Origin of the sequence: Brevundimonas phoenicis, from assembly GCF_047237745.1 — a bacterium.
GTDB lineage: Bacteria > Pseudomonadota > Alphaproteobacteria > Caulobacterales > Caulobacteraceae > Brevundimonas.
Map to the genome: position 1 here is coordinate 1,798,144 of NZ_JBDFLN010000001.1, position 54,530 is coordinate 1,852,673.

The window sequence follows — 54,530 nt, forward strand, 5'->3', positions numbered from 1 at the left end:
TGGCCGACTTGCCGCGAAAACTGAGCAACGCTCGCCGTCGCCATGCGTTGATACCATAGCGGACCGGGCCCCTCTGGCGACCCTTCATCGCGATGTCGGCCGCGTCGTTGGAAACGGCTCGCGAAGGCGTCGATGGAACTGTTGCTGCTGGAGTGGTTGGGCAAGCCCGTCTGGATGTGGGCGGGCTTTCTGACGGTCGTCATCGCCTTGCTGGCGCTGGACCTGGGATTGTTTAACCGGCGGGATCACGAGATTGGGGTGCGAGAGAGCCTGGGGCTGTCCGCCTTCTATATCGCTGTCGCCCTGGCTTTCGGGGCATGGCTGTGGTCGTGGCTGGGGGCCGATAGCGCGGTCGAATACCTGACCGCCTACGCCGTCGAGAAAAGTCTGGCGATGGACAATGTCTTCGTCATCGCCCTCATTTTCAGCGCCTTTTCGGTGCCGCGTCTCTATCAGCATCGCGTGCTGTTCTGGGGCGTGCTGGGCGTCATCGTTCTGAGGGCGATCATGATCGGCGGCGGGGCGGTGTTGGTCGCTCGCTATCATTGGGTGCTGTATCTTTTCGCCGGCTTTCTGATCGTCACGGGCGTGCGGATGTTCTTCGCGCGCGGTGAAGAGACGGACATCGCCGACAATGCGCTACTGAAATGGTTCCGCCGACGGATGCGGGTGACGAACGACCTGCATGGTCATGCCTTCTTTGTCCGGGCGCCGAGTCGATCAGGCGAGATGAAGCTGCACGTCACCCCGCTGTTTCTGGCCTTGGTGACGATCGAGATCGCCGACTTGATCTTCGCCGTGGACTCCGTGCCGGCGGTCTTCGCCATCACGACGGACGCCTATGTCGTCTATACGTCTAACATCTTCGCCATACTGGGCCTGAGGGCGCTCTATTTCGCCCTGGCGGCGGTGATCCACCGCTTCGCCTATCTGAAGCAGGCGCTGGCCGTTCTGCTGGTCTTCATCGGCGCCAAGGTGTTCGCCGCGCCGCTACTTGGGATCGAGAAGGTGCCGCCCGCCGTCTCTCTCTCGGTAACGGCCGCGATCCTGGCGGCGGGGGTGGTCTGGTCCCTGTGGCGGACCCGCGCGGAGGCCATGCCCCCGCGCTGATCTTGAGGACGTCAGGCCGGATTTTCAGCCAGGCGCTTGTCCAGATAGGCGCCGACACGGCGTTCGACGGCGCCGATGTGGTCCTGCCAGAAGTGGGTCGCACCCTCTTCCAGTTCGTAGTCGATGACGATGCCCTTCTGGGTACGCAGCTTGTTGACCACGCGCTCGACATCGGCCGGCGGCACGACGGTGTCGGCCGTGCCGTGCAGGAACAGACCCGAGGCCGGGCAGGGGGCCAGGAAGCTGAAATCGTAGATGTTCGAGGGCGGCGACACCGAGATGAAGCCATCGGTTTCAGGACGGCGCATCAGCAGTTGCATCCCGATGTAGGCGCCGAACTGATAGCCCGCGACCCAGGTCTGAGTGGCGGCGGGGTTGTTGGCCTGCAACCAATCCAGGGCCGTGGCCGCGTCGGCCAGTTCGCCGATGCCGCTGTCGAACTCGCCCTGGGACTTGCCCACGCCGCGCGAGTTATAGCGCAGGGTGGCGAACCCGCGCTGCACGAACAGCTGGTGCAGCGTCAGGGCGACAGGGTTGTTCATGTGCCCGGCCGCCTTGGGATGCGGGTGCAGGATCAGGGCGATCGGAGCGTCGGGACGCTTGCCGGGCGAATAGCGGCCTTCGATGCGGCCGGAGGCGCCAGGCAGGATGACTTCAGGCATGGATGGCGGTCCCTACGATCAACAGACGTTTCGCGAGCGGATAATACTTGACCACGCAGGTAGGACTTTCTAAGTCCCCCTGTGCGTGACGCGCTCGCTGGCGAGGCCGGGGGTCTTAGCACAGCGGGCCCGAAAAGCGTTAGAATTTTGAGGTATTGGGATGCGTCTGTCGACCAAGGGACGTTACGCCGTCATGGCGATGGCCGATCTGGCGAAGAACGGGTCGGATCGGGCGGTCTCTCTGGCCGAGATCGCCGCGCGTCAGGAAATCTCGCTCAGCTATCTGGAGCAGCTCTTTGCGCGCCTGCGCAAGGGCGGGCTGGTTAAGAGCGTGCGCGGTCCCGGCGGCGGCTATCGCTTGGCCATGACCGCGGGGGAGACGGTCGTGGCGGACATCGTGCTGGCCGTCGATGAGCCGATCCGCGCCACGCGCTGCGCCGCCCACGGTACGCCGCGCGGCTGCATGACGGGCGGGGCGCGTTGCATCACTCACGATCTTTGGGAAGACCTGGGCGCCGAGATCCATCGCTATCTCGCCGGGGTCAGTCTGGCCGATGTGATCGAAAAGCGCACGAGCCGCGCCCGCATGGGTCGGAAGGACGCGACGTCGTCCATGGAGGCCGCCGCGTGAGCGTCTATCTGGATTACAACGCCTCGGGCCTGGTTCGCCTTGAAGTTCAAGATGTCATGGTCAAGGCCTTGGCCGACAACGGAAATCCGTCGGCCGTTCATGCCGCCGGACGCCGCGCCCGTGCGCGTATCGAGACGGCGCGCGCCCAGGTGGCCGATCTAGTCGGCGCCGATCCGACGGCGATCATCTTCTCTTCGGGCGGGACCGAATCCAACGCACAGGCGATCCACAGCGCCCTGGCCGCCGGTTGTCAACGGCTGATCGTCGGCGCGACCGAGCACCCTTGCGTGGCCGAGGCCGCCGCCGTCAGCGGCGTTCCCGTCGAGGTGCTGCCGGTGGATGCGGACGGCGTGGTCGATTTGGCCTGGCTGGCTGAGGCGCTGGCGCGTCCGGGCCGTGCGGTCGTCTCCATCCATCACGCCAATAACGAAAGCGGCGTGATCCAGCCGATCGCCGAGGCGGCGAAGCTGGTCCGCGCGGCAGGCGGCTGGCTGCACGTGGACGCCATCCAGTCGGCGGGCAAGATTCCGGTGACGATGCGCGCGCTTGGGGCCGACAGCCTGACCCTGTCGGCGCATAAACTAGGCGGACCGCAAGGCGTGGGCGCTCTGGTTCTGAAGGACGGCGTTTCGGCCGTTCGCATCCTGCATGGCGCGGGGCAGGAACGCGGCCTGCGCGCAGGAACCGAGAATGTGCCGGGCATCGCCGGCTTCGGCGTCGCCGCCGACTGCGCCGCGCGCGATCTGGACGCCGCCATGACTCATGTCGCCTGGCGCGACGCGGCTGAGGCGAAGGTCAAGGCGGCGGGCGCGACCGTCATCGGCGGCGCGGTTCCGCGTCTGCCGAACACCCTGTTCATGGCGGTGGAGGGCTGGGACAGCCCGCAGCAACTGATCACTCTTGATCTGGTCGGGGTCATGGTCTCGGCGGGTTCGGCCTGTTCGTCAGGCAAGGTCAAGCCGTCCAAGGCGATCAGCGCCATGGGCCTGCACCACCTGGCGACCGGGGGCGTGCGCGTCTCCGGGGGCTGGGGCACGACCGAGGCCGACTGGACCCGGTTCGCCGACGCCTGGGTCGCGGCCTGGGACAAGCACAAGGCGCGCTTGCAAGAGCGCGTAAAGGAAGTCGCGTAAGTTATGGCTATCGTTCAGGAAACAATCGACACGGTCGCAGAGCTGGAGCGGTACAAGTACGGCTTCACAACCGACGTCGAGCAGGAGTTCGCCCCCAAGGGCCTGAACCCCGACATCATCCGCTTCATCTCCGAGAAGAAGGGCGAGCCGGAGTGGATGCTGGAATGGCGCCTGGCCGCCTATGAACGCTGGCTGGCGATGGAGGAGCCGACCTGGGCGGCGGTGAAGTACGAGCCTGTCGACTATCAGGATCTCTACTACTACGCCGCGCCGGTGAAGAAGGAGGGGCCCAAGTCGCTGGACGAGGTCGATCCCGAGCTGCTGGAAGTCTACGCCAAGCTGGGCATCCCGCTGAAAGAGCAGGAAGTGCTGGCCGGCGTCCAGGGCGCGCCCAAGGTGGCGGTCGACGCCGTGTTCGACAGCGTTTCGGTCGTAACCACCTTCAAGGAGGAGCTGGCCAAGGCAGGCGTGATTTTCATGCCGATTTCCGAAGCCTTGCGTGAGTATCCTGATCTGGTGCGCCAGTATCTCGGCACCGTCGTGCCGGTCAGCGACAACTATTTCGCGGCCCTGAACAGCGCGGTCTTTTCCGACGGCAGCTTCGTCTACATCCCGCCGGGCGTGCGCTGTCCAATGGAGCTGTCGACCTATTTCCGCATCAACGCCAGCCAGACCGGCCAGTTCGAGCGCACCCTGATCATCGCCGACAAGGGTTCCTACGTCTCCTATCTGGAGGGCTGCACCGCGCCGATGCGCGACGAGAACCAGTTACACGCGGCGGTCGTGGAGATCGTCGCCCTGGACGACGCCGAGGTGAAATACTCGACCGTCCAGAACTGGTACCCCGGCGACGCTGAGGGCAAGGGCGGCATCTACAACTTCGTCACCAAGCGCGCCGACTGCCGCGGCGATCGCTCCAAGGTGTCATGGACCCAGGTCGAAACCGGCTCAGCCGTCACCTGGAAATACCCATCCTGCATCCTGAAGGGCGAAGAAAGCTCGGGCGAGTTTTACTCCATCGCCATCACCAACGGCCATCAGCAGGCCGACACCGGCACCAAGATGCTGCATCTGGGCAAGAACAGCCGCAGCCGCATCATCGCCAAGACGGTCTCGGCCGGTAAGTCGGACTCGACCTATCGCGGCCTAGTGTCGATCCACCCCAAGGCGACCGGCGTGCGCAACTTCACCCAGTGCGACAGCCTGTTGATCGGCAAGGAATGCGGCGCCCACACCATCCCCTATATCGAGGTCCGCAACGGCTCGGCCCAGCTTGAGCACGAAGCGACCACGACCCGCCTGTCCGAGGATCAGCTCTTCTACGCCCAGCAGCGCGGCCTGTCGGAAGAAGAGGCCGTAGCACTGCTGGTCAACGGCTTCGTCCGCGACGTCCTGCAGGAACTGCCGATGGAGTTCGCCGTCGAGGCTCAGAAGCTGGTGGCGATCAGCCTCGAAGGCTCGGTCGGCTGAGTGAGTTGAAGAAGAAAAACAATGCTTAAGATCAATAACCTCCACGTCTCTGTCGCCGACAAGCCGATCCTCAAGGGTCTGACGCTCGATGTGCCTGCGGGCGAAGTTCATGCGGTCATGGGGCCGAACGGGGCGGGCAAGTCGACGCTGGGCTACAGCCTGTCGGGCCGTCCCGGTTATGAGGTGACGGACGGTTCTGCTTCGTGGAACGGCATGGACCTGCTGGATCTGGAGCCGGCCGAGCGCGCGGCGGCGGGCCTGTTCCTGTCGTTCCAGTATCCGATCGAGATTCCGGGCGTGCCGGCCATGACCTTCATCCGCACGGCGCTGAACGCTCAGAAGCGCGCCCGCGGCGAGGAAGAAGTCTCGGCCCCGGCCTTCCTGAAGCTGGTCAAGGCGGCGTCGCAGTCGCTGAAGATGGACTTCGACATGCTGAAGCGGCCGCTGAACGTCGGCTTCTCCGGCGGCGAGAAGAAGCGGATGGAAATCCTGCAGATGGCCCTGCTGGAGCCGTCGCTGCTGATCCTCGACGAGACGGACTCCGGCCTCGACATCGACGCCCTGCGCATCGTCGCCGACGGGGTGAACGCCATGCGCAGCCCAGATCGGTCGATGCTGGTGATCACCCACTATCAACGCCTGCTGGACTACATCAAACCTGACCGCGTTCACGTTCTGGCGGGCGGCCGCATCGTCGCCTCGGGCGGACCGGAACTGGCGCATGAGCTGGAGGCGGAAGGCTACGACAAGTTCCTGCCGGAGGCGGCATGAAGGCGCTGGCCCGGCTGGACCTGACCGACGCCGCAACCTTTCCCTCGCGGCGGGTCGAGGAATGGAAATACAGTGATCTGAAGCGCTTTCTTCGTGAAGCGCCTGAACCCTCGGGCACGGCGGTCATCGGCGCGCCCGGGCCGTTCTATGATCTGGGCGGCGACGCCGTCGTCTTCGCCAACGGCCGCCCGGTCGGGGTGAAGGACTACATCGCCTCGGGCGAGCAGACGCTGCGCCTGCGCTTCATTTCGGATGCGACCGGCACGGGCCATACGGCGGCGGCACGCATTGTCGCCCGCCCCGGCGCGCGCCTGCTGCTGCTGGAGACGCATGAGGGCAAGGGCTCGGCCTATGTCGCCCATAACAAGGTCGAGATCGATGTCGCCGCCGACGCCGAGGTCATCCGCGTCGTCCTGACCGACGAGCCCGCCGACGCCATTTCGGTGGCCGAGGCCGAGGTCCGGCTGGAGGCGGGCGGTCGCTATCGCCAGACCATCATCTCCACCGGCGCCAGGCTGCAGCGTCATGAGACGCGCCTGCGTCATGGGGCCGAGGGCGCCGATGCGCGCGTGGACGGCCTGTATCTGCTGAATGGCGCGCGCCACTTCGACTTGACCACGGTGATCGACCACGTCTCGCCGGGCGGCACGACCAGCCAGTTGATCAAGGGCGTGGTCCGAGACGAGGCGCGCGGCGTCTTTCAGGGCAAAATTCTGGTCCAGAAGGGCGCGGACGACACCGACGCCCGCATGGGTCACCACGGCCTGATCGCTTCGGATCGCGGCGAGATCGACGTGAAGCCCGAGCTGATCATCTATGCCGACGAGGTTCAGTGCGCCCACGGCGCCACTGTCGGGACGCTGGACGAAAGCGCCCTGTTCTACATGCAGCAGCGCGGCATCTCGGCCGACGAGGCCCGCGCCCTGTTGACCCACGCCTTCCTGATCGAGGTCGTCGACCGCATCGAGCACGAAGGCGCCAGAGAGGTGGTGCGGGAATGGCTGACGGCTCGCCTGTGACCAACGCATCCGTGACGGGGTTCGACCCCTACGCCGCTCGCGCGCAGTTCCCGATCCTGTCGCGACAGGTGAACGGCAAGCCGCTGGTCTATCTGGACAGCGCCGCCTCGGCGCAGAAGCCGCGCGCTGTGATCGACGCCCTGGTCGCGTCGATGGAAGGCAGCTACGCCAATGTTCACCGCGGTCTGCACACCCTGTCGAACGAGGCGACCGAGGCCTATGAACGCGCGCGTGAGATCGTCGCCCGCTATCTGAACGCGCCGTCGCCGGAGACCATCGTCTGGACCAAGGGCGGGACCGAGGCGATCAATCTGGTCGCCAACGGCGTCGGCCTGTCGATTCAGCCGGGCGACGAGATCATCGTCACCGAGATGGAGCACCACTCCAACATCGTGCCCTGGCACCTCCTGCGCGAGCGTCGCGGCGCTGTGCTGAAATGGGCGCCGATCAAGGACGACGGCTCGCTGGACATGGAGGCCTTCGCCGCCTTGCTGGGGCCGAAGACCAAGCTGGTCGCCGTCACCCATATGTCCAACGTGCTGGGCACCATCAATCCGGTCGCCGAGATCACCCGTCTGGCTCATGCGGCCGGGGCGCGGGTGCTGGTCGACGGCTGTCAGGGCGCGGTCCACGCGGCGCCGGACGTGCAGGCCATCGGCTGCGATTACTATGTCCTGACCGGGCACAAGCTGTTCGCGCCCACGGGCATCGGCGTGCTGTACGGCACGGCCGAGGCGCTGGACGCCCTGCCGCCCTATCAGGGCGGCGGCGAGATGATCGTCACGGTCGAGAAGGAAGGCGTGACGTACGCCAAGCCTCCGCACCGTTTCGAGGCCGGCACGCCGCCGATCCTGGAAGCCATCGGCATGGGCGCGGCGGTCGAGTGGTTGTCGCAGTATGATCCGGCGGCCGTTCAGGCGCATGAAATGGCCCTGTATCACCACGCCGTCGAGCGCCTGCGGGGGCACAACTGGCTGCGGATTCTGGGCGAGGCGGAAGGGAAGGGCGCCATCCTGACCTTCACCGTCGAGGGCGCGCACGCCCATGACGTGGCCCAGATCATGGACCGTTACGGCGTCGCCGTGCGGGCCGGGCTGCACTGCGCCGAGCCTCTGGCGAAAAGACTGGGCGTGAGCGCAAGCGCCCGCGCCTCCTTCGCCCTATATAACACCATGGAGGATACAGACGCCTTCGTGGACGCGCTGATCAAGGCGCGGAACTTCTTCGTGTGACGAGTATGGACGCCAAGACCGACAACGCGATCAGCGACAGCGACGCCTTCGCCGCCAGCTGGGACGAGCCGCAAAAGAGCGCCCTGTCTCAGGCCGAGCTGGACAGGCTGACGGACGACCTGATCGAGGCGCTGAAGACCGTGTACGACCCGGAAATCCCGGTCGACATCTATGAGCTGGGCCTGATCTACAAGGTCGACGTGTCTGACGACCGCGACGTGCTGGTCGAGATGACGCTGACGGCGCCGGGCTGTCCGGTGGCGGGCGAGATGCCCGGCTGGGTCGAGACGGCGGTGGCCAAGGTCGAGGGCGTGCGCAGCGCCAAGGCCAATCTGGTGTTCGATCCGCCGTGGGATTCTTCCAAGATGAGCGATGAGGCCAAACTGGCCCTGAACATGTTCTGAGGATGCAGCCATGACCGAGCTTCAGACTGCAACGACCCGGCCTCGGCGCCCCCGGCCCAAGGCGGTGACCCTGACCGACGCCGCCGCCGCGCGCGTGCGCGAAATCATGGACAACGCTGAAAAGGATTACGTCGGCCTGCGTGTCGGCGTGAAGAACAGCGGCTGCGCCGGGCAGGAATATACCTTCGCCTATGCCGAAGAAGCCCTGCCGCTGGACGAGGTGGTCGAGGACAAGGGCGTCACCATCCTGATCGAACCCAAGGCGGTGCTGTTCTTGATCGGCACTGAAATCGACTATGAGGTGACGAAGCTGGCGTCCAAATTCGTCTTCCGCAATCCGAACGAGACGGACGCCTGCGGTTGTGGCGAGAGTGTCACCATCATCCCGGCCGCTTCGCGAGACGACTGACATGATCCGACTGGAGGGGGTGACCCGGCGCTATCGCAGCGCGGCGGGCGACCGTACGGCGCTGGACGCCATCGACCTGCACGTTGCGCGCGGCGAAGTGTTCGGCGTGGTCGGGCGTTCGGGGGCGGGCAAGTCCACCCTGATCCGCGCCATCAACCGACTGGAGACGCCTGACGCGGGCAAGGTCTTCGTCGACGGGCAGGAGATTACCGCCCTGAACGCCGCCGAACTGCGCGCTGCGCGACGCGGCATCGGCATGATCTTCCAGCACTTCAACCTGCTGAACGCCAAGACGATCGAGGACAACGTCGCCTTCCCTCTGCGGCTGGAAGGGCGGCCTGAGGCCGAGGTGAAGGCGCGCACGGCGGAACTGCTGGCGCAACTGGGTCTGGCCGATCACGCGAAGAAGCATCCGTCCCAATTGTCGGGCGGCCAGAAGCAGCGCGTCGGCATCGCCCGCGCCCTGGCCTGCGGCCCCAGCGTCCTGCTATGCGATGAGGCGACCAGCGCCCTCGACCCCGAAACGACCGAGGACATCCTGACCCTGCTGGACGGGTTGAACCGCGATCTGGGCCTGACCATCGTCCTGATCACCCACCAGATGGAGGTGGTGCGCCGCGTCTGCGATCGGGTGGCGGTGCTGAAGGACGGCCGGATCGTGGAGCAGGGCGCGACGGCCGATGTCTTCCTGCATCCGCAGCACGCCGTGACCCGCGCCATGCTGGCCGAGGGCGAAGAGGCGGTCGATGCCTCGGTCGCGCCCGCCGGGGCGCGCATGGCCCGTCTGACCTTCCGCGGTCCCTCGACCTATGAGCCGGAACTGAGCCGCGTGGCGCGCACGGCGGGCGTGGACTATTCGATCCTGTCGGGCCGCATCAGCCGCATCCGGGGCGAGCCTTACGGTCAGATGACGGTGGCTTTCACTGGCGGCGACGCCGAGGCGGCTCTGGTGCAACTGGCCGCGCGCGGCGTCGTGGTGGAGGCGGTCTGATGTTCGCCAATGTGGACTGGGCCGATATCGGCAAGGCGACGATCGACACCCTGCTGATGCTGGGCGGGTCGATGGTGCTGACGGTGATCCTGGGTGTGCCGCTGGGCGTGCTGCTGTATCTGTCGGGCAAGGGACGGCTGGCGGCCAATCCAGTGCTGAACGCCGTCTTGTCCTTCGTCGTCAATGTGCTGCGCTCGGTGCCCTTCATCATCCTGCTGATCGTCATGCTGCCGGTGACGGTGCTGCTGGTCGGCACGTCGCTGGGCGTGGCAGGGGCCATTCCGCCGCTGGTGGTCGGGGCCGCGCCCTTCTATGCGCGTCTGGTCGAGACGGCCTTGCGTGAAGTCGACAAGGGCGTGGTTGAGGCGACCCAGGCCATGGGCGGCTCGACCTTCCAGATCGTGACGCGCGCCCTGTTGCCTGAGGCCATGCCCGGCATCATCGCCGGCGCGACCGTCACCGCCATCGCCCTGGTCAGCTACACCGCCATGGCGGGCGTGGTGGGGGCGGGCGGTCTGGGCGATCTGGCCATCCGTTTCGGCTATCAGCGCTTCCAGACGGACGTCATGGCCGTGACCGTAGTTCTGCTGCTGATCCTCGTACAAATTCTGCAGATGATCGGCGACCGTCTGGTCGCTAAGGTTTCGCACCGCTGATTTTCTAAAAGAGCCTGACTCATGATCCGCCGTTCGCTGCTGCTGTCCGCCGCTGCTGTCCTGACGCTCGCCGCCTGCGGTCAGGGCGCGGACAAGAAGACGGGGGCCGAGGGCGCGCCCCTGCTGGTCGGCGCCACCGCCGTGCCGCATGCCGAAATCCTCGAGCAGGTGAAGCCGATCCTGGCCGCCGAAGGGGTTCCGATCGAGATCAAGGTCTTCAACGATTACGTTCAGCCGAACGTGCAACTGGCTGAAAAGCGGCTGGATGTGAACTACTTCCAGACCAAGCCCTATCTGGACGAGTTCAACACGGCGCGCGGTACGAACCTGATCACCGTGGCAGGCATCCACGTCGAACCGCTGGGCCTCTATTCGCGCAAGCACAAGGCGCTGGCCGATCTGCCGAACGGCGCCCAGGTGGTTCTGCCCAATGATGCGTCGAACACCGGCCGCGCCCTGCTGCTGCTGCAGGCGGCGGGCCTGATCACGCTCAAGGATCCGCAGAATCCGCTGCAGACCGTTCGCGACATCGCCACCAATCCCAAGGGACTGAAGTTCCAGGAAGTTGAGGCCGCCACCATCCCGCGCATCCTGCCTCAGGTCGACGGGGCGGTGATCAACACCAACTACGCCCTCGACGCCGGGCTGAAGCCGAAAACCGATGCCCTTCAGCTTGAAGGCGCCGACAGCCCCTATGTGAACTATCTGGTCGCCCGCCCGGACAATCAGAACGATCCGCGCATTCAGGCCCTGGCCGACGCCCTGCGCGGTCAGGCGATCAAGGACTTCATCGCCTCGAAGTATGAAGGCGCTGTGATCCCGGCGGCCTAGGCTGCGGCGTTGACCGCCTCGGCCGCTGCGGCGGCCTTGGCGGCCTCGTCCGGGGTAGAGACCAGAACGGCGGGCGTGACCGGCTGACCCGTCGCCTCGGCGATCAGTTCGGCGGTCCGACCTTCCACGGCGGCCTCCAGCCGTTCCAGGAACTCGGCCTTGGGCAGTCCGGTCGGGATCGGTTCGAGGAATTCCAGCGTCGCCGTGCCGGGGTTCTTGCGAAACTCCTCCAGCGGCCAGAACAGACCCAGGTTGGTCGCCAGCGGCACGACCGGCATGTCGAAGTCGCGGTACATGTGCCAGACGCCCGAGCGATAGCGGTACTTCTCGCCGACCTTGGCCAGATGGCCTTCCGGATAGATCAGGATCTTGCGCCCCTCGCGATTGGCGTCGGCGGCGCGTTCCTTCAGGGCGGCGCGGGCGGCGTGGCCGCCGCAGTTGTTGACGACGATGGCGCCCAGCTTCTTCAGCACCGTTCCCAGCAGGGGGAACTTCTCCAGATGGTCGCCCGTGACGAAGGCCACGTCGTCGAACTGGTCATAGGTGGCGAAGCCGTCGCCCCAGCTCTGGTGCTTTGAGGCGATGATGAAGGCGCCCTGCGGCAGGCGTTCCTTGCCGCGCGTCTCGATGCGGATGCCCGCGAACAGGCTCATGGCCTGCACCATGCGCCGGACATAGCGGCGGATGATCCAGCTTGTGGCCTTGCGGCCGGGCGCCAGGGCCGCAAAGGCGGCGGCCAGGCCGTAGGTGATGGAAAGCGCCCAATAGGCGATGTTGAACAACAGGCTTCGCATCTGGCGACTATGCCAGCCTGCCGTTCAGAGGCGAGCGTAAAGTGAAGTTTCAGGCCGCGTCGGATACGGCTTCGGCGGCTGCTGTCACCTTGTTGCGGCCGCTGCGCTTGGAGGCGTAGAGCGCCTCGTCCGCTCGGGCCAGCAATTGAGTCGCGCTTTCGCCCGGGCGGCGCAGGCCGAAACCGACGGAAATGGTGACGGCACCCAGGTCGTCATTGGTCGAGCGGCGGCGCAGGGCTCGCGAGGCGATTTCCTCGCGAATGGCGTTCAGCGCGGCTTCGATGGCTCCGGCCGTTTCGCCAGGGAAGATCACGGCGAACTCTTCACCGCCGTATCGAGCGGCGATTCTAGGCACGCGAGACACGCGCCCCAGGACGCTGGCGACGTATCGCAGCACCTGATCGCCGGTCTGATGGCCCCAGGTGTCGTTGAATCGCTTGAAGTGGTCGATATCGATAATGGCGAGTCCTACCGATGTTCCCGACGCTTCGGATTCATCGCACACGCGAAGAAGGTGCTCGTCGAACGCCTTACGATTGGCCAGATTGGTCAGGGCGTCGGTCATGGCGTCGCGACGCACCTGCTCCATGTGGTCGCGCAGCTTGGTCACCTCGCGATTCGACGATTCCAGGCGCCGTTCGAGCGCCGCGGTATGGCGCCGGATACGGCGTGTGGCGTCGGCGAGGGAGGAGACGATGTCGCCGAGGCTGCCGGTATCGCCGGCGGTGGCCATGCGGTCGGCGGCGGCGGCCAGGGTGTCGCCATAGGTGGACTGGCTTTCACGAGCCTTGTCGATCGCATCGGCGACCGCCGCCAATTCCCGGTTCAGCATGGCGCCTGCGTCGCGAATCTCTTCGGACAGGCGTCCGCGCGGCAAGAACTCGGCGGCGAGCATTTCGGCGGTAGCGTCCGTGAAGGGCGCGCCCGTGGAAAGAAGGCGCGAAATTTCCTGCCCCAGAGCGCCGTCGGGATCACCCAGATAGTGGAGCCAAAGTTCGAAATTCAGCGGAGTGGGCCATACGGCGGCGGCTTGCATTGCGTCCACGGCGCGATGCGCCAGCGCATAGGCTTCGGGACTCCGAACCGTGGTTTCGACCTGGGTGGTCATGCCTAGAACTGCCCCTGCGCTATCTGAGCCGGAAAGCTATACCGGTCTTCCGTAACGCAGGGTTAAGTTCAAGGCGCAGCCTTACTCGGCGAAAACTACCGGACGGCGCAGGAACGCCGGCACGTCGTCGCCAAAAGGATTGGCTGAAAGGGTCGATTTGGCTTTGGCCTCAACGCCCTTCGTTTCGATGGGAGCTGAAGTCGTCGGCTTGGATTCCGACTTCTTGCGACCCCGGGCGCGTTTGGGAGCCCCTTCAGTTTCAACAACAGGCGTCGGCGAGGTCTCGACCACGGACACGACGCCGTCCTCCGCCGCTGCAGGCTCGACGACCGATCGGCGTGAACGACTGCCGCGTTCGGGGCGGTCGCTGCGGCCCCGGCCACGGCCCGAGCGGTTGTCGTCGCGCGGGCGATCCTTGATGGCGGTGAAGTCGATATGCTCCAGCGGCAGTTCGACCGGCTCCTTCTTGATCAGCTTCAGCACCTTGTCCAACGACTTGTCGTCGGACGGCGTCACGATCATGAAGGCCTCGCCCAGACGCCCGGCGCGGCCGGTGCGGCCGATGCGGTGGACGTAGTCGTCGGCGTGGTGCGGGACGTCATAGTTGAAGACGTGGCTGACGGCCGGGATGTCCAGACCGCGCGCCGCGACGTCTGAGGCGACCAGCAGCTTCAGCGCGCCGCTGCGGAAATCGGCCAGGGTCTTCATCCGCAAGGATTGGTCCAGATCGCCGTGGATCGGCGCGGCGTCGAAGCCGTGCACCTGCAGCGACTTGGCGACGATGTCGACTTCCGACTTGCGGTTGCAGAAGACGATGCCGTTCTGGACCTCGCCGCGCTCGACCAGGGCGCGCAGGGCGGTGCGCTTGGCCTTGGGGTCCGAGGTCGGCAGGCGGGTGATGTGCTGGGTGATGGTGTCAGCGGTCGTGGCCGGGCGCGAGACCTCGATCCGGGTCGGATCCTTGAGGAACTGCTGCGTCAGGCGCGTGATCTCCGGCGGCATGGTGGCCGAGAAGAACAGGGTCTGGCGACGCGGCGGCGTCAGCTTGAAGATGCGCTCGATGTCCGGGATGAAGCCCATGTCCAGCATCCGGTCGGCCTCGTCGACCACCATCAGCTCGACGCCGGTCAGCAGCATCTTGCCGCGATCGAACAGGTCCAGCAGGCGGCCCGGCGTGGCGATCAGCACGTCCACGCCCTTGTTCAGGGCGGCGACCTGGTCGCCCATGGAGACGCCGCCGATCAGCAGCACCCAGTTCAGCTTGGTGCCCTTGGCGTATTTGGCGAAGCTTTCGGCGACCTGGTCGGCCAGTTCGCGGGTCGGGGCCAGCACCAGGGCGCGCGGCATCCGGGCGCGGGCGCGGCCCGAGGCCAGGCGGTCGACCATGGGCAGGGTGAAGGCGGCCGTCTTGCCGGTGCCCGTCTGGGCGATGCCGAGGACGTCGCGCCCGGCGAGGGCCACCGGAATGGCCTGTTCCTGAATGGGGGTGGCGGTCATGTAGCCGGTATCGGCGACCGCTTGCAGGGTCGTGGGCGAAAGGCCCAGCTTGGAAAATTCAGTCATGCAGTCCTGAAGGGACGGAGGATAGCGTTCGCAAACGCCTTCAGCTGACGGAACCGCCCCTCTTGGGCGAGCGGGCGGCGCGCATCGCCAGTCCTGTTCCGAGCCTGCGGCCGTATAAAGAAGGCCCTACGCCTCAGTCAAGTATTTCTGTTCGCCACGGCCCCGCTTGGCAATGGCGTTTCGGCCTGTATGGTCCGCCTGGGGACTGGAAGACGACTGGGAGAGGGACCGGATGCGCGCAGCCGTGCTGATCACGCTGATGTTGGCCGCGCCTGCGAGCGCTTCAGCGTCGGGCGGTGGCGGAAACGCCGACGCCATGCAGGCGGCCTTCGGCAATACGGTCGTTTCCCACTATCCCGACGGCGATTGGGTCAAACACTGGTTCGATCGGGACGGCGGTTATCGCGCCCTGTTTTCGGATGGTCGCCGCCTGACCGCGCGCTGGGCGCGTGAGGGGGACCGCGTCTGTCTGAACGAAATCCGCCCGCGCATGATCATCTCGCGCTTCTGCACGCCCTATGTCGAGGCTTCCGTGGGGGAGAGCTGGTCGGGCCGCGATCCCCTGGGCCGTCGCGTCCGCAACGAGCTGGTCGCTGGGCGGTAGAAAAAACGCCCCCGTTCGTGAGAACGAGGGCGCTTCGTCTTATTCGGCTTCCGCAGCCTTGGCCGCCTTCTTGGCGGGGGCCTTCTTCGCGGCCGGTTTCTTGGCCGCAGGCTCCTTCTTCACCGCGGGCTTTTTCGCAGCGGCTTTCTTGGCGGGCGCCTTCTTCTTGGGCGCGGCGCCGGCCTTGGCGGCCAGCAGGGGCAGGGCGGCCTCCATCGTCATGTCCTCGGGCGCCGTGCCCTTGGGCAGGGTGGCGTTGATCTTGCCTGACTTGACGTAGGGGCCGTAGCGTCCGGCCATGACCTGCACGGCCTCGCCCGTTTCCGGGTGGGCGCCCAACTCCTTCAGCGGCGCTGCGGCCGAGGCGCGGCCCGCACGACCCGCACGCTTTTCAGCCAGCAGGGCCACGGCGCGGTTCAGGCCGACGTCGAACACCTCCTCGATGTCCGCGACGTTGGCGTAGGTGCCCGCGTGCGCCACGAACGGGCCATAGCGGCCCAGGCTGGCGGTGATCATCTTGCCGTCTTCAGGGTGCGGACCGACGTCGCGCGGCAGGCTGAGCAGGCGCAGCGCCTTCTCGAGGTCGATCGAGGCCGGGGACCAGCCCTTGGGCAGGGACGAGCGCTTGGGCTTGTCCGCGTCCGGCGGCGTGGTTTCGACATAGGGGCCGAAACGACCGATCTTCAGATGCACCGGCTGGCCGGTCGCCGGATCGACGCCCAGTTCGCGATCGCCGCTTTCCGCGCCGCTGTCGGCCGCGTCGGGCGAGGCCACCGGGCGGGTGTATTTGCACTCCGGATAGCGCGAACAGCCGATGAAGGCGCCGAAGCGGCTGGTCTTCAGGCTCAACTGACCCTGATGGCACAGGGGGCATTCGCGCGGGTCGGAGCCATCGCCCTTGTCGGGGAAGATGTGCGGGCCCAGCGCCTCGTTCAGGTGGTCCAGGATCGCCGTGGTGCGCAGTTCGCCCGCGGCCTGGGTCGCGGCGTGGAAATCCTGCCAGAAGCGGCGCAGCAGGGTCTTCCAGTCCAGATCGCCCGCCGACACCTCGTCCAGCTGGGTCTCCAGCGCGGCGGTGAAGTCGTACTCGACCCATTTGGCGAAGAACTGTTCCAGGAAGGCCGTGACCAGCCGTCCCTTGTCTTCGGGGAAGAAGCGGTTCTTGTCCATGCGGACGTATTCGCGGTCGCGCAGGGTCGTCAGGATGGAGGCGTAGGTCGACGGACGGCCGATGCCCAGCTCTTCCAGCTTCTTGACCAGGGTGGCTTCCGAGAAGCGCGGCGGCGGCTCGGTGAAGTGCTGGTCGGTGCGGATCGCCTCGACCTTGGCCTTGGCGCCTTCCTTCAGCGCGGGCAGGCGGCCGCCTTCGTCCTCGTCTTCCTCGGCGCCTTTCTGCTTCTCGTCGCGGCCTTCTTCATAGGCGGCGATGAAGCCGTCGAAGGCGACGACCTGGCCGGTGGCGCGCAGGCCGGTCTGGCCGTCGGGCGTTTCGATCTCGACCGTGGTGCGGTCCAGGCGCGCCGATTCCATCTGCGAGGCGATCATCCGCTTCCAGATCAGCTCGTACAGCCGCTGCAGATCGTTCTCGAGCCGCAGGGTGTCGGGGCTGCGCAGGATGTTGGTCGGACGAATGGCTTCGTGCGCTTCCTGAGCGTTCTTGGCCTTGGTCTTGTAATAGCGCGGCTCGGCCGGGACATACGCCGGACCGAAACGCTGGCCGATGGCCTCGCGCGCCTGGGTGATGCCTTCGGGCGTCACATAGACGCCGTCCGTACGCATATAGGTGATCAGGCCGCCGGTGTCGTCGACGCCCTCATACAGCTTTTGAGCTGCCTGCATCGTGCGCTGGGCGGTGAAGCCCAGCTTGCGCGCGGCTTCCTGCTGCAGGGTCGAGGTGGTGAAGGGCGGGGCGGGGGACCGCTTGGCCGGCTTCTTCTCGACCGACTTGATGGTGAAATCGCCGCTGTGAACGGCCTCGCGCGCGGCCATGGCCATCGCTTCGGACACGATGTCCAGGCGCTGGACGCGCTTGCCGTTATGCTTGACCAGACGGGCGGTGAAGGGCGGGCTGTCGGCGATCAGATCGGCCTCGACCGACCAGTATTCCTGCGCCTTGAACTTCTCGATCTCCATCTCGCGATCGACGACGATGCGCAGGGCGACCGACTGAACGCGACCGGCCGAACGGGCGCCCGGCAGCTTGCGCCACAGCACCGGCGACAGGTTGAAGCCCACCAGATAGTCCAGCGCCCGGCGCGCCAGATAGGCGTCCACCAACTCCATATCCAGCTGACGCGGGTTGGCCATGGCCTCCAGGACGGCGGACTTGGTGATGGCGTTGAAGGTGACGCGCTGGACGTCCGTGTCCTTCAGCGCCTTCTTCTTGTTCAGGATCTCCAGAACGTGCCAGCTGATCGCCTCGCCCTCGCGGTCGGGGTCGGTCGCCAGGATGACGCGGTCGGCGGCCTTGGCGGCCTCGGCGATCTCGGACAGGCGCTTGGACGCCTTGGCGTCGACCTCCCAGTGCATGGCGAAGTCATCGTCGGGCAGCACCGAGCCGTCCTTGGACGGCAGGTCGCGGACGTGGCCGTAGGAAGCCAGAACCTTATAGTCCGAGCCCAGGTATTTATTGATGGTCTTGGCCTTGGCGGGGCTCTCGACGATAACGAGATTCATGGCGCTCTATCGGGGAAAACGGGGCGCGAACGTGGTTGCGGCGAGCGCGGAAGTCAATCGGCCCATTTTATATGAGCAACCTTTCCGGGTAACGTGAGTTTACAAACCTCCTTGAGTTGTGTTCCTCTCAGATGTTCTCGGGAGGGTTGACGATGAACAAGACAGCGCAGCGACGCCGCAAGGCGACGAGCCCTGATCTGACGGACTATCCGGTTCGCGAATATGTGGCCGCCATGGCCACGGAACTGGCCGGAATGGCCCGCTGGGACGGGGATGAGCGGTTGGCCGGACTTCTGGAAAGCGCGGCGGATATGGCCCGCCGCACCGCGCCCGCCTAGGTCGAGGCCAGGCCGCCGGGCAGCAAGGTCGCCCGCCCTGCGAGGTGAAGCTCCAGCAGGGCGGCGGCCGTTTCCGCAATTGACAATCCAGCCGCGCGCGCCAGTTCGTCGCGGGCGATGGGCGTCGGCGACAGCAGGGCTTCGATACGATCCAGCACCGCATCGTCGATCTGATCCGGCGAACCGGCCTCGAACGGCGAATCAGCGGGCGGTTCGCGCAGCGTCTGCAGCGTGACGTAGGCCCGCTCGATGTCCTCGATCCCTTCGCACAGGATGGCCCCCTGACGCAGCAGTTCGTTCGGGCCCTTGGAACGCGGGTCGAGCGGCGAGCCCGGTACGGCGAAGACGTCGCGCCCCTGTTCGCCCGCTAGCCGCGCGGTGATCAGCGAACCGGAGCGGATTTCCGCCTCGACCACCACCACGCCGCGCGACAGGCCCGAGATGATGCGATTGCGGCGCGGGAAGTCTCGCGCCTGCGCCCGCGCGCCGACGGGGCTTTCCGAGACGATGCAGCCGCGTTCGGCGATCTGGCGATACAGGTCGGCGTTGTCGGATGGGTAGACGTCGTCCACGCCGCCGCCCAGAACCGCGACCGTGCCGGTCTCCAGCGCGCCCAGATGCGCCGCAGCATCGACGCCGCGCGCCAGACCCGAGACGACGACGTGGCCGCTTTCGCCCAACTGCTGGGCCAGACCGCGCGCGATGCGCTGGCCGCCCGCCGAGGCGATGCGCGCCCCCACGATGGCCATGCAGGGCTGCTGCATCAGCGCCGGATCGCCCAGGGTCCACAACAGAGGCGGCGGAGGATCGACGGCGGCCAGGGCTTGGGGATAGGCGGCCTCGCCCCACAGGACCAGCTGCGCCCCGATACGGGCGCCGGCCTCCAGTTCGGCCTCGACGGCCTCGGGCGCAGGGATGGAATAGCCGCTGCGTCCTTGATCGCGGATCAGGTCGGGCAGGGCGTCCAGCGCGCGCTCGGCCGCGCCGAACCGCTGCAACAGCTGGGAAAAGGCCACGGGACCGACGCGGTCGGTCCGGGCGAGCCGGAGGCGGGCGAAACGCTCGGCCTCCGATAGGGGCGTCACGCCTTCTTCGCCCCGATCTTGGGCTCGGCGCCCTTCAGCAGGCGGCCGATGTTCTCATGGTGGCGGATGAAGATCAGCACGGCGGTGAAGACCGCCATGATGAAGATGGGCTGCGGCGCGGGCAGGCCCAGCGCCGGCAGGGGCAGCAGGGCGTACAGCGGCGTCAGCGCCGCCGCCACCAGGGCCGCCAGCGAGGAATAGCGCAGAGCGAAGGCCATGATCAGCCAGGTCGCCGCCGCCAGCAGGCCCAGCGGCCAGCACGCCGCCAGGATCAGACCGAAGAAGGTCGCCACCCCCTTGCCGCCCTTGAATCCCAGCCAGACGGGGAACAGGTGGCCCAGGAAGGCCGCGCCGCCGGCGATGGCGCCCGCGACGTCCGTTCCCAGCAGATGACGCGCGATCAGCAGGGCGACCGCGCCCTTGCCCGCGTCGAGGATCAGGGTGGCGATGGCCAGATCCTTGCGCCCGGTGCGCAGGACGTTGGTCGCGCCGATATTGCCTGAGCCGATGTTGCGCACGTCGCCCGCGCCCGCCGCGCGGGTCAGGACCACGCCGAACGGGATGGAGCCCAGCAGGTATCCGCCAATAGCCACAAGCCCGAGCGTAAGGAGCGCCGGCCCCGCTAGATCCTGCAAGTGATTCGCTCCCCTTAACGTGCGTCGTGGACGATGCGGCCCGAAACGACGGTGAGCAAGACCTTCCCTTGCAGGCGACGACCATCAAAGGGCGAATTCTTCGACTTGGACCGCAGGGTCGCGGCGTCGATCACCACCGGCGCCCCGGCGTCGAACAACACCAGATCGGCGGGCGCGCCTTGCGACAGCTCTCCGGCTTCCAGCCCCAGCAGGGCGGCCGGGCCCTGCGTCAGCGGCCGCAGCACGTCCAGCAGGTCGACGCCGTATTCGTGGTGCAGCGTCAGGGCGGCGGGCAGCAGGGTCTCCAGACCCACGGCGCCCGGTTCGGCCTCGGCGAAGGGGCGGCGCTTGTTCTCGGCCGGTTCGGGACAGTGGGCCGAGGTGATGACGTCGATCAGGCCGTCGCGCACCGCCTCGACCAGGGCCTGCCGGTCGCTCTCGGCGCGCAGCGGCGGGTCGAGCCGGTAGAAGGTGCGATAGTCGCCGATGTCGATTTCGTTGAAGCACAGGTGGTTGATCGAGGCCGAGGCCGCGACCTCCAGCCCCCGCGCACGAGCGCGCGCCAGCGTCTCCAGCGCGCCCTCGGTCGAGATCTGGTCGATCAGGAAACGCGCGCCGGTCTGCTCGACCAGGGCCAGGTCGCGCTCCAGCTGGATGCGCTCGGCGATGGCGGGGGCGCCCGACAGGCCCAGCCGGGTCGCCAGTTCGCCCGAGGTCGCGACCGCGCCCTCCGACAGCCACGGCTCGGTCGGGCGGCAGGCGATCAGGGCGTTGAACGAGGCGGCGTAGGACATCACCCGTTGCAGGGTGCGGGTGTTGCGGATCACCCGGTCGCCGTCGGTGAAATACAGGGCGCCCGCCTCGTGCATCAGGCCGATCTCGGCCATGCGCTCGCCGTCGCGGGCTTGCGTCGCTGCGCCCGCCGCGCGGACGTGGACCAGATCGAGCGCCGCGCCGCGCCGCTGGATGTGGTCGATCAGGGCCGGGTCGTCGATGGCCGGATCGGTGTCGGGCTGGACGACGATGGTGGTGACGCCGCCCGCCGCCGCCGACAGGCTGGCCGACTTCAGCGTCTCCTTGGGTTCGTTGCCCGGCTCGCCGGTCTTGACCCGAATGTCGATCAGGCCGGGCGCCAGACAGCGACCCTCGGCGTCGATGATCTGCACGCCTTCGGGGCGTTGGGTCGCTTGCCCGTGGATGACCTCGACGATGCGGCCGTTCTCGATCAGGACCGCGCCGGGGCCGTCATAGTCGCTGGCCGGGTCCAGCAAGCGAGCGTTGATGATAGCAATCGGCTGTTGAGCGGCGATCATGCGGCGCCTCCCGCGCGGCGGTGGGCGAGGGCGGCCAGAACGGCCATGCGGGCGGCGACGCCCATCTCGACCTGATCCTGGATCAGGGAGACGCTCAGATCGTCGGCCACGTCGGAGTCGATCTCGACGCCGCGGTTCATCGGGCCGGGATGCATGACCTTGGCGCCGGGCGCGGCCCAGGCCAGCTTTTCGCGGTCCAGACCCCAGAAGCGGAAATACTCGCGCGTCGAGGGGATCAGGGCGCCCGCCATCCGCTCCAGCTGGAGGCGCAGCATCATCACCACGTCACACCCGGCCAGACCCTCCTTCATGTCGTGGAAGACTTCGCAGCCCCAGCGGTCGGCGTCGCCGGGCACCAGCGTCGGCGGCCCGATCAACCGCACCCGCGCGCCCATCATCTGCAGCAGGGCGACGTTCGAGCGCGCCACGCGGCTGTGGGCGATGTCGCCGCAGATGGCGACCGTCAGCCCGCCCACGTCGCCGAAGGCGCGGCGCAGGGACAGCAGGTCCAGCAGGGCCTGCGTCGGGTGCTCGTGCCGCCCGTCGCCGGCGTTGACCACCGCGCAGCCGACCTTCTGCGACAGCAGGTCCACCGCGCCCGAGGACGCATGGCGCACCACCAGAATCTCCGGCTTCATGGCGTTCAGCGTCACGGCGGTGTCGATCAGCGTCTCGCCCTTCTTCACCGAGGACGAGGCGACCGGCATGGTCACCACATCGGCGCCCAAACGCTTGGCCGCGATCTCGAAGGAGGAGCTGGTGCGCGTCGAGTTCTCGAAGAACAGGTTCACGACCGTCTGACCGCGCATCAGGTCCACGCCCTTGGCTGACTGCCTGTTAAAGTCGACGAAGGCGTCGGCCAGGTCCAGCAAGGCCAAGGCGGCCGGCGGATGGAGGTCTCCGGCGGCGAGGAAGTGGTCGCGGGGGAACGGCGTCAGCCGTTCCTTGATGAGGTCGGAGACGGGCGCTTCATGGGTCATTGAGACGTGGCTATAGGCGGGACTCAGGCCAGATGGAATAGCAGCAGGGCCGCGGGGATGCCGATGACCGAGAATACGGTCGTCACTGCGATGATCCCGGCCATCAGCGGCGCGTCTCCGCCCATCTGACGCGCCAATACATAGGCCGAGGCGGCGCCGGGCGCCGCGCCGCACAGCAAGGCGATTCCCTGCGCCAGTTCATCGCCGCCATACAGGCGCGCCAGCTGCCACATGGCCAGGGGCGTCACGATCATCTTGACCACGACCACGGCGCCGACCGTGACGCGGGTGCGCGCCAGTTCGCGGAAGCTGAGGCCTGCGCCCGCCACGATCAGGCCCAGCGGCAGGGCGGCCGAGCCCAGCAACTGCAGCGTCTCGGCCACGCCAGGCGGCTGCGGCGCGCCCGAAAAGTTCAGCGCCAGCCCTAGCAGGCAGGCCAGCAGAATGGGGTTGGACATCATCGCCCGGAACAGGGCCTTGGGCGAGGCGCCGCGCTGGTCCGCACCCCATTTGGCCAGGACGACGACGCTCAGGATGTTGCTGACCGGGATCATGGCGGCGATGACCACGGCGGCCAGGCCCACGCCCGCAGGTCCGAAGGTCGCATGCACGACCGGCAGAAAGACGAAGCTGTTCCAGCGGATCATGCCCTGAAAGACGCTGGTGTAGGCCGGGCCGCTAAGAGGCAGCAGGGGCTTGGACAGCAGGGTCAGGGTCGAGACGATGATCGACACCGTGACGGCGGCGGCGCCCGCCGCGCCTGCGGCCGAGCCCGACAGGTCCGCGTTCCAGATCGCCGGGATCAGGAAGCCGGGATAGAGGACATTGATGGCCAGCTTCTCGATCGGCCGCCAGGCGGCGTCGGGCAGATAGTCCGACTTCTTCAGCCCATAGCCGAGCGCCAGCAGCAGGAAGACCGGCAGGACGCCCGCGAGGATGGCCGCCATCTCAGCCGCGCAGCCGGTCCAGCGCGCCTTGCAGAATCCAGGCGGCGGCGGTGCGGTCCACCACGTCGGCGCGGCGCTTGCGGGTCAGGTCCAGTTCGTCGATCAGGAAGCGCTCGACCGCCGTTGTCGACAGGCGTTCGTCCTGAAAGGCGACATTGACCGGCCGGAACCGCTCCAGATTGCGGGCGAAGGCGCGGCACGACTGGGCGCGCGGCCCCTCGGTGCCGTCCATGTTCAGCGGCAGACCGATGACCAGCGCCGAGACCTTGCGGCCATCCATGATCTTGAACAGTTGTTCGGCGTCCTGGCTGAACTTGGTCTTGCGGATTAGCTCCAGCGGACTGGCGATGATGCGGCCGGTGTCAGAGACGCTGACGCCGATGGTGTTCTCGCCCAGATCCAGACCCAGCCACGGGGTGTTGGGCGGGCAGGCGGCGGACAGTTCGGAGAGATCAAGGACAGGCACGAGGGCGCGTTAGGCCCAGACGGGACGCGTGTCAAAGCGTGGGGCCCTTTCCCTCCGCCGGGATGAGCGAAGTTGGAGACGGACTCACACGTCGTCGTCCCCGACCGGCCCGCCTTCGTTCTCCAGGTTGCGGATCGAGCGCACTTCCTTGCGGGTGAACTTCAGCCGCACGCCCAGGCCGCCGTCTTCTTCGTGCAGGAAGACGGCGCCGCCTTCCTCCAGCGCGGCCTGGAGGCGGCTGCGGGCCTCGTCGCCGGGATCGACGTTTTCGCGTTCGAAGTCGGCCAGGGCGTCCACTGTCAGGCCGGACAGGCGCGCCACATGGTCGCGCGGCCATTGCACCAGGGCGCGCGCGGCGCGGACTTGGGGGCCGGTGATCTTCATGGTCGCGTCTCCTGTGATCTGCGCCCCATACTTAGGCGCCGCCACGGCCTTCGATAGGGGGCGTTTGGCCGCAACGGCCAAGCTCATTTCGCGCCTGCACCCAAATCCTTGTCGAAGCGGCGTCGAGACGCTAATCCCGACCCCTTAGACTCTCATGCTTTGGAGGGCCGCATGGCCATCGACGCCGCGACGGTGCGCAAGGTTGCGCATCTCGCCCGCATCAAGACCCCCGAGGACCGCCTGGAGCCGCTGGCCCAGGAGCTGAACGGCATCCTGAAGTGGATCGAACAGCTGGACGAGGTGGACGTGCAGGGCGTCGAACCGATGACCTCCAACGTGTCCCAGCCGCTGCGCCTGCGCGACGATGTGGTCTCGGATGGCGACAAGGTCGCCGACGTCCTGTCCAACGCGCCCAAATCCGCCGACGGCTTCTTTGTCGTGCCCAAGGTCGTGGAGTAAGTCATGACCGATCTGACCAAGCTGACGCTGGCCGACGCCGTCGACGGCCTGAAGGCCAAGACCTTCTCGTCCGAAGAGCTGACCCGCGCCTTCCTGACCAACATCGAGGCCTCGAACCCGACGCTGAACGCCTATGTCGAGGTGACGGCGGACAAGGCGCTGGAACAGGCGCGCGCGTCCGACGCCCGTCTGGCCAAGGGCGAGGGCGGGGCGCTGGAAGGCGCGCCGCTGGGCATCAAGGATCTGTTCTGCACCCAGGGCGTGCAGACGACCGCCGGCTCCAACATGCTGCGCGGCTTCGTCCCGCCCTATGAATCGACCGTCACCGCCAATCTGTGGCGCGACGGGGCGGTCATGCTGGGCAAGCTGAACATGGACGAGTTCGCCATGGGCTCGTCCAACGAGACCTCGGCCTTCGGTCCGGTGAAGAACCCGTGGAAGTCCAAGGGATCGAACGCCGACCTGACGCCGGGCGGCTCGTCCGGCGGCTCGGCCTCGGCCGTGGCGGCGGACCTGTGCCTGGCCGCGACGGCGTCCGACACCGGCGGCTCGATCCGCCAGCCCGCCGCCTTCACCGGCACCGTGGGCATCAAGCCGACCTACGGCCGCGCCAGCCGCTACGGTATGGTCGCCTTCGCCAGCTCGCTGGACCAGGCCGGGCCGATCGCCAAGACGGTCAAGGATTCGGCCCTGCTGCTGAACTCCATGTGCTCGTTCGACGCCAAGGATTCGACCAGCCTGGACATCCCGACCCCCGACTGGACCCAGTCGGTCGGCCAGCCGGTCAAGGGGCTGCGCATCGGCGTGCCCAAGGAATACGTCCTCGACGGCATGCCCGCCGAGATCCAGAAGCTGTGGGAGCAGGGCGTCGAGTGGCTGAAGGCCGCCGGTTGCGAGATTGTCGAGATCAGCCTGCCGCACACCAAATACGCCCTGCCGACCTACTACATCGTGGCCCCGGCCGAGGCGTCGTCGAACCTGGCGCGCTATGACGGCATGCGCTTCGGCCACCGCGCCGAGCAGTTCACCTCGCTGGACGACCTCTATGCGACCTCGCGCGCCGAGGGCTTCGGCAAGGAGGTCCAGCGCCGCCTGACCATCGGCGCCTATGTGCTGTCGGCGGGCTTCTATGACGCCTATTACGTCAAGGCGCTGAAGGTGCGTCGCCGCATCGCCCAGGACTTCGACAATGTCTGGGGTCAAGTGGACGCCATCCTGACGCCGTCCACGCCGTCGGCCGCCTTCGCCATCGGCGACAAGCAGATCGACCCCCTGACCATGTATCTGAACGACGTCTTCACGGTGACGACCAACCTGGCCGGCCTGCCGGGCATCTCGGTCCCCGCCGGCCTCAGCGCCGACGGCCTGCCGCTGGGCCTGCAGGTCATCGGCAAGGCCCTGGATGAAGCGACCGTCTTCCAGGTCGCGGGCGCCCTCGAAGACGCGGCGGGCTTCGTCGCCAAGCCGGACCGTTGGTGGTGAGCATGACTGACAACTCCAAACTGATCCAGGGCCGCACGGGCGCTTGGGAAATCGTCATGGGCCTGGAGATCCACGCCCAGGTCGCCTCGAACGCCAAGCTGTTCTCGGGCGCGGCGGTCGGCTTCGGCGCCGGGCCGAACGAGCAGGTGTCGCTGGTCGACGCGGGCTTCCCCGGCATGCTGCCGACCCTGAACAAATACTGCGTCGAGCAGGCGGTGAAGTCGGGCCTGGGCCTGCGCGCCCAGATCAATCTGAAGAGCCAGTTCGACCGCAAGAACTACTTCTATCCCGACCTGCCGACCGGCTATCAGATCAGCCAGCTGTATCACCCCATCGTGGGCGAGGGCGTGGTCGAGGTAGAGGCCGAGGACGGCAGCTTCTTCAACGTCGGCATCGAACGCCTGCACCTGGAACAGGACGCGGGCAAGCTGATCCACGACCTGTCGCCGACCGAGTCCTACGTCGACCTGAACCGGGCCGGCACGGCGCTGATGGAGATCGTCTCGCGCCCCGACATCCGCACGCCGGAAGAGGCGGTCGCCTACGTCAAGAAGATCCGGACCATTCTGATCTACCTCGGCACCTGCGACGGCGACATGGAGAAGGGCAATCTGCGCGCCGACGTGAACGTGTCGGTCTGCCGCGCCGGGAACTACGACAAGTTCAAGGAAACGGGCGACTTCGGCTTCCTGGGCACGCGCTGCGAGATCAAGAACGTCAATAGCTTCCGCTTCATTTCTCAGGCGATCCAGTATGAGGCGCGCCGCCAGATCGAGATCCTCGAAGACGGCGGTTCGATCACGCAGGAGACGCGCCTGTACGACCCGACGGCGGGCGAGACGCGCTCCATGCGCTCCAAGGAAGAGGCGCAGGACTATCGCTACTTCCCCGATCCCGACCTGTTGCCGCTGGTGCTGGAGCAGGCCTGGATCGACGCCATCAAGGCCGACCTGCCGGAACTGCCCGACGACAAGCGCCGCCGCTTCATGAGCGAATACGGCCTGTCGCAATACGACGCGGGCGTGCTGATCTCGGAGCAGGCCAAGGCTCTGTATTTCGAGGCCGCCGCGAAAGGCCGCGACGCCAAGCTGGTCTCCAACTGGGTGACGAACGAGGTCTCGGCCCGGCTGGCGGCGGACGGCAAGGACTTCAGCGACAACCCGCTGCCCGCCGCCCATGTGGCGCAGTTGGTCGAACTGATCGAGACGAACGTCATCTCGTCCAAGATCGCCAAGGAAGTCTTCGACTACGTGTGGAACGGCGAAGGCTCGCCCGCCGAGGTGGTCGAGAAGCACGGCCTGAAGCAGGTCACGGACACCGGCGCCATCGAAAAGGCGGTGGACGAGATCATCGCCGCCAACCCGGACAAGGCCGCCGCCGTCGCTGAAAAGCCCCAGGCCATCGGCTGGTTCGTCGGCCAGGTCATGAAGGCCACCGGCGGCAAGGCCAACCCGGCCGCCGTCAACGACATCCTGAAGGCCAAGCTGGGGCTGTAAGCTCTGACGGGAACGTCAGTGGTGGGCTTTAATCGGTCGCATCACGTCAATCTGTTCTGCGCCGCTTTCGTCGAGGCAGCGGTCTTCCACCTGAACGGTGACGAAGAAAAAACCGAACCGCTCACGCAGCAATGCGTGAGCGGTGAACAGCACGTTCTGTGGGTCGCTGCCTTTGGAGACCCGGATGTGGCTGGAAAAAACTTGTTTGCCGCTGGTTAGCGCCCAGGCGTGTGCGTGATGGACGTCAGCCACGCCCTCAATTCCGGCGAGAGCTTCTGTGATTTGTGACAGGCTGACACCTGTCGGTGTCCCCTCCATCAACAGGTGAGCGGCATCGCGCAATATGCCCCAGCTCGCCCAGATCAGCACAAATCCAAAAGCCATACCGAGAAGCGGGTCGATCAGCAGGAATCCCGTGAACCGAATGATCAGGGCTGTCACGATGATCAGCAGACTGCCGACGAAGGTCTGTATGACGTGCCAGAAGGCGCCTCGCATGTTTAGGTCGTCTTTGCTTTGACGCCACATCAGTCCCAACGCGACGAATTCTGTCAGCAGACCGCCCGCCGCTACCCACAGCATCGGGCCTGTAGGCAGATGAACCGGCTCGGACAACCGCATGGCCGCCATGACGATGACCACCATGGCCATGGCCAACAGGAAACCGCCGTTCACCAGCGCACCTATTATCTCGGCTCGGAACCAGCCGAAGCTGCGGCTCTCGTCGGCTGGTCGGCGCGCAAGCTTCGCTGCGACAAGAGCAACGAGAACCCCGCCCACGGCGGAGAATGTGTGAAAAGCGTCGGAAATGACGGCGATAGAGCCGGTCCACAGGCCAATTACCAGTTCAGCGATGAAGTAGAGGCCAGTCAACCATGCCGATATGACCATCGCCCGGCCGCTGGAAGGAAGGTGTCCCTGATGACCGCCGTTCATAGCCTTGTCCCTGTATGCGCATCTGTTTCGCACCGGGAGGCGAGCGACTGTGTCATATGGCTCGTTGGGCGGCGCACCTATTCCTTACGCACGCCGCGCCGTATCCCCTCGGTGAGAGGTCGGACAAAGAACCTCACGCGAAAACGGCCGTCTCTGGAGAGGCGGCCGTTGTGCTTTTCTGTCGCCTACCAGCGCCAGGCGTCGCGGACGACTTCGATGATGTAGCCGTCGTAGTCGTCGATCAGATAGATCGCATTGTCGACGTAGACCCATCGCGTGCCTGGAGGCGGATAGCCCAGGCCGTAGGTGCGCCAGTCGTTCACCTGATAGCGCCAGAAGACGTCCGGCAGGTACTGGCCGACGTAATACTGCCGGTTCCAATAGCTGCGCGGCACGCTGTAGTAGCCGTAGCCGGGCGCGAAATAGAAGCCGATGCGCACGCCGTTCCAGCTGCGGAAGCGCTGGTCATGGCGCCACCAGTCGCTGCGGTGGCGTCGATCCCAGTCGCGGCGCCACTGGTCGCGGTTCCAGCGGTTGTGGAATTCACGATAATCGCGGTCCCGGTTCCACTGGCCCGGTCGATCGGGGCGGTTGGGGCGATTCCAGTCCGGACGATCCGGTCTGTTTGGCCTCTGAGAATCTGGTCGATCCGGGCGTTGCGGTCGATCCGGCCGGTTCCAGTCAGGTCGATCCGGACGGCCGTTTTCGGGTCTGTCGGGGCGTCCGGGCGTCTCAGGCCGAGAAGGACGGTCGGGCCTGTTCCATTCCGGACGATCCGGGCGCTGCGGACGATCGGGTCGATTCGGCTGCTGCGGCCGTTCGGGGCGATTGGGTCGCTCGCCGGATGGACGGTCCGGCCGGTCGCCACCTGGCCTTTGCGGGCGCTGAACCTCGGCGGAGGGGCGCTGCGGTCGCTCAGGACGGCTCTCGAACTGGCGTTCCTGGCGCTGAGAGGGCGATACGGCGCGATCGCGTTGCTCACGCTGAGGAGCGGTGCGTCGTTCCGGACGGCGAGCGCCGTCATCGCGCGCGTGGGGCCGGTCCTGGGCCATGACGGCCAGCGGCGCGGCGGTGGGAACCAGGAAGCTGGCGGCGGCCGCGAACATGAGGAGCGAACGTTTCATGATCATCAATCCTCGCACGTCCGACAGGACGGCTTGATGCCAAGATGCGCGGCGCGCCATGAACCGGCGCTGAACGCTGATCGCAGAGCGTCGTCATGAAAAAGGCCCCGCAAGACAGGTGCTTGCGGGGCCGAAGAAGTAGCTTGTCCGAACGATCTAATAGATGTCGTGCAGGACGCTGGCGATCAGGCCGGTTGCGACCGCGATCATCAGGATGTCGTTGCCGGCGTGGACATAGCGGTAGCCGCGCGGCGCCGGACGCAGGCCGTAATAATAGGGATCGTTCACATAATATCCCCGGTAGGCCGACGGCAGATAGCCGCCCGTGCGCCAGCGATAGCCGTAGTAGCGAGGCTCGACCCGATAGTAGCCGTGGCCGGGCGCATACCAGTAACCGTTCCGCGCGCCGCGATAATCACGGTACTCGGGGCGGTGACGCCACCAGTCGCGGTTGTCACGGCTCCAGCGGTCATATCGCCGCTGCTCCTGACGCCATTCACGGTGATCGTTGCGGCGGTCCTGTCTCCATTCGCGCCGGTCATCGCGGCGATCCTGGCGCCACTCGCGGCGATCATCGTGGCGATCCTGACGCCGATCGCGATCATGGCCCCGGCGGTCCTGGTTCCACTCGCGACGATCATGGCGGTCCTGAGCCTGCGCCATCATGGGGGCGGCCGTGGTCGCCAGCGCCAGGGCGATGACGGCGGCCTTGGTCAGGCGGTTCATGTTCAACTCCATCCAAGTGGCGAAACCCTGTCTGGCTGGAATTTCGACTTTGGCGAATGAACGCCGTCTGAACCGGAGCGTCATCTTGCGGGGTGTGGCGCGTCCACGGCATTCGGCGTTAACGCTAATTTCAAACCGTCGGTATTTGACTGTCACTCCGAGGGCGGAGCCAGAACGGCCCGTTCAGGAGGACAAGCGATGACTGCCTATGAAACGGCGCACGACGCTATCGACCACGCGGCCCTGCCGTTGCCCACGCCCGACATGGACGGCGACGCCCTGTTCCGTCTGGGCCTGGCCTATTCGGCGGGACTGGACGGGTGCCCGATCGACCGGGTGTCGGCCCACATGATCTTCAACCTGGCCTCCCTGAAGGGCTCGATCGAGGCGCGGGAATACCGCCGCGACATCAGCCAGGAGATGGAACACGACGAGATCGCCGAGGCGCAGCGCGCAGCGCGCCGCTGGATCGACGCCGGTTCATCCTCTCTGGCGGCCTGACCTTGGTGAATTGAGAAGCCGTTCGGCGTCTGGACCGGGCGGGCGCGGCGGGGTATGCACCCCGCGAGTTCCCCGTCCGAAGGATTCCGTCTATGCTCGCCCGCATCTACCGCCCGGCCAAGACCGCGATGCAGTCCGGCAAGGCCAAGACGCGCGACTGGCGCCTGGAGTTCGAGCCCGCCTCGGCCCGCACCATTGATCCGCTGATGGGCTGGACCAGCTCGACCGACATGAACGGCCAGGTCCGCCTGTCCTTCGACACCAAGGAAGAGGCGGTCGAGTACGCCGAACGCCACGGCATCGCCTTCCGACTGCATGAACCCAATGAGGCGCCGGTCATCATCAAGGCCTACGCCGACAACTTCGCCACCAACCGCAAGCAGTCCTGGACCCACTAGGGTCGGACGGCTGCACCTGAGGCGCCCTTAGCTCAACCGGATAGAGCACCCGCCTTCTAAGCGGACGGTTGCAGGTTCGAGTCCTGCAGGGCGCGCCATGCCTTCAATCCCTTCTCCAGATCGGCGATCAGGTCGGCGGGATCTTCCAGACCGACATGCAGCCGCAGCAGTTGACCCGGCAGGGCGGGCGCATGCTGTCGGTGTGCCAGTTGCGGGGTCTCATGGGTGATCAGGCTTTCGAAACCGCCCCAGGAATAGCCCATGCCGAACAGGTTTAGGGCGCGCATGAAGGCATGAGCGGCGGCCGTGTCGCCGCCCTTCATGACCACGCCCATCAATGACGCCGCGCCGTTGAAATCCCTTCGCCACACGTCGTGCCCGACCGAGCTGGGCAGAGGCGGGTAGAGGATGCGAGCGACTTCGGCCTGATCCTGCAGCCATTTGGCAATACGCAGGGCTGATCGCGCCTGCGCCTCATAGCGCAAGGGAAGGGTGCGGACGCCGCGCAACGCCAGCCATGCGTCATCGGGCGAGACGTGCCAGCCCATGTCTTCGATCGTATGGCTGACCGCCCGCAGAATCTCGGGCGCGTCGGCTGCAATCCCGCCCATCAGCAGGTCGGAATGGCCGCCGGCATACTTCGTCAGGGCCTGGACGCTGACATCGACGCCGTGCGCCAGAGGGCGAAAGGCCAGCCCCGCCGCCCAAGTATTGTCTATCACCGTCAGCACGCCGCGCGTTCGGCAGGCGGCGGCCAGGGCGGGAACATCCGCCATTTCAAACGTCAGCGAGCCCGGCGCCTCGATCAGCAGCACCCGCGTCCGCTCATGGACGTGCTCCATCACGGCTTCGACCGAAGCGTCGGCGGGATGAAACCGCGCCGTCACGCCTCTGACCGCCAGGTGCCGGGTCAGGAAGCGCCGCGTGGGGCCATAGACGGCGTCGGTCGTCAGCACCTCGTCGCCTGGCCTCAACAAGGCCGTCAGCGGCACAGTGACCGCAGCCAGGCCCGACGGAACCAGAAAGACGTCGCTCGCCCCCTCCAGATCGGCCAGCACGGCGCGCAGGTCTCGCGCCGCCCTGGTTCCGTCCAGACCGTAGATCGGTCCGTTCGTAGCGTCCTGCATCGCCGCCGGGTCGTCGCTCAGCATGGTCGAGGCCCGCTCGACCGGGGGATTGACGGGGCGGCGCCCCTGGCCGCGTCGCGTGGCGCCGGCGATCAGTCGGGTGCGGTCGGAAAGCGTCGGCATACGGGCTCCGGCGGGTTGCGGTTCGCGGCCTAGAGGGCTCTAAACTAGGGCGGGGCGCAAGGCAGGAGCAGTGAACGGCATGAAGGCGCAGTGGATCGGGGCGGGACTGGCGGCGATGCTGGTGCTTCTGGGCGCCTGCGGGCGACAGACCGAGCCGGAGAGCGACGCCGTGCGTGAGCCGACGCCGCGCACGCCGACAGCCCTGCCGGACGTCAAGGAAAGCCCGACCCTGGCGGCGATCCGCCAGCGCGGCCGCCTGAATTGCGGCGTGCATGAAGGCTTGGTTGGTTTCGCCTATACCGACAACCGGGGCGCCTGGCGGGGCTTTGATGTCGATTTCTGCCGGGCCACGGCGGCGGCCGTTTTCGGCGATCCGGACGCCGTGCGCTTCGTCCCGCTGAATACGGAGCAACGCTTCGATGCGGTTCGTTCCGGTCGGGTGGACGTGCTGTGGCGCAACACCTCATGGACCATGAGTCGCGACACGGCGTCGGGCCTCAGCTTCGCCGGCGTCAACTATTACGACGGCCAGGGCTTCATGGTGCGTCGCGCGCTGAATCTGAACAGTGCGGCTGAACTGAACGGCGCGCGCATCTGCGTGCAGTCCGGGTCCACGACAGAACTGAACGTCGAAGATTATTTCCGTCGTCGCGGCATCGAATATCGTCCCGTCGTGGTCGCGACCGAAGGCGAGGCGCGTCAGGCCTATGCGCGTGAGGAATGCGACGCCTTCACCGCCGATATCTCGGCCCTCGCCGCCGCGCGCACGACCCTGCCAAATCCGCAGCAGCATATGATCCTGTCCGACGTGATCTCGAAGGAGCCTCTGGGCCCGGTCGTGCGCAGTGGAGACGATCGTTGGACGGCGGTGATCCGCTGGACACTGAACGCCCTGATCCTGGCCGAAGAGTTGGGCGTAACCCGCGATAACGTTTCGGATTTATCCAAGAATTCAACAGATCCTCGCGTTCGTCGCCTGCTGGGTTCCGAAGGTGACTTCGGCCCTAGCATCGATCTGCCCAGAACATGGGCGCAGGACGCCGTCGCGGCCAGCGGGAATTACGGCGAAATATTCAACCGAAACCTCGGCGAGCAGTCATCGCTTGATCTGGAGCGGGGATTGAATGCTCAATGGTCATCTCGGCCCGCCGGGTTGATCTATGGGCTTCCCGTCCGCTAGTCCAAGGAAGAGGGAATAGGGAAGGGACCGGATGGAGACCACGGCCAAGCGCGGACTGCCGCTTCACATGTTGATGCTGATCGGGTTTCTGGTCGGTCTCATCGGCGGCCTCATCGTCAATCTGACCGTCGGCGGCGACGTCGGCTGGGTTCAGTGGCTGACCTCCAACATCACGGGACCGGCGGGACAGATCTTCCTGCGCCTGCTGTTTATGCTGGTGCTGCCGCTGCTGTTTTCAGCCCTGGTCATCGGCGTGGCCGAGATGGGCGATCTGAAGGCGCTGGGCCGCGCGGGCTCCAAGAGCCTGCTGTTCACCGTCTTCATCTCCGCCGTGGCGGTGCTGATCGGCATGGTGATGGTCAACGTCTTCCGACCGGGCGACGGGGTCGATCCGGCCCTGGCCCAGCAACTGCTGGATCAAGGGCGCGCCGGCGCCGCTTCGATCGTCGGCAATGCCCCGACATCGGTTCAGGCGGGCGATTTCTTCCTGGACCTGATCCCGTCCAATGTCTTTACGGCGGCGGCGGAGAACCAGATCCTGCCAGTCATGGTCTTCGCCCTGTTCTTCGGCGTCGGCCTAGTCATGACCAAGAGCCCGGCGACCGACCGTTTGCAACAGACGATCGAAGGTCTGTTCGAGGTGATGATGAAGCTCATCAACCTCGTCATCCGCATCGCCCCCATCGCCATCGCCTGCCTGATGTTCAACCTGGCGGCCCTGTTCGGCTGGGAACTGCTGATCCGTCTGGGCGCCTTCGTCGCCGTCGCCGTGGGCGCCATGGCGATCCACATGTTCGTGGTCTATCCGATCTGCATTGCGGTTCTGGGCGGCATGTCGCCGCTGAAGTTCTTCCGCGCCATCCGTGAAGCCATGGTGGTCTCCTTCTCCACCGCTTCCTCCAACGCCAGCCTGCCGGTCTCGCTGCGCGTGGCCGAGCAGGAGCTAGGCCTGCCGCGCAAGATCGCTCGTTTCGTCCTGACTGTCGGCGCCACCGCCAATCAGAACGGCACGGCCCTGTTCGAAGGGGTGACGGTGCTGTTCCTGGCCCAGTTCTTCGGCGTAGATCTGACGATCGGCCAACAGGTGATCGTCATGCTGGTCTGCATCCTGGGCGGAGTCGGGACGGCAGGGGTTCCGGCGGGTTCCCTACCGGTCATCGCCATGATTCTGGCCATGGTGGGCGTGCCGCCGGAAGGCATCGGCCTGATCCTGGGCGTCGATCGCTTCCTGGACATGTGCCGGACTTCGCTGAACGTCACGGGCGACTTGGTCGTCGCCACCGTGGTGTCGCGCGGCGAGGAAGATGCGGACGCTTCGTCGCCGCCGCCGGCATCCGCGCCGGCTTCAGCCTAGCCCGTAGCCAGGGGCGCGTTCGGTTGCGCGCCCCACTCGGCCCACGATCCGTCATAGAGGCGCGACGGCCGCCCCAGCACGGCCAGCCCCAGGGTCAGGATCGCCGCCGTCACGCCCGAACCGCAACTGGTGATGACGGGCCGCTCCAGATCGACGCCCGCCGCGCGGAAAGCCTCTTCCAGCGCCCGACCCTGTTTGAACGTCCCGTCGGCGTTCAGCAGGTGGGGGAACGGCAGGTTCAGCGCCCCAGGCATATGACCGGCCCGCACGCCGGGACGCGGCTCGGGCGCTTCTCCCCGAAAACGCGCCGCCCCGCGTGCATCGACCACCTGAAGACCGTCCGCCAGCGCAGCGCCCATCTGTTCGAAGTCCGTCACGGCGTCGGCGTCGAACCGCGCCTCGAACTTCGCAGGGGCGGGTGCCTCGCCCGCGCCGCTTTCCAGCGCTCGCCCTTCGGCTTTCCACTTGGGCAGGCCGCCGTCCAGCACGCGCACGCGCCTGGCCCCCATCGTCCGCAGCGTCCACCAGACCCGCGCCGCCGAGAACAACCCCTGCGCGTCATAGACGACGATGTCGTCGCTCTCCGCGACGCCCCGCGCGCCCATCGCCTCGGCGAAGGCGTCGGGCGACGGCAGCATGTGCGGATAGGGGCTGCTCCGATCCGACACGGCGTCCAGGTCGAAGAAGACGGCGCCCGGCAGCCGCTCGCGCTCGAAATCTGCCCGCGCATCGCGCCCGTCCAGCCACCAGCTGGCGTCAATGATCCTCAGGTCCGGCGCGCCCAGCCGTGACGCCAGGGCTTCGGTCGAGATCAGGGGCGTATCGGGACTGGTCATCTTGTCAGATTACCATGATCGCGACGGCGATGGTCAGGGCCTGAGTCGCCGGATAAGTTGCGAAAACGCATCCGCGACGCCACCTGTCCGCCTGAAAGCCGCGGCATAGGCCCGCGAACCGCCGTTGAAACCAGTCGAAAGCGCCGCCGTGACCTCTCCGAACGCCGTCATCACCCTGTCCGAAGGCCTCAAGACCCCCGTCGTCATCGGCGGCGGCGCTCGCATCGTCTTCATCGCCGGCCCGTGCCAGATGGAAAGCCGCCAGCACGCGCTTGAGACGGCCCATCAGCTGAAGGAGATCGGCGAGCGCCTGAACCTCGGCATCATCTACAAGACCAGCTTCGACAAGGCGAACCGCACCAGCGCCGGCGCCGCGCGCGGCATCGGCCTGAAGGACGCCCTGCCGATCTTCGCCGAGATCCGTGAAGTCACCGGCCTGCCGACCCTGACCGACGTCCACTCCGAGGCCCAGTGCGGCCCGGTCGGCGAGGTCGTGGACGTGCTGCAGATCCCGGCCTTCCTGTCGCGCCAGACCGACCTGCTGCTGGCGGCCGCCGCCACGGGCAAGGCGATCAACATCAAGAAGGGTCAGTTCCTGGCCCCCTGGGACATGAAGAACGTCATCGCCAAGGTCACGGGCGCGGGCAACCTCAACGTCATGGCCTGCGAGCGCGGCGCCAGCTTCGGCTACAACACCCTGGTCAGCGACATGCGCGCCCTGCCGATCCTGCGCGAGATCGGCTGCCCGGTCGTCTTCGATGCGACCCACAGCGTCCAGCAGCCGGGCGGGCAGGGCACCTCCTCGGGCGGCCAGCGCGAGTTCGTGCCGGTGCTGGCCCGCGCCGCCGTCTCGGTCGGCGTCGACGCCGTCTTCATGGAGACGCACGAAGACCCGGACAACGCTCCGTCGGACGGCCCCAACATGGTGCCGCTCAGCCAGTTCGAGGCTCTGGCCGCTGAACTGATCGCCTTTGACGACCTGGCCATCAAGCTGGGTCACAAGGGGCCGATGGCGAAGACGGCGTGAATCCGCTAGTTCGGCGTCATGGCTGAACGTTCTCTTGATCTCGGCGCCCTGCAGTCCCTGCTGGAGCGCGTGCGCGACCTGAAGGTCGCCTGCGTCGGCGATCTGATGCTAGATCGCTATGTCTATGGCGAGGTCAGCCGCATCTCGCCCGAGGCGCCGATCCCCGTCCTGCGCGCGCGCCGCACCGTGGCCATGCCCGGCGGCGTGGGCAATGTCGCCCGCAACGTCGCGGCCCTGGGCGGTCAGGCCCGTCTGGGCGCCGTCGCGGGCGATGACGCGGCGGGCGCCGAACTGGCCGACCTGATCGCCGCCGAGGACCGGATCGAGGGCGCCCTGATCCGTCCCGAAGGCGCCGCCACCATCGTCAAGACGCGCTTCGTCGCCGCCGGTCAGCAACTGCTGCGTCTGGACGACGAGGCCGCGCTCCATTCCGGCTATGCCGACAAAGGCGTGTTCCAGGGAGCGGGCGCCATCCTGCTGTCCGACTACGCCAAGGGCGTGGTGGACGACGGCGCTATTCAGGCGGCGCTGTGGGCCGGGGCCGAATACGGCGCGCCGGTCATCGTCGATCCCAAGGGCCGCGACTTCGCCCGTTACGGCGCGGTCGACGTCATCAAGCCTAACGCCAGCGAACTGGCGGGCGCCACCGGCTTGCCGACCGAGACCGACGAACAGGTCGAGGCGGCGCTGGCCGCCCTGCTGGCCTCCACCACGGCCAAGGCCGTTATCGTCACCCGCGCGGGCAAGGGCATGACGCTGGCGAAACGGGGCGGCGGCGTCACCCACTTCCCCGGCCGGGCGCGCGAAGTGTTCGACGTCTCGGGCGCAGGCGACACCTGCCTCGCGGCGCTGGGCCTCGCTTTGGGCGCAGGCGCGACGCTGGAGCAGGCGGTGCAGTTCGCCATCCTCGCGTCGGGCGTCGTCGTGGGCAAGAGCGGCACCGCCGTCGTCACGCCCGCCGAACTGATCGAGGCCGAGATGAGCCAGCACGCGGCCCTGGCTCAGTCCAAGGTCACGCCGCTAGACGAACTGGCCGATCAGGTTGAGGCGTGGAAGCGTCAGGGCCTAAAAGTCGGCTTCACTAACGGCTGCTTCGACATCCTGCACCGCGGCCACGTCGCCTATCTGGCCCAAGCGCGCGGTTGGTGCGACCGGCTGGTGGTGGCGCTGAACACCGACGCCTCGGTGCGCCGCCTGAAGGGCGAGGGGCGCCCGGTCAACGATCTGGACAGCCGCGCCGTAGTCATCGGGGGTCTGGCCAGCGTCGACCGCGTCACCGCCTTCGACGATCCGACCCCCATGGCGCTGATCGAGCGGCTGAAGCCCGACGTGCTCATCAAGGGCTCGGACTACACCAAGGACAAGGTGGTCGGCGCCGACGAGGTCGAAAGCTGGGGCGGCGAAGTCCGTCTGGCCGACTTCGCCGACGGATATTCCACCACGAAGACCATCGAGAAGATGACTGGAGACAAAGCATGACGCCCAGAATGATCGTCGTCACGGGCGGCGCGGGCTTCATCGGCTCCAACATCGTCGCCCGCCTGTGCGAGAGCGGCGCCTGGGACGTGGTCGTCTGCGATCGGTTGGAGACGGCCGATCTCGCCAAGTGGAAGAACATCGCCAAACACCCCATCGCCGATCTGTGGGCGCCCGAAGAGCTGTTCGAGCAGCTGGAGCGTCACGCCGACCGCATCGAGGCGGTGATCCACATGGGCGCCATTTCCTCGACGACGGAGCCGGACGCCGACCTGATCCTACGCACCAACTTCAGCCTGTCGCGCGACATCTGGGACTGGTGCGCGGTGCGTAACGTGCGGATGATCTACGCCTCTTCGGCCGCCACCTATGGCGACGGCGAGGCGGGGTTCGAGGATCGCGACGATCCTGACAGCCTGAATGCGCTGCGTCCGCTAAACGCCTATGGATTCTCAAAATATCTGTTCGACCAGTACGCCGTGCGTCAGGCGGATCGCGACGAGGCGCCGCCTCAGTGGGCCGGGCTGAAGTTTTTCAACGTCTATGGCCCGAACGAGGGCCACAAGGGCGGCATGAAGTCGGTCGTCGCCCAGATCTGGCCCAAGGTGCAGGCGGGCGAGACGGTCAGCCTGTTCCGCTCGCACAACCCCAACTATCCCGACGGCGGCCAACTGCGCGACTTCGTCTTCGTCGACGACGTGGTCAACATCATCCTGTGGCTGCTTGAACGCGAGGACATCTCGGGCGTGTTCAACGCCGGATCGGGGCAGGCGCGCTCCTTCGCCGACCTGGCGCGGGCCACCTTCGCGGCGGCGGGCAAGGAACCGTCCATCGCCTACATCGACATGCCCGAGGCGATCCGCGACCGCTATCAATACTTCACCGAGGCCAGCATGGATCGCATCCGCGCCCTCGGCTACGGCGGCCAGTCGACCCCGCTGGAGGAAGGCGTGCGCCGCTACGTCCAGGACTTCCTGGCCCAGCCGGACCCGTACCGCTGATGCTGCCCAGGCTGACCTTTCGCCAGTGGGTCGGCTATGCAGGCCTGGCGGTCATTCTTGTGCTGACTGCGGCTGTGGCGGTCTGGCGCGGCGACATCTTGCGGGCGGGTCTGGATCCCCAGGTACCGTTTCAGACCTATCGTCCTCCGACTAAGCCCGATTACGCCCAGAAGAACGCCTGGGCCTTGCTGGACGCTCGCGCGCCCGGCGCTGGATCGGCTCATGTCTTCTTCGTGCATTCCACGACCTACAACGGCGGCAAGGACTGGAACGGGGCGATCGACGATGCGCGCGCCCTAGCCGGACTGCGTGGCACGGTACTGCCCAACTACGCTGGTCCCCTGGCCCAGGTGGGGGATGTCAGCGCGCCTCTGTATCGCCAGGCCAGCCTCTATACTCGCCTGACACTGCGCGAAGACGCGCGGGAGGCTCGAGCCTTCGCCTATCAGGACGTGGCCGCGGCTTTCGACGCCTGGTTGGAACGTCACCCGGACGGCCCCATCATCCTGGCCGGGGTGGAGCAGGGGGCCGAATTGGCCGATCGCCTGCTGCATGACCGGATTGCGCCTGATCCCGCCCTGCGCTCGCGGCTGGTCGCGACCTATCTGATGGAGCACCTGGCGCCGGAATCTCGCTTCACCACCTTCCCCCTCTGCACAGGTCGCGAGCAGGTCGGCTGCGTGCTCGTCTGGCGTTCGCTGGAAGAAGAGAACGAGAGCGAGTCCCGCCGCGCGCTACGTCGCGCTCTGACGTGGAACGATCGCGGCGCCCTGGTGACCTTCGACGGCGTAACGTCCGCCTGCGTCAATCCCGTTACCGGCTCGGCCGCCGTCCCGCGCTCTGCAATGCGTGAAAGCCGCGGTGCGACAAACGCCACCAATCTGGAATGGGGCGTCCGCCCGGCCTTGCAACGCCGTATCGTGGCGGCCGAATGTCGCGACGGCGTCCTGTGGCGTTCGCGGCTGAGTTCGGAATCATTCCGTCCACGCGGCGCCTGGGCGGAACAACGGAAGATCCCGCCTTACAACCCTTTCTACGCAGACGTCGAAGCAGACGTGATGGAACGGTTATCCGCCTGGTCTTTGCAAGCGGGCGTCTGATCACGCCATGTGAATGTTCAAGGCCTTCATCAGGGCGTCGCGGATGGCGCCTTCAGTAAAGGGTTTCTGCACGGTCGGATTGCCCCGCCAATGCTCGGGCAGCCCTGCCTCGCCATAACCGGTCGAGAAGACAAAGGGCACGCCGCGCGCTTTCAGCGCCTCGGCGACCGGAAACACTTCCTGGCCCGCGACATTGACGTCCAGCAGGGCGGCGTCCAGCTCGCCTGTCCCCGAGGCGATGCGCAGGCCGTCGTCCACGTTGGATTCGGGACCGATGACGTCGCATCCCATGTCGCTGAGGATTGTTTCCAACAACATGGCCACCAGCGACTCATCCTCGACGATCAGTACGCGACGGCCAGTGAAGATATCGGTCATGCGTTGGTTTCCAGGGGCAGGTTGAACTCGGCGCGAAAGCCGTCGTCGGCAAAGGACATCTTGACGTCCCCGTGCAGGTCGTGCCGCACGTTGCGTTCGATCAACCGCGTGCCGAATCCGCGGCGTTCGGGCGCGGCGATCGGCCCCCCGCCGACTTCCCGCCAGGTGATTTCCAGCCTCGGCGCCTTCTGATCGGCAACCCGCCAGTCGACTATCACCCGCCCATCGCCGCGGGACAGCGCCCCATACTTTGCGGCGTTGGTGGCCAGTTCATGAAAAACCATGCCGAGAGAGACCGCTCGTGCCGGGGACAGGTCGATGTGCGGGCCGTTCAAACTCAACCGGCCCGTGCCGTGCGCCATGGTTTCATGTTCCAGCACGGAGCGCAGGTCAGCGCCTTCCCAGTGACTGCGTGTCAACAGGTCATGCGTGTGCGACAGCGACAGTATCCGCGACTGGAAGGCGGCGGCGAAGGAGCGAGGGTCTTCATGGCTGCGGGCCGTCTGCATGGCGATCGATTGCACCGTCGCCAGGGTGTTCTTCACTCGATGGTTCAGCTCGTCGATCATCAGCTTCTGCCGTTCGGCCGCCAGAACGACGTCGGTCACGTCGTGACCTTGCACGAAGACCCCGATCACGCGCGCCTGTTCGTCCCGGATCGGCTGATAGGCGAAATCTATATAGCGCGTGTCCGCCGGCCCCTCGTCTGAATGCTGCAGTGTGAAGGCTCGTTGCCGCCCCAGCACCGGTTCGCCGGTCTCATAAACGTCGTTGAGGAAGTCGAGGTGCCCTTGGTAGCCGAGTTCCGGCAGGGCGTCCCGCACCGTCATGCCCAGGATTTCCCTGTGGTTGACCAGGCGATAGCAGGCGTCGTTGCAGAACTGAATGACATGACTCGGCCCATTCAGCACCGCCACGAAGCCCGGCGCGTTTAACAACACGTCCGACAACTGTCGCCGTTCGGCCTCTAGTCTCTGATTGTCGGCCTCGACTTTCATCGCCCGCCGAAAAACGCCGCCGCCCAGCATTTCGTCCAGGGCGGTGCGCCGTTCGTCTCGACCGTCTGCCGTCATACGCGCGTTGATCAGTTCGGTGACGTCGCTGGTGTGTTGAAGGATGTGAGTGACTTCGCCTCGATCATTCTTGATCGGCGTATGCGTGCAACTCCAGTAACGATCGTCGAATGCGACCTGGCCATCCGCGGCAGTTGTCCTGATGGGATAGTGCAGCAGGGCGATATGATCGGCATCGCCCGTCTCCAGCACCTTTTCGAACGACGCCTTCAAACGCTGGCTGTTGTCCTCGCTCGGACCGTCGATGTCGGCGCCGAATACGTCCATGACATGAACGCCGATCAGATCTTCGCGTCGGTGCTGGGTAACGTCCAGATATGCCTGGTTCATTCCAGCGAAACGCAGATCGCGATCCAACAGCATGTACGGGTTGGGTGAGGCGTCGAAAGCCGCGACCAGATCAATCGTTTTGGCCAGTGTCCTCAACACGTCCCCCGTCCTATTGCGTCCCTAACGCAACGCGAGCGGAAAGGGTGCATGGCCCTCGGCCCGAAACGAGGGAAACTGTAGAGACGAGCAGACCCGAACCGTCAAGCTGGCGCTCAGATGGCAAGGCGCGACAGAAAAGCGCCGCCCGCTGATGATACGGGAAATCTGCTGTTGTCTTAAAAGGAGAAAATGGTGGACGCGACAGGGATTGAACCTGTGACCCCCTCGGTGTGAACGAGGTGCTCTCCCGCTGAGCTACGCGTCCGCCTGGAACGGGGCGGTCAGTGACTGCGCCGTCGGGAGGCGGGGACATAGCCCGCGTTTCCGACGACGGCAAGCCTCAATTCATCAAATAGCAGCGTCGCTTGCTTAGATTCCCGCCGCTCGCGCGCCTTCCGGGGTTTCGCTGTCCGGATCGCCGGGCAGCCAGGCGACATGGCCGTTGTAGATGTCCTGGTTCAGGAGGCCTTCCTCCTTGGCGACCAGGACGGGCACGACCATCTGGCCGGTGACGTTGGTGGCCGTGCGCATCATGTCGATGATGCGGTCGATGGCGATGATGTAGCCGACGCCTTCCAGCGGCAGGCCCGCCGTCGACAGCGTCAGGGTCAGCATGACGATGCTGGTCCCCGGCACGCCCGCCGTGCCCAGCGACCCGAGCACCGCCGTCAGGCCGATCAGGATGTACTGCGTCAGCGTCAGGTCGATCTGGAAATACTGGGCGATGAAGATGGAGGCGATGGCCGGATAGATGGCGCCGCACCCGTCCATCTTCACATTGGCGCCCAGCGGCACGGCGAAGGCGGCGTAGGCCTGCGGCACGCCCAGCCGCTCGACCGTCTGGCGCAGGGTGACGGGCAGGGTGCCCAGCGACGACGAAGTGGCGAAGGCCGTCTGCATGGCCGCAGCTCCGCCGCGGAAGAAGCTGACCACCTTCAGCCCGTGCAGCTTCAGCAGCCCCGAATAGACGACAAAGATGTGGAACAGGCAGGCCGCATAGATGGCGAAGATGAACTTGCCCAGCGGCAGCAGCGCCTCCCAGCCATAGCCGCCGACGACCGAACCGATCAGGCCGAACACCCCGAACGGCGTCAGCTGGATCACCCAGCGGGTGATGCGGAAGATCAGGGCCGCGCCCTCATCCACCAGCCTGCGCGCATTTTGCGCCCGGTCGCCCAGCGCCACCAGCGCCGCCCCCACCAGCGCCGAGAAGAAGATGATCTGCAGCACCTTGCCCTCGGCCAGGGCGGCGAAGGGGTTGGTCGGCACGACACCCAGCAGCACCTGCAACGGCGTCGGAATCTCGCGCGCCTTGACCTCGCCCAGCGGCAGGTTCGACAGGCCGACGCCCGGATTGATGATGTGGCCGAACGCAAAGCCCACCAGCACGGCCAACAGGGAGGTGATGGCGAACCAGACGATGGTCCGCACGCCCAGCCGCACCGCGCCGACGCCTTCGCCCAGCTTGGCGATCGAACTGGCGATGGTGAACAGCACCAGCGGCGCCACCACCATGCGGATCAGGTTCAGATAGACGTCGCCGATCGGCTGCAGCCAGACCGGCGCCTGCTCGCGCAGGATCAGGCCGGCGAGGATGCCCAGGACGAACCCGGCGGCGGTGCGTTGCCACAGCGGAATGGCGAAGAAGCGACGAAGCATGACGACCCTGGGAGGTGGAACGGGTCGATCTATGTGTTTCGCAAGCGCGAAGACGGCAACAGCCGCAGAGGCGGTTGAGGGTTAGAAGTTCTAAAGGCAGCAGGAGTTTTCCTGCCGCCTACCTAACTTGCTCATCCCGGCGAGGGGTTAACCCCGCATCACCTCGGCCAGCGCCTCTTCGAACCCGTCGTAGTGGTCGATCATCACGTCGCCGCCCAGTTCCGCGTGCGGTACGTCGTTGTAGCCGAAACTGACGGCGATGCAGGGCACGCCCGCATCCTGGGCCGCCCTGGTGTCGGTCGTGCTATCGCCGACCATGACGCAGCGCGCCGGATCGCCGCCCGCCTTGCGCACCGCCTCGATGATGTGGGCGCCGCTGGGTTTGCGGGCCGAGACCGCATCCGGGCCGGCGACAAAGGCGAAGTGGCGCGTCAGCTCCAGGGCCTCGATCAGCGCCACCGACAGATCCGTGCGCTTGTTGGTCGCCACGCACAGGATCGCCCCGCGCGCGCTCAGGCGGTCCAGCGCGGCGACGCAGCCGTCGAACGGGCGGCTCTCATCGGCGATGTGGGCCAGATAATCTGTGATGAAGCGGTCGAACAGGCCCGGCGCACGCGCCTCGTCCCAAGCCGCCCCCGCCTCCAGAAAACCATGGCGCAGCAGGGCCATCGCCCCATGCCCGACCAGATGACGCGCCGACGACATGGGCACGGGCGGCAGCTCATACTCCGCCAGCATCCGGTTCAGCGTGCCGATCAGATCCGGCGCCGAATCCACCAGAGTCCCGTCCAGATCGAAGGCGATGGTCCAGCCTTCCAGGTCGCGCTCAATGCTCACTCATCTGTCTCCCGGCTCGCGAAGACGCCGGCAATGGGCTAGATCGCAGGCAACGACAAGCCGCCGGATCGATTCATGACCGCACCCCATCCTCGCGCCGCCATCATCCTCGCCGCCGGCCAGGGCACGCGCATGAAGTCGCCCCTGCCCAAGGTGCTGCACCCGGTCGGCGCCCGCGCCATGCTGGATCACGCCATCGACGCGGCCGAGGCTCTGGGCTGCGAGCGCATCGTCGTCGTGGTCGGCGCCCACTCGCCAGAGGTCCGCGCCCATGTCGAAAAGCGTCTCGGCGCCGACAGCATCGCCGTTCAGGATCCGCCGCTGGGCACCGGCCACGCCGTGCGCGCCGCCGAAGCCGTGCTGGGCGACTTCATCGGCCAGGTGGTCGTCACCTACGGCGACGTGCCCCTGCTGAAGGCCGCCGACATCGAGCCGGTCTTCGCCGCCCATGAAGGCGTCACCGTCATCGGTTTCGAGGCCCGCGACCCCGGCGCCTACGGCCGCCTGATCCTCGACGGCGACAGCCTGCTGGCCATCACCGAGGCCAAGGAGGCATCGGCCGAGGTTCTGGCGATCACCGCCTGCAACTCCGGCGTCATGGCGGCCCCGGTCGGCCTGCTGTTCGAGCTGTTGTCCGAGGTGACGAACGACAACGCCAAGGGCGAATACTACCTGACCGACGTGGTCGAACTGGCCCGCAAGCGCGGCGCCCCGACCCGCGCCGTCTTCGCCGCCGAGGACTCCGTCATGGGCGTCAACGCCCAAGGCGAACTGGCTCAGGCCGAGGCTCTGTTCCAGAAGGCCCAGCGCGAGCATTTCCTGACGCAGGGCGTTACCATGAGCGCCCCGGACACCGTCCACTTCGCCTGGGACACGGACATTGGCGCGGGCACGATCATCGAGCCTTTCGTCGTCTTCGGCCCCGGCGCCAAGGTGGCCGAGGGCGCGCGCATCCGCAGCTTCAGCCACATCGAGGGCGCCAAGGTCGCGACCGGCGCCGAGGTCGGTCCCTACGCCCGCCTGCGCCCCGGCGCGGACCTAGGCGAGGGCGTCAAGATCGGCAACTTCGTCGAGGTCAAGAATGTCCGCATGGACGCGGGCGCCAAGGCCAATCACCTGGCCTATCTCGGCGACGGCGAGGTGGGCGCGAAGGCCAACATCGGCGCGGGCACGATCTTCTGCAACTACGACGGCTTCTTCAAGCATCGGACCACGGTGGGCGAGGGGGCCTTCGTCGGCTCCAACTCGTCGCTGGTCGCTCCCGTGACCATCGGCGCAGGCGCCATGGTGGGCTCCGGCTCCGTGGTGACGAAGGACGTCGCGCCCGGCGACCTGGCCCTGGCGCGCGGCCAACAGACGACGAAGCCGGGCTGGGCCGCCCGCTTCATGGACACCATGCGCGCGAAGAAGGCGGCGAAATCTCAATGAGCGACCTGCAGAAAAAGAACGCCGGCGAAGCCGCCGCCCAATACGTCGAGGCCGGGATGGTCGTCGGCCTGGGCACCGGCTCCACCGCCGCCTGGTTCGTCAAGGCGCTGGCCGTCCGCAACCTGCCGGATCTGCGATGCGTCCCGACGTCCGAGCGCACCGCCGATCTGGCGCGCGAACTGGGCCTGACCCTATCGACGCTGGAGGACACGCCCAAGATCGACCTGACCGTCGACGGCGCTGACGAAATCGGCCCCGGCCTGGCCCTCATCAAGGGCGGCGGCGCGGCCCTGCTGCGCGAAAAGCTGGTGTGGGAGGCGTCCGCCCGCTGCATCTGCATCGCCGACGCGGCCAAGGTGGTTCCGGCGCTGGGAACCTTCCCCCTGCCGATCGAGGTCGTCGCCTTCGGTCACAAGACGACCGCCAACCGGATCGCCGACGTCCTGGCCGATCATGACATCGGCTCGCCCGCCCGCGTGCGCGAGGCCGAGCGCGGCCTGATCCGCACCGACGGCGGCAACCTGATCTACGACGCGGCCTGCAAGCTGATCGCCGACCCGGCTCGTCTCGCCGCCGACCTGAAAAGCCTGACCGGCGTGGTTGAACACGGCCTCTTCCTCGACCTGACGGACCTGGCCGTCATCGGCACGAACGAGGGGTTCGAAACGCTTAATCCGTAGTTGTCGGCGCCTCATCGGCCAGTCGGGCGTGCGCGCGACGGATGGAGGACTGGATCTCTGACTTGCCCGCCCGTACGTTTTGACGGGTGCGCTCTGCGCCGTAGAGGCCGTGAAGATACGCCTTGTCCCACTCGGTCAGGTGTGGGGCGCTGCCCGGGTCGTCGAAGACGTTCAGGATCGACGCATAAGCGCTAGTGTCCGCCGTCGGGTCGATCTGCGCCAGCGACACCATAGTGACGTAATCGGCCAGTTGCAGCGAATTGATTGCGCCGGTCTTGCTGATGTCCACGACGATAATGGCGCGGAAAATGTTGTCGACGATCTGTGTCGTCAGACGTGAAGCCGAGGACACATTGATCACCGGGGCATAGTCCATCGGCCCCGAGCAATCGTTCGTACACTCTCCGGGGATGCGAACCGCGCGCTGACCCGTTTCAGAATCGACCGGCATGCTGACCTGCCACCAGCGGACGGGACGGCTGGTTTCTTGGAAATCTCTCAGTGCAGCAGCGCCACGATCCATGCCGGAGCCGCCCATGCGTAGGGCCCGACGGCGGCGCTCAACCAGTTCCTGCGCAAAGGCGTCGCCATCCGTGGTTGCGACGATCAGCAGATTGGGCGTGCACCCGGAATCGCCTGTATTCAGACCAAGATCTTCCGCCACGGTCGAAACACGATCCACCAGATATTGCGCGGCTTCACGGCGCAGATTGACGGCGCCGACACAGACGCTGCGATCCCATCGTGCGATGCCACGACCGCGATTGGGCGCGGCGACCTCGCTCACAAAGTTCTCTATCAGGGCATCCAGGCGCCGCCCTGAGACTTGGATGTCCTCCAGGCGAACGGCTTGATCTTCAGCGGTAGAGCTCGCCTGTGCGGGCGCTTGGTCTAGCGGCATGCTCGCGCTGAGAGCCAGAGCGAAAATTTGAGCAATCATGCCGCACCCTGTGGCGTAGTGATGTTCGTTAAACTCTATTCAAGAGTTGTGGTTTGTCAAAGCTTCAAAGTCGCTCGCACAAAGACTTGTTCTGGGATTGCTCAACCGCGTGGCGCTCAAGCGCCTTGCCCCCTCGCATCCCGGCGCCTAAGTCGGGTCAGCGCTGCGGCCCAGCCGCGCGGATTTCAGACGATTCAGACGAATTGGACTCATCTTTTCGGGTCCATTCCCGGAGAGCCCGATGGCCCAATACGACTACGACCTCTTTGTCATCGGCGCCGGTTCGGGCGGGGTGCGGGCGGCGCGGCTGACGGCGCTGGGCGGCAAGAAGGTCGCCGTCGCCGAGGAATACCGTGTCGGCGGCACCTGCGTCGTGCGCGGCTGCGTGCCCAAGAAGTTCATGGTCATGGCCTCCGAAGTCAGCCACGCCCTGGAGATCGCTGAGGGCTACGGCTGGTCCTTCGACAATGCGAAGTTCGACTGGCCGACCTTCCTGCACGCCAAGGACGTCGAGATCGCCCGCCTGTCGGGCATCTACGCCGCCAACCTGGCCAAGGCGGGCGTCGATCTGGTCCACGGCCGCGCCGTCCTGAAAAACGCCCACACCGTCGAGATCGTCGGCAAGAACCAGACCATCACCGCCGAGAAAATCCTGATCGCCACCGGCGGCCGCCCGTGGAAGCCGGAAGGGCTGACCGGCATCGAACATGCCATCACCTCGGAAGAGGCCTTCCACCTGCCCGAACTGCCCAAGCGCATCCTGATCGCGGGCGGCGGCTATATCGCGGTGGAGTTCGCGGGCATCTTTGCGGGGTTGGGCGTCGAGACGACGTTGATCTATCGCGGCCCGAACATCCTGCGCGGCTTCGATGACGACGTGCGCGCCCATCTGGCGGGCGAAATCGAGAAGCGCGGAATCAAGGTCATCCTCGGCTGCCAGCATTCTTCGATTGAGAAGACCGAGACCGGCCTGGTCAACCACCTCGAGAACGGCATGAAGATCGAGACCGACGTGGTCATGTTCGCCACCGGCCGCGTCCCCCATGTCAAGGGTCTGGGCCTCGAGACCGCCGGGGTCGGGCTGAACGACGAAGGCGCCGTCAAGGTTGATCAGCATTCCAGAACGACGGCCGACAACATCTGGGCCATCGGCGACGTCACTGATCGCATGAACCTGACCCCGGTCGCCATCCGCGAAGCCGTGGCCTTCCATGAGACGGTCTACAGGAACAACCCGCAGAGCTTTGATTATGAAGCCGTCGCCACCGCCGTCTTCAGCCAGCCGCCGGTGGGCACCGTCGGCCTGACCGAGGCCGAAGCTCGCCATGCCTGCTCGGGCGAGGTGGACGTCTATGTCACGCGCTTTCGGCCGATGAAGTACGCTTTCACCGGCTCGGACGAACGGGTGCTGATGAAGCTGGTGGTCGATGCCGACACCCAGCGTGTCGTCGGCTGTCACATTGTCGGCCCGGACAGCCCCGAGATGATCCAACTGGCCGCCATCGCCGTGAAGGCGGGCCTGACCAAGGCCCAGTGGGATGCGACCTGCGCCGTCCACCCGACCATGGCCGAGGAGCTTGTCACCCTGAAAGATAAGCAAGTTCCGGCCTCCATGTCCGCCGGATGACCCTGAGCGGCCGGCTTGCCAGTCGCTTCATCCGCGCGCCTTATGTTTTCTGAGGGCCCCGACTGGGGCGGAGACATCATGGAGTTCATCATGAAGCCGCATTTGCTCGCCGCCGCCGTCGCCGTTCTTCTGAGCGGCTCTCCGGCGCTCGCCCAGGACGCCGCCGCGCCCGCATATCGGGCTGCTGTCGCCGACACCCTGCGTCCGGCGGACGAGGTAGCGCGCGATTCTCTGCGCCATCCGGCCGAAATGCTGGCCTTCGCCCAGGTGAAGCCGGGCCAGCGTGTCGCCGACATCCGGCCTGGCGCGGGCTATTTCACCCGCCTGTTCGCGCGCGTGGTGGGCGAAGGCGGCCACATCTACGCCTTCGTGCCGAACCGCACGGCCGAGCGCGAGAACCCGCGCGCCGACGCCCTGGTCGCCGCCTATTCCAACGTCAGCCGCGTCAACGGCGACCTGGACGCCATGAGCTTCGACCAGCCGCTGGATCTGGTCTTCATGAGTCAGGAGTATCACGACTTCCACATCCCCCGTTTCGGCGTGGACGTGGCCAAGATGAACACCGACATCTTCAAGGCGCTGAAGCCCGGCGGCCTCTATGTCGTCATCGACCACCAGGCCGCGCCGGGCGCCGCCAACACCGTGGTCGAAAGCCTGCACCGCATCGAGGGCGCCCAGTTGCGCCGCGAGGTCGAGGCCGCCGGTTTCGTCTTCGACGGCGAGAGCACGGCCGTCGCCAACCCGGCCGACGACCACAGCCTGAACGTCTTTGACGAGGCGATCCGGGGCAAGACCGACCAGTTCGTCTATCGCTTCCGCAAACCGAACTGAGTCACCTCGTCTCAAATTGGTGACTGGCGAAGCGGGTCGTGCGGCGCTAACCCTCGGCCAAAATCCATAAGGGAAACGCACAGATGACTCGCATCGCCTTCATCGGTCTGGGCAACATGGGCGGCGGCATGGCCGCCAATCAGGCCAAGGCCGGGCATGACGTGGCCGCCTTCGACCTGTCGCCCGCCGCGCTGGAGCGCGCCGCCGAGGCTGGGTGCCGCACCGTCGCTTCGGTCGCCGAGGCCGTGAAGGACGCCGAGATCGTCATCACCATGCTGCCCGCCGGGCCGCACGTCCTCAGTGTCTATTCCGACCAGATCATCGGCGCCGCGCCCTCCAGCGCCCTGTTGCTGGATTGCTCGACCATCGACGTCGAGACGGCGCGCAAGGTCGCAGGTCTGGCCAAGGAGGCGGGCTACGCCTTCGCCGACGCTCCTGTCTCGGGCGGCACCGCCGCCGCCGACGCCGGCACCCTGGCCTTCATGGTCGGCTGCGACGAGGCCGACTTCGCCCGCGTCGAACCGGCGCTCGATCCCATGAGCCGCATCACCATCCGCGCCGGCGATCACGGCGCGGGCCAGGCGGCCAAGATCTGCAACAACATGCTGCTGGGCATCTCGATGATCGGCACGTGCGAGGCCATCGCCCTGGCCGAGAAGCTGGGTCTGGAGCCGGAACGCTTCTTCGAGATCGCGTCCAAGTCCTCGGGCCAGTGCTGGAGCGTCAGCAACTACTACCCCTGGCCCGGTCCTGTGCCGACCGCGCCGTCGAACCGCGAATACGAAGGCGGTTTCGCTGCGGCCATGATGCTGAAGGATCTGAAACTGGCCCAGGACGCCGCCGCCAAGGCCGGCGCCACGACGCCGTTGGGCGCCCAGGCCGAGGCCCTCTACGCCCTGTTCAACGGTCTCGGCTACGGCGGCAAGGACTTCTCCGCCATGGTGCAGATGCTGCGCGGCCGCGTCGATACCCTGGCGCAATGACCGAACAACCGCCCCTCTACCACGAGGACGTCGCCGGCTATCGCCAGCCGATGGTGACCTCGATCGGGATCATCATGGGCTTCCTGCTGGCCTTTATGGCCAATTGGGCAGTCAGCGAGGAAGAGGGGCGGGTGCTTCAGGACGCGGCTGACTGGCTGGTCGCCGTCACCATCCTGATCAGTATTTCGCTGATGGTCGTCACCCTAGCCCGGTTGCTCGACAATCGGGTGCGCGAAGACGTCGGTCGGCGCTACCACACGACCTATCGGCTCTACATCGCCTCCATGACCGTCGGTCTGGCAGGACTGATCGCCGCCCTGATCATCTAGGCCGGCTGCTGCTGCGTTGCGCAGTGGATGCCGCCGCCCGATGCGCCGAGAGCATCGATGTTGAGTTGCACAATTCGTCGTCCTGGATAAAGGGACGCCAGCACGTCGCGCGCCTCGTCATCCGCGGCCTGATCACCGAACTGGGCGGCGATCACCGCCCCGTTGCAGACGTAGTAGTTGACGTAGCTGGACACGAAGTCGTCCGACGTCCCGCGAATGTCGATCGGTTCCGGCAGCCGCACGATCTCCAAAGGACGCCCGCGCGCATCCGTGGCCCGCTGGATGATCCCGAGGGTTTCATGAGCGGCGGCCGACCAGGGGTTGTCAGGGTCAATTTCGTCATCGATCTGGATCAGCACCTGTCCCGGCGCCGTGAAGCGCGCCAGGGCGTCGATATGATAGTCGGTGATGTCCTCGCCCTTGATGCCCGGCGCCCAGATCATCTTCGTGCCGCCGACGGCGGCGCCCAGCCGATCCGCAATTTCATCCGCGCTCAGACCGGGATTGCGGTTGTCGTTCACCCAGCAACTGGCGTGGGCCAGCATCGTCCCGGCGCCGTCGTGCTCCAGTCCGCCCTGTTCGCCGATCACGCCGCTGTCGATCAGCGGCAGGCCCAATCGCGCCGCCACGCGCTCGGCGATCAGGCCGTCGTTGCGGTGGCGCTGCTTGTTGCCCCAACCGTTGAAACGGATGTGGGCGACAGCCATTTGCCCCGCCGCATCCTTGACGAAGGTCGGGCCGCTGTCGCGGCACCACAGATCGTCGGTTGGAATGTCCCAGAATTCAACCGCACTGCTGAATTTGGCGCGGTTCAGACCGCGCGCGCCGGGCGCCGCCATCATGGCCACAGGCTCGTGCTCGCTGATCGCATTGGCGATAGCCAGGATGTTCGCCTGCACGACGGCAAGGTCGCGGGCGCCATAGACATCGACGCTGACGGGCCACTGCATCAGGGTCCGTTGATGTGGGGCGCTTTCCAGAGGCATCTCATAAGCAGGACGCGGAGCGCTGGATGACGGCGCTGCGCAACTCGCCGTTCCGGCCCCGAGCGCAGCCAGTCCCGTCTGCATCATATGTCGTCTGTTCATGACCTCAGACTACGCCTGGACGCTGGCGTCGCAAAGCGTGGCCGCTGCCGCCGCTGCAAGTCTGAGAATCGTTATCAATTAAGGGGTTGGGACGTTTTGTCCGGCTCCTGACATGGACAAGACAGGGCGGTGCGCGCAATTAGGCCGCGAAAGCTGCATAAGCGAAAGAAGCGCCGCCTTGTTCGACTATAAGTCCGCCTTTCAGAACTCTGTGGATCAGGTCCGCAGCGAAGGTCGCTATCGCGTCTTCGCCGATCTGAAGCGGGTGCGCGGCCAGTTTCCTCGGGCGGTGCGACGCCGTGAGGACGGCGCCCAGCAGGACGTCGTCGTCTGGTGCTCCAACGACTACCTGGGCATGGGCCAGCACCCGGTGGTGATCGACGCCATGCAGGCCGAGATCGAACGCACGGGCGCCGGGGCAGGGGGCACGCGCAACATCTCGGGCACCACGCGCTCGGCCGTGGATCTGGAAGCCGAGTTGGCCAGCTGGCACCAGAAGGAGGCGGCCCTGCTGTTCACCTCGGGCTATGTGGCCAATGAGGCGACGCTGTCGACCCTGCAGAAGATCCTGCCGGGTCTGATCACCTTTTCGGACGCGCTGAACCACGCCTCCATGATCGCGGGCATCCGCAACGGCGGCGGCGAGCGTCACATCTTCCGCCACAACGACCTTGAACACCTTGAGGAACTGCTGGCCGCCGCGCCGGCCGATGCGCCCAAGCTGGTCGCCTTCGAGAGCGTCTATTCGATGGACGGCGACATCGCCGACATCGCCGGCACCATCGCCCTGGCCAAGAAATACGGCGCCTTGACCTATCTGGACGAAGTTCACGCCGTCGGCCTGTACGGCGAGAGCGGCGCAGGCGTGGCCGAGCGCGACGGCGTGCTGGACGGCATCGACATCGTCGAATGCACCCTGGGCAAGGCCATCGGCGTCATGGGCGGCTACATCGCCGCCGACGCCGTGATCGTGGACGCGGTGCGCAGCTGGGCCTCGGGCTTCATCTTCACCACCAGCCTGCCGCCCGCCCTGACCGCCGGGGCTCTGGCCTCGGTCCGCCACCTGAAGGCGCACCCGGAACTGCGCGACGCCCATCAGGAGCGCGCCGCCACCCTGAAGCGCCGTCTGTCCGAGGCGGGGATCCCTGTCCTGCCCAGCGTCAGCCACATCGTGCCGGTCCACGTCGGCAACCCGGTGCACTGCAAGTTGATCTCGGACATGCTGCTGGAAGAACACGGCATCTACGTCCAGCCGATCAACTATCCCACCGTGCCCAAGGGGACCGAGCGCCTGCGCTTCACTCCGTCGCCCGATCATGATGATGCGATGATCGACAAGCTGGTCGATGCGATGGACAAGCTGTGGTCCCACTGTAACGTGGCGCGTCGTCCGGTCGCGGCATGACGACCGACGCCGAACTCGGCGAGATCATCGTCGAGTTCGTTCGCAACGGCCCCTATGTGAAGTGCTCCGCCGTCCACACGGCTACGGGCGTCGAGGTCTCCGCCATCGGTCCGGCCGTCGAGCCGCGTGCGGTCGAACGGGTGGCGATCGCCAAACTGAAGCGTGCGCTGGCGACGCGTTGAACCGACCCTCTCTCGTCCGTTATCCTCGGGCTTGACCCGAGGATCGGATTGTCCGTCGGCGCGACGTGGGAAGGCGTGAGCGCGCCCCTCGCTTGATCCTCGG

Annotated in this window: 57 protein-coding genes and 2 tRNA genes (1 of these 59 running past the window's edge); 35 read left to right on the top strand and 24 right to left on the bottom strand. The window is 66.4% G+C overall.

Going from position 1 to position 54,530, the window contains the following annotated elements; all coding sequences use genetic code 11:
* Both ABC419_RS08875 and ABC419_RS08880 read left to right on the top strand, forming a co-directional pair.
* Positions 1-24, top strand: partial view of a DUF6624 domain-containing protein gene (locus tag ABC419_RS08875; protein ID WP_412877684.1) — the 3' portion only. It extends 678 nt beyond the left edge of the window; 24 of the gene's 702 nt are visible here — the last part of the coding sequence; its start codon lies off the left edge, out of view; its stop codon occupies positions 22-24.
* Between the two features lie 108 nt (positions 25-132).
* Complete coding sequence (locus ABC419_RS08880; RefSeq protein ID WP_412878775.1) at positions 133-1,110, top strand: TerC family protein; 978 nt, start codon at positions 133-135, stop codon at positions 1,108-1,110.
* Between the two features lie 11 nt (positions 1,111-1,121).
* Here the strand turns inward: ABC419_RS08880 and ABC419_RS08885 are convergent, their stop codons facing one another.
* On the bottom strand, positions 1,122-1,772 hold the full coding sequence (locus tag ABC419_RS08885; protein WP_200167623.1) for an alpha/beta hydrolase: 651 nt from the start codon (positions 1,770-1,772) through the stop codon (positions 1,122-1,124).
* 160 nt (positions 1,773-1,932) lie between these two features.
* On the opposite strand from ABC419_RS08885, the gene ABC419_RS08890 reads away from it, so the two are divergent.
* Genes ABC419_RS08890 through ABC419_RS08940 form a run of 11 tightly spaced genes read left to right on the top strand, consistent with a single transcriptional unit; the run spans position 1,933 to position 11,319 of the window.
* A complete protein-coding gene (locus ABC419_RS08890) occupies positions 1,933-2,403 on the top strand; it encodes an Rrf2 family transcriptional regulator (RefSeq protein WP_200167625.1) in 471 nt (156 codons plus the stop codon).
* The gene (locus ABC419_RS08895) at positions 2,400-3,536 is read left to right on the top strand and encodes a cysteine desulfurase family protein (RefSeq protein ID WP_412877683.1); all 1,137 of its coding nucleotides are present in this window, start codon (positions 2,400-2,402) and stop codon (positions 3,534-3,536) included. Before ABC419_RS08890 ends, ABC419_RS08895 begins: the two co-directional genes overlap by 4 nt.
* A gap of 3 nt (positions 3,537-3,539) precedes the next feature.
* Entirely contained in the window at positions 3,540-5,006 is a 1,467-nt protein-coding gene (gene sufB, locus ABC419_RS08900) for a Fe-S cluster assembly protein SufB (protein WP_368922539.1), read from the top strand.
* A gap of 21 nt (positions 5,007-5,027) precedes the next feature.
* Entirely contained in the window at positions 5,028-5,777 is a 750-nt protein-coding gene (sufC, locus tag ABC419_RS08905; protein ID WP_125901311.1) for a Fe-S cluster assembly ATPase SufC, read from the top strand.
* Positions 5,774-6,796, top strand: a complete 1,023-nt coding sequence (gene sufD, locus ABC419_RS08910; protein WP_412877682.1) for a Fe-S cluster assembly protein SufD — start codon at positions 5,774-5,776, stop codon at positions 6,794-6,796. Before sufC ends, sufD begins: the two co-directional genes overlap by 4 nt.
* Entirely contained in the window at positions 6,775-8,028 is a 1,254-nt protein-coding gene (locus ABC419_RS08915; protein WP_412877681.1) for an aminotransferase class V-fold PLP-dependent enzyme, read from the top strand. Before sufD ends, ABC419_RS08915 begins: the two co-directional genes overlap by 22 nt.
* Positions 8,029-8,033: 5 nt before the next feature.
* Entirely contained in the window at positions 8,034-8,432 is a 399-nt protein-coding gene (locus ABC419_RS08920; protein ID WP_412877680.1) for an SUF system Fe-S cluster assembly protein, read from the top strand.
* A 10-nt stretch (positions 8,433-8,442) separates the two neighbouring features.
* Positions 8,443-8,841, top strand: coding sequence for a HesB/IscA family protein (locus tag ABC419_RS08925; RefSeq protein WP_412877679.1), 399 nt, complete (start codon positions 8,443-8,445; stop codon positions 8,839-8,841).
* Between the two features lies 1 nt (position 8,842).
* Positions 8,843-9,832: a methionine ABC transporter ATP-binding protein gene (locus tag ABC419_RS08930; protein WP_412877678.1), complete on the top strand. Its 990-nt coding sequence runs from the start codon at positions 8,843-8,845 to the stop codon at positions 9,830-9,832.
* Complete coding sequence (locus ABC419_RS08935; protein ID WP_024352729.1) at positions 9,832-10,488, top strand: methionine ABC transporter permease; 657 nt, start codon at positions 9,832-9,834, stop codon at positions 10,486-10,488. Before ABC419_RS08930 ends, ABC419_RS08935 begins: the two co-directional genes overlap by 1 nt.
* 21 nt (positions 10,489-10,509) lie before the next feature.
* On the top strand, positions 10,510-11,319 hold the full coding sequence (locus ABC419_RS08940) for a MetQ/NlpA family ABC transporter substrate-binding protein (RefSeq protein WP_412877677.1): 810 nt from the start codon (positions 10,510-10,512) through the stop codon (positions 11,317-11,319).
* On the opposite strand, the gene ABC419_RS08945 is transcribed toward ABC419_RS08940, so the two are convergent.
* From ABC419_RS08945 to ABC419_RS08955, 3 genes are all read right to left on the bottom strand, one after another.
* Positions 11,316-12,113: a lysophospholipid acyltransferase family protein gene (locus ABC419_RS08945; RefSeq protein WP_412877676.1), complete on the bottom strand. Its 798-nt coding sequence runs from the start codon at positions 12,111-12,113 to the stop codon at positions 11,316-11,318. The genes ABC419_RS08940 and ABC419_RS08945 overlap by 4 nt on opposite strands.
* Positions 12,114-12,162: 49 nt before the next feature.
* Positions 12,163-13,221, bottom strand: coding sequence for a GGDEF domain-containing protein (locus ABC419_RS08950; protein WP_412877675.1), 1,059 nt, complete (start codon positions 13,219-13,221; stop codon positions 12,163-12,165).
* Positions 13,222-13,302: 81 nt separating this feature from the next.
* Positions 13,303-14,784, bottom strand: coding sequence for a DEAD/DEAH box helicase (locus tag ABC419_RS08955; RefSeq protein ID WP_412877674.1), 1,482 nt, complete (start codon positions 14,782-14,784; stop codon positions 13,303-13,305).
* A gap of 232 nt (positions 14,785-15,016) precedes the next feature.
* Between ABC419_RS08955 and ABC419_RS08960 the strand changes: the two genes are divergently transcribed.
* Positions 15,017-15,388, top strand: coding sequence for a hypothetical protein (locus tag ABC419_RS08960; RefSeq protein ID WP_200168449.1), 372 nt, complete (start codon positions 15,017-15,019; stop codon positions 15,386-15,388).
* Positions 15,389-15,427: 39 nt separating this feature from the next.
* On the opposite strand, the gene topA is transcribed toward ABC419_RS08960, so the two are convergent.
* Positions 15,428-18,064: a type I DNA topoisomerase gene (gene topA / locus ABC419_RS08965; RefSeq protein WP_412877673.1), complete on the bottom strand. Its 2,637-nt coding sequence runs from the start codon at positions 18,062-18,064 to the stop codon at positions 15,428-15,430.
* Between the two features lie 152 nt (positions 18,065-18,216).
* Between topA and ABC419_RS08970 the strand changes: the two genes are divergently transcribed.
* The gene (locus tag ABC419_RS08970; protein ID WP_125901331.1) at positions 18,217-18,402 is read left to right on the top strand and encodes a hypothetical protein; all 186 of its coding nucleotides are present in this window, start codon (positions 18,217-18,219) and stop codon (positions 18,400-18,402) included.
* On the opposite strand, the gene dprA is transcribed toward ABC419_RS08970, so the two are convergent.
* The 7 genes from dprA to ABC419_RS09005 form a co-directional block, all read right to left on the bottom strand.
* Entirely contained in the window at positions 18,399-19,487 is a 1,089-nt protein-coding gene (dprA, locus tag ABC419_RS08975) for a DNA-processing protein DprA (protein WP_412877672.1), read from the bottom strand. The genes ABC419_RS08970 and dprA overlap by 4 nt on opposite strands.
* Positions 19,484-20,122 (bottom strand): glycerol-3-phosphate 1-O-acyltransferase PlsY, encoded by a 639-nt coding sequence (plsY, locus tag ABC419_RS08980; protein WP_412877671.1) that lies wholly within the window; start codon positions 20,120-20,122, stop codon positions 19,484-19,486. The genes dprA and plsY overlap by 4 nt, the downstream gene beginning before the upstream one ends.
* Positions 20,123-20,136: 14 nt before the next feature.
* Entirely contained in the window at positions 20,137-21,435 is a 1,299-nt protein-coding gene (gene pyrC / locus ABC419_RS08985; protein ID WP_412877670.1) for a dihydroorotase, read from the bottom strand.
* On the bottom strand, positions 21,432-22,415 hold the full coding sequence (locus ABC419_RS08990; RefSeq protein WP_412877669.1) for an aspartate carbamoyltransferase catalytic subunit: 984 nt from the start codon (positions 22,413-22,415) through the stop codon (positions 21,432-21,434). The genes pyrC and ABC419_RS08990 overlap by 4 nt, the downstream gene beginning before the upstream one ends.
* A 23-nt stretch (positions 22,416-22,438) precedes the next feature.
* Positions 22,439-23,362, bottom strand: a complete 924-nt coding sequence (locus ABC419_RS08995) for an AEC family transporter (RefSeq protein ID WP_412877668.1) — start codon at positions 23,360-23,362, stop codon at positions 22,439-22,441.
* 1 nt (position 23,363) lies between these two features.
* On the bottom strand, positions 23,364-23,828 hold the full coding sequence (gene ruvX, locus ABC419_RS09000; RefSeq protein ID WP_412877667.1) for a Holliday junction resolvase RuvX: 465 nt from the start codon (positions 23,826-23,828) through the stop codon (positions 23,364-23,366).
* An 84-nt stretch (positions 23,829-23,912) separates the two neighbouring features.
* A complete protein-coding gene (locus ABC419_RS09005; protein ID WP_087141170.1) occupies positions 23,913-24,212 on the bottom strand; it encodes a DNA-binding protein in 300 nt (99 codons plus the stop codon).
* A gap of 171 nt (positions 24,213-24,383) precedes the next feature.
* On the opposite strand from ABC419_RS09005, the gene gatC reads away from it, so the two are divergent.
* The 3 genes from gatC to gatB are packed head-to-tail and all read left to right on the top strand — an operon-like array spanning position 24,384 to position 27,649.
* Positions 24,384-24,671: an Asp-tRNA(Asn)/Glu-tRNA(Gln) amidotransferase subunit GatC gene (gene gatC, locus ABC419_RS09010; protein WP_412877666.1), complete on the top strand. Its 288-nt coding sequence runs from the start codon at positions 24,384-24,386 to the stop codon at positions 24,669-24,671.
* A gap of 3 nt (positions 24,672-24,674) precedes the next feature.
* Positions 24,675-26,153 carry an Asp-tRNA(Asn)/Glu-tRNA(Gln) amidotransferase subunit GatA gene (gene gatA / locus ABC419_RS09015; RefSeq protein ID WP_412877665.1) on the top strand — a complete coding sequence of 493 codons (1,479 nt, stop codon included), beginning with the start codon at positions 24,675-24,677 and terminating at the stop codon, positions 26,151-26,153.
* A gap of 2 nt (positions 26,154-26,155) precedes the next feature.
* The gene (gene gatB, locus ABC419_RS09020) at positions 26,156-27,649 is read left to right on the top strand and encodes an Asp-tRNA(Asn)/Glu-tRNA(Gln) amidotransferase subunit GatB (protein WP_412877664.1); all 1,494 of its coding nucleotides are present in this window, start codon (positions 26,156-26,158) and stop codon (positions 27,647-27,649) included.
* A 15-nt stretch (positions 27,650-27,664) separates the two neighbouring features.
* Here the strand turns inward: gatB and ABC419_RS09025 are convergent, their stop codons facing one another.
* The 3 genes from ABC419_RS09025 to ABC419_RS09035 form a co-directional block, all read right to left on the bottom strand.
* Positions 27,665-28,585 carry a cation diffusion facilitator family transporter gene (locus ABC419_RS09025; RefSeq protein WP_234287797.1) on the bottom strand — a complete coding sequence of 307 codons (921 nt, stop codon included), beginning with the start codon at positions 28,583-28,585 and terminating at the stop codon, positions 27,665-27,667.
* 185 nt (positions 28,586-28,770) lie between these two features.
* Complete coding sequence (locus tag ABC419_RS09030; protein WP_412877663.1) at positions 28,771-29,709, bottom strand: RcnB family protein; 939 nt, start codon at positions 29,707-29,709, stop codon at positions 28,771-28,773.
* Positions 29,710-29,865: 156 nt separating this feature from the next.
* Entirely contained in the window at positions 29,866-30,435 is a 570-nt protein-coding gene (locus ABC419_RS09035) for an RcnB family protein (RefSeq protein WP_200168462.1), read from the bottom strand.
* A gap of 198 nt (positions 30,436-30,633) precedes the next feature.
* Here ABC419_RS09035 and ABC419_RS09040 point away from each other — a divergent pair, with 198 nt between their 5' ends.
* From ABC419_RS09040 to ABC419_RS09050, 3 genes are all read left to right on the top strand, one after another.
* Positions 30,634-30,936: a sel1 repeat family protein gene (locus ABC419_RS09040; RefSeq protein ID WP_412877662.1), complete on the top strand. Its 303-nt coding sequence runs from the start codon at positions 30,634-30,636 to the stop codon at positions 30,934-30,936.
* Between the two features lie 92 nt (positions 30,937-31,028).
* Positions 31,029-31,334, top strand: a complete 306-nt coding sequence (locus ABC419_RS09045) for an ETC complex I subunit (protein ID WP_003164660.1) — start codon at positions 31,029-31,031, stop codon at positions 31,332-31,334.
* A gap of 21 nt (positions 31,335-31,355) precedes the next feature.
* A tRNA-Arg gene (locus ABC419_RS09050) sits at positions 31,356-31,432 on the top strand.
* Here ABC419_RS09050 and metC read toward each other — a convergent pair.
* On the bottom strand, positions 31,391-32,584 hold the full coding sequence (gene metC, locus ABC419_RS09055) for a cystathionine beta-lyase (protein ID WP_412878017.1): 1,194 nt from the start codon (positions 32,582-32,584) through the stop codon (positions 31,391-31,393). The genes ABC419_RS09050 and metC overlap by 42 nt on opposite strands.
* Before the next feature lie 79 nt (positions 32,585-32,663).
* Here metC and ABC419_RS09060 point away from each other — a divergent pair, with 79 nt between their 5' ends.
* On the top strand, positions 32,664-33,764 hold the full coding sequence (locus ABC419_RS09060) for an amino acid ABC transporter substrate-binding protein (protein ID WP_234287809.1): 1,101 nt from the start codon (positions 32,664-32,666) through the stop codon (positions 33,762-33,764).
* A 31-nt stretch (positions 33,765-33,795) separates the two neighbouring features.
* The gene (locus tag ABC419_RS09065) at positions 33,796-35,118 is read left to right on the top strand and encodes a dicarboxylate/amino acid:cation symporter (RefSeq protein ID WP_412877661.1); all 1,323 of its coding nucleotides are present in this window, start codon (positions 33,796-33,798) and stop codon (positions 35,116-35,118) included.
* Here ABC419_RS09065 and sseA read toward each other — a convergent pair.
* On the bottom strand, positions 35,115-35,954 hold the full coding sequence (sseA, locus tag ABC419_RS09070) for a 3-mercaptopyruvate sulfurtransferase (protein WP_412877660.1): 840 nt from the start codon (positions 35,952-35,954) through the stop codon (positions 35,115-35,117). The two genes, ABC419_RS09065 and sseA, sit on opposite strands and share 4 nt — an antisense overlap.
* Before the next feature lie 124 nt (positions 35,955-36,078).
* Between sseA and kdsA the strand changes: the two genes are divergently transcribed.
* The 4 genes from kdsA to ABC419_RS09090 are packed head-to-tail and all read left to right on the top strand — an operon-like array spanning position 36,079 to position 40,558.
* Positions 36,079-36,981, top strand: coding sequence for a 3-deoxy-8-phosphooctulonate synthase (kdsA, locus tag ABC419_RS09075; protein ID WP_412877659.1), 903 nt, complete (start codon positions 36,079-36,081; stop codon positions 36,979-36,981).
* Between the two features lie 18 nt (positions 36,982-36,999).
* Positions 37,000-38,460 carry a D-glycero-beta-D-manno-heptose 1-phosphate adenylyltransferase gene (gene rfaE2 / locus ABC419_RS09080; RefSeq protein ID WP_412877658.1) on the top strand — a complete coding sequence of 487 codons (1,461 nt, stop codon included), beginning with the start codon at positions 37,000-37,002 and terminating at the stop codon, positions 38,458-38,460.
* Positions 38,457-39,458, top strand: coding sequence for an ADP-glyceromanno-heptose 6-epimerase (gene rfaD, locus ABC419_RS09085; RefSeq protein WP_412877657.1), 1,002 nt, complete (start codon positions 38,457-38,459; stop codon positions 39,456-39,458). Before rfaE2 ends, rfaD begins: the two co-directional genes overlap by 4 nt.
* Positions 39,458-40,558: a DUF3089 domain-containing protein gene (locus tag ABC419_RS09090; protein WP_412877656.1), complete on the top strand. Its 1,101-nt coding sequence runs from the start codon at positions 39,458-39,460 to the stop codon at positions 40,556-40,558. Before rfaD ends, ABC419_RS09090 begins: the two co-directional genes overlap by 1 nt.
* Here ABC419_RS09090 and ABC419_RS09095 read toward each other — a convergent pair whose 3' ends face one another.
* The 5 genes from ABC419_RS09095 to ABC419_RS09115 all read right to left on the bottom strand — a co-directional run bounded on the left by ABC419_RS09095 (position 40,559) and on the right by ABC419_RS09115 (position 44,934).
* Positions 40,559-40,936, bottom strand: a complete 378-nt coding sequence (locus ABC419_RS09095; protein ID WP_200168470.1) for a response regulator — start codon at positions 40,934-40,936, stop codon at positions 40,559-40,561.
* Positions 40,933-42,438, bottom strand: coding sequence for a sensor histidine kinase (locus ABC419_RS09100; RefSeq protein WP_412877655.1), 1,506 nt, complete (start codon positions 42,436-42,438; stop codon positions 40,933-40,935). Before ABC419_RS09100 ends, ABC419_RS09095 begins: the two co-directional genes overlap by 4 nt.
* Positions 42,439-42,628: 190 nt before the next feature.
* Positions 42,629-42,703, bottom strand: a tRNA-Val gene (locus tag ABC419_RS09105).
* Between the two features lie 104 nt (positions 42,704-42,807).
* Positions 42,808-44,097 (bottom strand): dicarboxylate/amino acid:cation symporter, encoded by a 1,290-nt coding sequence (locus ABC419_RS09110; RefSeq protein WP_412877654.1) that lies wholly within the window; start codon positions 44,095-44,097, stop codon positions 42,808-42,810.
* A 147-nt stretch (positions 44,098-44,244) separates the two neighbouring features.
* On the bottom strand, positions 44,245-44,934 hold the full coding sequence (locus ABC419_RS09115; RefSeq protein ID WP_412877653.1) for an HAD-IA family hydrolase: 690 nt from the start codon (positions 44,932-44,934) through the stop codon (positions 44,245-44,247).
* A 75-nt stretch (positions 44,935-45,009) separates the two neighbouring features.
* On the opposite strand from ABC419_RS09115, the gene glmU reads away from it, so the two are divergent.
* Together glmU and rpiA are read left to right on the top strand one after the other, a co-directional pair.
* On the top strand, positions 45,010-46,362 hold the full coding sequence (glmU, locus tag ABC419_RS09120; RefSeq protein ID WP_412877652.1) for a bifunctional UDP-N-acetylglucosamine diphosphorylase/glucosamine-1-phosphate N-acetyltransferase GlmU: 1,353 nt from the start codon (positions 45,010-45,012) through the stop codon (positions 46,360-46,362).
* The gene (gene rpiA / locus ABC419_RS09125; RefSeq protein ID WP_412877651.1) at positions 46,359-47,042 is read left to right on the top strand and encodes a ribose-5-phosphate isomerase RpiA; all 684 of its coding nucleotides are present in this window, start codon (positions 46,359-46,361) and stop codon (positions 47,040-47,042) included. Before glmU ends, rpiA begins: the two co-directional genes overlap by 4 nt.
* On the opposite strand, the gene ABC419_RS09130 is transcribed toward rpiA, so the two are convergent.
* Positions 47,032-47,982 (bottom strand): hypothetical protein, encoded by a 951-nt coding sequence (locus tag ABC419_RS09130; protein WP_412877650.1) that lies wholly within the window; start codon positions 47,980-47,982, stop codon positions 47,032-47,034. The genes rpiA and ABC419_RS09130 overlap by 11 nt on opposite strands.
* Before the next feature lie 241 nt (positions 47,983-48,223).
* On the opposite strand from ABC419_RS09130, the gene gor reads away from it, so the two are divergent.
* The 4 genes from gor to ABC419_RS09150 all read left to right on the top strand — a co-directional run bounded on the left by gor (position 48,224) and on the right by ABC419_RS09150 (position 51,752).
* Complete coding sequence (gene gor, locus ABC419_RS09135) at positions 48,224-49,609, top strand: glutathione-disulfide reductase (protein WP_412877649.1); 1,386 nt, start codon at positions 48,224-48,226, stop codon at positions 49,607-49,609.
* A gap of 90 nt (positions 49,610-49,699) precedes the next feature.
* On the top strand, positions 49,700-50,440 hold the full coding sequence (locus ABC419_RS09140; RefSeq protein ID WP_234287793.1) for a class I SAM-dependent methyltransferase: 741 nt from the start codon (positions 49,700-49,702) through the stop codon (positions 50,438-50,440).
* A gap of 83 nt (positions 50,441-50,523) precedes the next feature.
* On the top strand, positions 50,524-51,423 hold the full coding sequence (gene mmsB / locus ABC419_RS09145) for a 3-hydroxyisobutyrate dehydrogenase (RefSeq protein ID WP_412877648.1): 900 nt from the start codon (positions 50,524-50,526) through the stop codon (positions 51,421-51,423).
* Complete coding sequence (locus ABC419_RS09150) at positions 51,420-51,752, top strand: hypothetical protein (protein ID WP_412877647.1); 333 nt, start codon at positions 51,420-51,422, stop codon at positions 51,750-51,752. The genes mmsB and ABC419_RS09150 overlap by 4 nt, the downstream gene beginning before the upstream one ends.
* Here the strand turns inward: ABC419_RS09150 and ABC419_RS09155 are convergent.
* A complete protein-coding gene (locus ABC419_RS09155; RefSeq protein WP_412878156.1) occupies positions 51,749-52,840 on the bottom strand; it encodes an agmatine deiminase family protein in 1,092 nt (363 codons plus the stop codon). The genes ABC419_RS09150 and ABC419_RS09155 overlap by 4 nt on opposite strands.
* 178 nt (positions 52,841-53,018) lie before the next feature.
* Here ABC419_RS09155 and hemA point away from each other — a divergent pair, with 178 nt between their 5' ends.
* Positions 53,019-54,245 carry a 5-aminolevulinate synthase gene (gene hemA / locus ABC419_RS09160; RefSeq protein ID WP_412877645.1) on the top strand — a complete coding sequence of 409 codons (1,227 nt, stop codon included), beginning with the start codon at positions 53,019-53,021 and terminating at the stop codon, positions 54,243-54,245.
* Positions 54,242-54,427 (top strand): DUF6898 family protein, encoded by a 186-nt coding sequence (locus tag ABC419_RS09165; RefSeq protein ID WP_412877644.1) that lies wholly within the window; start codon positions 54,242-54,244, stop codon positions 54,425-54,427. The genes hemA and ABC419_RS09165 overlap by 4 nt, the downstream gene beginning before the upstream one ends.
* The last annotated feature ends 103 nt before the right edge of the window (positions 54,428-54,530 follow it).

Bases quoted from the DNA above. Each gene is read 5' to 3' on its own strand.
- gatC (WP_412877666.1), top strand. From the start codon at position 24,384: ATGGCCATCGACGCCGCGACGGTGCGCAAGGTTGCGCATCTCGCCCGC.
- ABC419_RS09155 (WP_412878156.1), bottom strand. From the start codon at position 52,840: ATGAACAGACGACATATGATGCAGACGGGACTGGCTGCGCTCGGGGCC.
- pyrC (WP_412877670.1), bottom strand. From the start codon at position 21,435: ATGATCGCCGCTCAACAGCCGATTGCTATCATCAACGCTCGCTTGCTG.
- ABC419_RS08995 (WP_412877668.1), bottom strand. From the start codon at position 23,362: ATGGCGGCCATCCTCGCGGGCGTCCTGCCGGTCTTCCTGCTGCTGGCG.
- rfaE2 (WP_412877658.1), top strand. From the start codon at position 37,000: ATGGCTGAACGTTCTCTTGATCTCGGCGCCCTGCAGTCCCTGCTGGAG.
- ABC419_RS09065 (WP_412877661.1), top strand. From the start codon at position 33,796: ATGGAGACCACGGCCAAGCGCGGACTGCCGCTTCACATGTTGATGCTG.
- ABC419_RS09150 (WP_412877647.1), top strand. From the start codon at position 51,420: ATGACCGAACAACCGCCCCTCTACCACGAGGACGTCGCCGGCTATCGC.
- ABC419_RS09060 (WP_234287809.1), top strand. From the start codon at position 32,664: ATGAAGGCGCAGTGGATCGGGGCGGGACTGGCGGCGATGCTGGTGCTT.
- gor (WP_412877649.1), top strand. From the start codon at position 48,224: ATGGCCCAATACGACTACGACCTCTTTGTCATCGGCGCCGGTTCGGGC.
- ABC419_RS09025 (WP_234287797.1), bottom strand. From the start codon at position 28,585: ATGAACGGCGGTCATCAGGGACACCTTCCTTCCAGCGGCCGGGCGATG.
- ABC419_RS09040 (WP_412877662.1), top strand. From the start codon at position 30,634: ATGACTGCCTATGAAACGGCGCACGACGCTATCGACCACGCGGCCCTG.
- sufB (WP_368922539.1), top strand. From the start codon at position 3,540: ATGGCTATCGTTCAGGAAACAATCGACACGGTCGCAGAGCTGGAGCGG.
- ABC419_RS08915 (WP_412877681.1), top strand. From the start codon at position 6,775: ATGGCTGACGGCTCGCCTGTGACCAACGCATCCGTGACGGGGTTCGAC.
- ABC419_RS08930 (WP_412877678.1), top strand. From the start codon at position 8,843: ATGATCCGACTGGAGGGGGTGACCCGGCGCTATCGCAGCGCGGCGGGC.
- ABC419_RS08945 (WP_412877676.1), bottom strand. From the start codon at position 12,113: ATGCGAAGCCTGTTGTTCAACATCGCCTATTGGGCGCTTTCCATCACC.
- mmsB (WP_412877648.1), top strand. From the start codon at position 50,524: ATGACTCGCATCGCCTTCATCGGTCTGGGCAACATGGGCGGCGGCATG.
- ABC419_RS09110 (WP_412877654.1), bottom strand. From the start codon at position 44,097: ATGCTTCGTCGCTTCTTCGCCATTCCGCTGTGGCAACGCACCGCCGCC.
- ABC419_RS09030 (WP_412877663.1), bottom strand. From the start codon at position 29,709: ATGAAACGTTCGCTCCTCATGTTCGCGGCCGCCGCCAGCTTCCTGGTT.
- sufD (WP_412877682.1), top strand. From the start codon at position 5,774: ATGAAGGCGCTGGCCCGGCTGGACCTGACCGACGCCGCAACCTTTCCC.
- ABC419_RS08880 (WP_412878775.1), top strand. From the start codon at position 133: ATGGAACTGTTGCTGCTGGAGTGGTTGGGCAAGCCCGTCTGGATGTGG.
- ABC419_RS09005 (WP_087141170.1), bottom strand. From the start codon at position 24,212: ATGAAGATCACCGGCCCCCAAGTCCGCGCCGCGCGCGCCCTGGTGCAA.
- ABC419_RS09045 (WP_003164660.1), top strand. From the start codon at position 31,029: ATGCTCGCCCGCATCTACCGCCCGGCCAAGACCGCGATGCAGTCCGGC.
- ABC419_RS08970 (WP_125901331.1), top strand. From the start codon at position 18,217: ATGAACAAGACAGCGCAGCGACGCCGCAAGGCGACGAGCCCTGATCTG.
- ABC419_RS08955 (WP_412877674.1), bottom strand. From the start codon at position 14,784: ATGACTGAATTTTCCAAGCTGGGCCTTTCGCCCACGACCCTGCAAGCG.
- ABC419_RS08935 (WP_024352729.1), top strand. From the start codon at position 9,832: ATGTTCGCCAATGTGGACTGGGCCGATATCGGCAAGGCGACGATCGAC.
- ABC419_RS08890 (WP_200167625.1), top strand. From the start codon at position 1,933: ATGCGTCTGTCGACCAAGGGACGTTACGCCGTCATGGCGATGGCCGAT.
- ABC419_RS08940 (WP_412877677.1), top strand. From the start codon at position 10,510: ATGATCCGCCGTTCGCTGCTGCTGTCCGCCGCTGCTGTCCTGACGCTC.
- rpiA (WP_412877651.1), top strand. From the start codon at position 46,359: ATGAGCGACCTGCAGAAAAAGAACGCCGGCGAAGCCGCCGCCCAATAC.
- glmU (WP_412877652.1), top strand. From the start codon at position 45,010: ATGACCGCACCCCATCCTCGCGCCGCCATCATCCTCGCCGCCGGCCAG.
- ABC419_RS09165 (WP_412877644.1), top strand. From the start codon at position 54,242: ATGACGACCGACGCCGAACTCGGCGAGATCATCGTCGAGTTCGTTCGC.
- ABC419_RS08920 (WP_412877680.1), top strand. From the start codon at position 8,034: ATGGACGCCAAGACCGACAACGCGATCAGCGACAGCGACGCCTTCGCC.
- ABC419_RS08960 (WP_200168449.1), top strand. From the start codon at position 15,017: ATGCGCGCAGCCGTGCTGATCACGCTGATGTTGGCCGCGCCTGCGAGC.
- ABC419_RS08925 (WP_412877679.1), top strand. From the start codon at position 8,443: ATGACCGAGCTTCAGACTGCAACGACCCGGCCTCGGCGCCCCCGGCCC.
- ABC419_RS09140 (WP_234287793.1), top strand. From the start codon at position 49,700: ATGAAGCCGCATTTGCTCGCCGCCGCCGTCGCCGTTCTTCTGAGCGGC.
- ABC419_RS09090 (WP_412877656.1), top strand. From the start codon at position 39,458: ATGCTGCCCAGGCTGACCTTTCGCCAGTGGGTCGGCTATGCAGGCCTG.
- gatA (WP_412877665.1), top strand. From the start codon at position 24,675: ATGACCGATCTGACCAAGCTGACGCTGGCCGACGCCGTCGACGGCCTG.
- ABC419_RS08990 (WP_412877669.1), bottom strand. From the start codon at position 22,415: ATGACCCATGAAGCGCCCGTCTCCGACCTCATCAAGGAACGGCTGACG.
- gatB (WP_412877664.1), top strand. From the start codon at position 26,156: ATGACTGACAACTCCAAACTGATCCAGGGCCGCACGGGCGCTTGGGAA.
- topA (WP_412877673.1), bottom strand. From the start codon at position 18,064: ATGAATCTCGTTATCGTCGAGAGCCCCGCCAAGGCCAAGACCATCAAT.
- sufC (WP_125901311.1), top strand. From the start codon at position 5,028: ATGCTTAAGATCAATAACCTCCACGTCTCTGTCGCCGACAAGCCGATC.
- ABC419_RS09130 (WP_412877650.1), bottom strand. From the start codon at position 47,982: ATGATTGCTCAAATTTTCGCTCTGGCTCTCAGCGCGAGCATGCCGCTA.
- ABC419_RS08885 (WP_200167623.1), bottom strand. From the start codon at position 1,772: ATGCCTGAAGTCATCCTGCCTGGCGCCTCCGGCCGCATCGAAGGCCGC.
- ABC419_RS08950 (WP_412877675.1), bottom strand. From the start codon at position 13,221: ATGACCACCCAGGTCGAAACCACGGTTCGGAGTCCCGAAGCCTATGCG.
- metC (WP_412878017.1), bottom strand. From the start codon at position 32,584: ATGCCGACGCTTTCCGACCGCACCCGACTGATCGCCGGCGCCACGCGA.
- sseA (WP_412877660.1), bottom strand. From the start codon at position 35,954: ATGACCAGTCCCGATACGCCCCTGATCTCGACCGAAGCCCTGGCGTCA.
- ABC419_RS09035 (WP_200168462.1), bottom strand. From the start codon at position 30,435: ATGAACCGCCTGACCAAGGCCGCCGTCATCGCCCTGGCGCTGGCGACC.
- ABC419_RS09095 (WP_200168470.1), bottom strand. From the start codon at position 40,936: ATGACCGATATCTTCACTGGCCGTCGCGTACTGATCGTCGAGGATGAG.
- rfaD (WP_412877657.1), top strand. From the start codon at position 38,457: ATGACGCCCAGAATGATCGTCGTCACGGGCGGCGCGGGCTTCATCGGC.